This window comes from Janthinobacterium woesei (assembly GCF_051380875.1).
Taxonomy (GTDB): Bacteria; Pseudomonadota; Gammaproteobacteria; order Burkholderiales; family Burkholderiaceae_D; genus Janthinobacterium.
This window is the reverse complement of record NZ_JBNYXW010000016.1, coordinates 53,544-110,591: the sequence shown is the minus strand read 5'-3', so window position 1 is coordinate 110,591 and position 57,048 is coordinate 53,544. Positions and strand designations below refer to the sequence as shown.

General features: G+C 62.9%; 49 protein-coding genes (1 of these 49 cut by a window edge). 21 read left to right on the top strand and 28 right to left on the bottom strand.

Annotated elements, in window-relative coordinates; genetic code table 11:
• The 4 genes from ACQ4W6_RS19145 to ACQ4W6_RS19130 all read right to left on the bottom strand — a co-directional run.
• Positions 1–51 carry the start of a hypothetical protein gene (locus ACQ4W6_RS19145; RefSeq protein WP_436568760.1) on the bottom strand. Its footprint begins 300 nt before the window's first position, so the window shows 51 of its 351 coding nt (coding positions 1–51); the start codon lies at positions 49–51; its stop codon lies beyond the left edge, outside the window.
• On the bottom strand, positions 48–1,682 hold the full coding sequence (locus tag ACQ4W6_RS19140) for a GMC family oxidoreductase (RefSeq protein WP_436568759.1): 1,635 nt from the start codon (positions 1,680–1,682) through the stop codon (positions 48–50). Before ACQ4W6_RS19140 ends, ACQ4W6_RS19145 begins: the two co-directional genes overlap by 4 nt.
• Before the next feature lie 10 nt (positions 1,683–1,692).
• Positions 1,693–2,220: a hypothetical protein gene (locus ACQ4W6_RS19135; protein WP_436568758.1), complete on the bottom strand. Its 528-nt coding sequence runs from the start codon at positions 2,218–2,220 to the stop codon at positions 1,693–1,695.
• Between the two features lie 149 nt (positions 2,221–2,369).
• Entirely contained in the window at positions 2,370–3,128 is a 759-nt protein-coding gene (locus ACQ4W6_RS19130; protein ID WP_436568757.1) for an RNA methyltransferase, read from the bottom strand.
• A gap of 195 nt (positions 3,129–3,323) precedes the next feature.
• Here ACQ4W6_RS19130 and ACQ4W6_RS19125 point away from each other — a divergent pair, with 195 nt between their 5' ends.
• The gene (locus ACQ4W6_RS19125) at positions 3,324–4,103 is read left to right on the top strand and encodes an inositol monophosphatase family protein (RefSeq protein WP_436568809.1); all 780 of its coding nucleotides are present in this window, start codon (positions 3,324–3,326) and stop codon (positions 4,101–4,103) included.
• Positions 4,104–4,154: 51 nt separating this feature from the next.
• On the opposite strand, the gene ACQ4W6_RS19120 is transcribed toward ACQ4W6_RS19125, so the two are convergent.
• The 14 genes from ACQ4W6_RS19120 to ACQ4W6_RS19055 form a co-directional block, all read right to left on the bottom strand.
• Positions 4,155–6,398 carry an Ig-like domain-containing protein gene (locus ACQ4W6_RS19120; protein ID WP_436568756.1) on the bottom strand — a complete coding sequence of 748 codons (2,244 nt, stop codon included), beginning with the start codon at positions 6,396–6,398 and terminating at the stop codon, positions 4,155–4,157.
• A gap of 51 nt (positions 6,399–6,449) precedes the next feature.
• On the bottom strand, positions 6,450–7,271 hold the full coding sequence (locus ACQ4W6_RS19115; protein WP_436568755.1) for a LytR C-terminal domain-containing protein: 822 nt from the start codon (positions 7,269–7,271) through the stop codon (positions 6,450–6,452).
• A complete protein-coding gene (locus tag ACQ4W6_RS19110) occupies positions 7,268–8,200 on the bottom strand; it encodes a type II secretion system F family protein (protein WP_436568754.1) in 933 nt (310 codons plus the stop codon). Before ACQ4W6_RS19110 ends, ACQ4W6_RS19115 begins: the two co-directional genes overlap by 4 nt.
• 41 nt (positions 8,201–8,241) lie before the next feature.
• A complete protein-coding gene (locus tag ACQ4W6_RS19105; protein WP_436568753.1) occupies positions 8,242–9,219 on the bottom strand; it encodes a type II secretion system F family protein in 978 nt (325 codons plus the stop codon).
• Between the two features lie 6 nt (positions 9,220–9,225).
• Positions 9,226–10,572, bottom strand: a complete 1,347-nt coding sequence (locus ACQ4W6_RS19100) for a TadA family conjugal transfer-associated ATPase (protein ID WP_436568808.1) — start codon at positions 10,570–10,572, stop codon at positions 9,226–9,228.
• A gap of 50 nt (positions 10,573–10,622) precedes the next feature.
• Positions 10,623–11,783, bottom strand: a complete 1,161-nt coding sequence (locus tag ACQ4W6_RS19095) for a CpaE/TadZ family protein (RefSeq protein ID WP_436568752.1) — start codon at positions 11,781–11,783, stop codon at positions 10,623–10,625.
• Between the two features lie 37 nt (positions 11,784–11,820).
• Positions 11,821–12,102 carry a pilus assembly protein gene (locus ACQ4W6_RS19090; protein WP_436568751.1) on the bottom strand — a complete coding sequence of 94 codons (282 nt, stop codon included), beginning with the start codon at positions 12,100–12,102 and terminating at the stop codon, positions 11,821–11,823.
• 10 nt (positions 12,103–12,112) lie between these two features.
• On the bottom strand, positions 12,113–13,660 hold the full coding sequence (locus tag ACQ4W6_RS19085; RefSeq protein ID WP_436568750.1) for a type II and III secretion system protein family protein: 1,548 nt from the start codon (positions 13,658–13,660) through the stop codon (positions 12,113–12,115).
• A gap of 24 nt (positions 13,661–13,684) precedes the next feature.
• Positions 13,685–14,539, bottom strand: coding sequence for a Flp pilus assembly protein CpaB (gene cpaB / locus ACQ4W6_RS19080; protein ID WP_436568749.1), 855 nt, complete (start codon positions 14,537–14,539; stop codon positions 13,685–13,687).
• Between the two features lie 16 nt (positions 14,540–14,555).
• Entirely contained in the window at positions 14,556–15,911 is a 1,356-nt protein-coding gene (locus ACQ4W6_RS19075; RefSeq protein ID WP_436568748.1) for a DUF8689 domain-containing protein, read from the bottom strand.
• A 27-nt stretch (positions 15,912–15,938) separates the two neighbouring features.
• Positions 15,939–16,532, bottom strand: coding sequence for an A24 family peptidase (locus tag ACQ4W6_RS19070; RefSeq protein ID WP_436568747.1), 594 nt, complete (start codon positions 16,530–16,532; stop codon positions 15,939–15,941).
• Positions 16,533–16,665: 133 nt separating this feature from the next.
• On the bottom strand, positions 16,666–16,827 hold the full coding sequence (locus tag ACQ4W6_RS19065) for a Flp family type IVb pilin (RefSeq protein WP_436568746.1): 162 nt from the start codon (positions 16,825–16,827) through the stop codon (positions 16,666–16,668).
• 407 nt (positions 16,828–17,234) lie between these two features.
• Positions 17,235–17,903 carry a response regulator gene (locus ACQ4W6_RS19060; protein ID WP_436568745.1) on the bottom strand — a complete coding sequence of 223 codons (669 nt, stop codon included), beginning with the start codon at positions 17,901–17,903 and terminating at the stop codon, positions 17,235–17,237.
• A gap of 52 nt (positions 17,904–17,955) precedes the next feature.
• Positions 17,956–19,635: a sensor histidine kinase gene (locus ACQ4W6_RS19055; protein ID WP_436568744.1), complete on the bottom strand. Its 1,680-nt coding sequence runs from the start codon at positions 19,633–19,635 to the stop codon at positions 17,956–17,958.
• Between the two features lie 278 nt (positions 19,636–19,913).
• Between ACQ4W6_RS19055 and ACQ4W6_RS19050 the strand changes: the two genes are divergently transcribed.
• From ACQ4W6_RS19050 to ACQ4W6_RS19040, 3 genes are read left to right on the top strand one after another with little or no spacing between them, the layout of a single operon-like run.
• Complete coding sequence (locus tag ACQ4W6_RS19050; protein WP_436568743.1) at positions 19,914–20,411, top strand: TadE/TadG family type IV pilus assembly protein; 498 nt, start codon at positions 19,914–19,916, stop codon at positions 20,409–20,411.
• Positions 20,408–21,025, top strand: coding sequence for a TadE/TadG family type IV pilus assembly protein (locus ACQ4W6_RS19045; RefSeq protein ID WP_436568742.1), 618 nt, complete (start codon positions 20,408–20,410; stop codon positions 21,023–21,025). The genes ACQ4W6_RS19050 and ACQ4W6_RS19045 overlap by 4 nt, the downstream gene beginning before the upstream one ends.
• The gene (locus tag ACQ4W6_RS19040; RefSeq protein WP_436568741.1) at positions 21,025–22,374 is read left to right on the top strand and encodes a vWA domain-containing protein; all 1,350 of its coding nucleotides are present in this window, start codon (positions 21,025–21,027) and stop codon (positions 22,372–22,374) included. The genes ACQ4W6_RS19045 and ACQ4W6_RS19040 overlap by 1 nt, the downstream gene beginning before the upstream one ends.
• Positions 22,375–22,402: 28 nt before the next feature.
• On the opposite strand, the gene ACQ4W6_RS19035 is transcribed toward ACQ4W6_RS19040, so the two are convergent.
• From ACQ4W6_RS19035 to ACQ4W6_RS19025, 3 genes are read right to left on the bottom strand one after another with little or no spacing between them, the layout of a single operon-like run.
• Positions 22,403–24,550: a TonB-dependent receptor plug domain-containing protein gene (locus ACQ4W6_RS19035; RefSeq protein ID WP_436568740.1), complete on the bottom strand. Its 2,148-nt coding sequence runs from the start codon at positions 24,548–24,550 to the stop codon at positions 22,403–22,405.
• Between the two features lie 45 nt (positions 24,551–24,595).
• Positions 24,596–26,035 (bottom strand): M56 family metallopeptidase, encoded by a 1,440-nt coding sequence (locus ACQ4W6_RS19030; protein WP_436568739.1) that lies wholly within the window; start codon positions 26,033–26,035, stop codon positions 24,596–24,598.
• A 3-nt stretch (positions 26,036–26,038) separates the two neighbouring features.
• A complete protein-coding gene (locus tag ACQ4W6_RS19025; protein ID WP_436568738.1) occupies positions 26,039–26,416 on the bottom strand; it encodes a BlaI/MecI/CopY family transcriptional regulator in 378 nt (125 codons plus the stop codon).
• Positions 26,417–26,694: 278 nt separating this feature from the next.
• Between ACQ4W6_RS19025 and ACQ4W6_RS19020 the strand changes: the two genes are divergently transcribed.
• The 7 genes from ACQ4W6_RS19020 (at position 26,695) to ACQ4W6_RS18990 (ending at position 32,758) form a co-directional block, all read left to right on the top strand.
• Complete coding sequence (locus ACQ4W6_RS19020; RefSeq protein WP_436568737.1) at positions 26,695–28,068, top strand: DEAD/DEAH box helicase; 1,374 nt, start codon at positions 26,695–26,697, stop codon at positions 28,066–28,068.
• Positions 28,069–28,300: 232 nt separating this feature from the next.
• Complete coding sequence (otnI, locus tag ACQ4W6_RS19015; protein WP_436568736.1) at positions 28,301–29,080, top strand: 2-oxo-tetronate isomerase; 780 nt, start codon at positions 28,301–28,303, stop codon at positions 29,078–29,080.
• A gap of 132 nt (positions 29,081–29,212) precedes the next feature.
• Positions 29,213–30,046, top strand: a complete 834-nt coding sequence (locus ACQ4W6_RS19010) for a hypothetical protein (RefSeq protein WP_436568735.1) — start codon at positions 29,213–29,215, stop codon at positions 30,044–30,046.
• Positions 30,004–30,465, top strand: coding sequence for a hypothetical protein (locus tag ACQ4W6_RS19005; protein ID WP_436568734.1), 462 nt, complete (start codon positions 30,004–30,006; stop codon positions 30,463–30,465). The genes ACQ4W6_RS19010 and ACQ4W6_RS19005 overlap by 43 nt, the downstream gene beginning before the upstream one ends.
• Before the next feature lie 78 nt (positions 30,466–30,543).
• Positions 30,544–30,963 carry a VOC family protein gene (locus tag ACQ4W6_RS19000; protein WP_436568733.1) on the top strand — a complete coding sequence of 140 codons (420 nt, stop codon included), beginning with the start codon at positions 30,544–30,546 and terminating at the stop codon, positions 30,961–30,963.
• Positions 30,964–31,072: 109 nt separating this feature from the next.
• Entirely contained in the window at positions 31,073–31,444 is a 372-nt protein-coding gene (locus ACQ4W6_RS18995) for a TraR/DksA family transcriptional regulator (RefSeq protein ID WP_436568732.1), read from the top strand.
• 447 nt (positions 31,445–31,891) lie between these two features.
• Positions 31,892–32,758 (top strand): universal stress protein, encoded by an 867-nt coding sequence (locus ACQ4W6_RS18990; RefSeq protein WP_436568731.1) that lies wholly within the window; start codon positions 31,892–31,894, stop codon positions 32,756–32,758.
• 21 nt (positions 32,759–32,779) lie between these two features.
• On the opposite strand, the gene ACQ4W6_RS18985 is transcribed toward ACQ4W6_RS18990, so the two are convergent.
• The 3 genes from ACQ4W6_RS18985 to ACQ4W6_RS18975 form a co-directional block, all read right to left on the bottom strand.
• On the bottom strand, positions 32,780–33,139 hold the full coding sequence (locus ACQ4W6_RS18985) for a hypothetical protein (protein WP_436568730.1): 360 nt from the start codon (positions 33,137–33,139) through the stop codon (positions 32,780–32,782).
• A 199-nt stretch (positions 33,140–33,338) separates the two neighbouring features.
• The gene (locus ACQ4W6_RS18980; protein ID WP_436568729.1) at positions 33,339–33,893 is read right to left on the bottom strand and encodes a hypothetical protein; all 555 of its coding nucleotides are present in this window, start codon (positions 33,891–33,893) and stop codon (positions 33,339–33,341) included.
• A 240-nt stretch (positions 33,894–34,133) separates the two neighbouring features.
• Positions 34,134–36,233, bottom strand: a complete 2,100-nt coding sequence (locus tag ACQ4W6_RS18975) for a serine hydrolase domain-containing protein (RefSeq protein WP_436568728.1) — start codon at positions 36,231–36,233, stop codon at positions 34,134–34,136.
• A gap of 162 nt (positions 36,234–36,395) precedes the next feature.
• Here ACQ4W6_RS18975 and ACQ4W6_RS18970 point away from each other — a divergent pair, with 162 nt between their 5' ends.
• Together ACQ4W6_RS18970 and ACQ4W6_RS18965 are read left to right on the top strand one after the other, a co-directional pair.
• Positions 36,396–38,036, top strand: a complete 1,641-nt coding sequence (locus ACQ4W6_RS18970; protein WP_436568727.1) for a histidine kinase — start codon at positions 36,396–36,398, stop codon at positions 38,034–38,036.
• The gene (locus ACQ4W6_RS18965; RefSeq protein ID WP_436568726.1) at positions 38,033–38,734 is read left to right on the top strand and encodes a LytR/AlgR family response regulator transcription factor; all 702 of its coding nucleotides are present in this window, start codon (positions 38,033–38,035) and stop codon (positions 38,732–38,734) included. The genes ACQ4W6_RS18970 and ACQ4W6_RS18965 overlap by 4 nt, the downstream gene beginning before the upstream one ends.
• A 23-nt stretch (positions 38,735–38,757) precedes the next feature.
• On the opposite strand, the gene ACQ4W6_RS18960 is transcribed toward ACQ4W6_RS18965, so the two are convergent.
• A complete protein-coding gene (locus tag ACQ4W6_RS18960; protein ID WP_436568725.1) occupies positions 38,758–39,630 on the bottom strand; it encodes a M90 family metallopeptidase in 873 nt (290 codons plus the stop codon).
• Between the two features lie 348 nt (positions 39,631–39,978).
• Positions 39,979–40,479, bottom strand: coding sequence for a winged helix-turn-helix domain-containing protein (locus ACQ4W6_RS18955; protein WP_436568724.1), 501 nt, complete (start codon positions 40,477–40,479; stop codon positions 39,979–39,981).
• Between the two features lie 443 nt (positions 40,480–40,922).
• Here ACQ4W6_RS18955 and ACQ4W6_RS18950 point away from each other — a divergent pair, with 443 nt between their 5' ends.
• From ACQ4W6_RS18950 to ACQ4W6_RS18915, 8 genes are all read left to right on the top strand, one after another.
• Positions 40,923–41,162: a hypothetical protein gene (locus ACQ4W6_RS18950; protein WP_436568723.1), complete on the top strand. Its 240-nt coding sequence runs from the start codon at positions 40,923–40,925 to the stop codon at positions 41,160–41,162.
• A 416-nt stretch (positions 41,163–41,578) separates the two neighbouring features.
• A complete protein-coding gene (locus tag ACQ4W6_RS18945; RefSeq protein WP_436568722.1) occupies positions 41,579–42,580 on the top strand; it encodes an ABC transporter substrate-binding protein in 1,002 nt (333 codons plus the stop codon).
• A gap of 42 nt (positions 42,581–42,622) precedes the next feature.
• Positions 42,623–43,432, top strand: coding sequence for an ABC transporter permease (locus ACQ4W6_RS18940; protein WP_436568721.1), 810 nt, complete (start codon positions 42,623–42,625; stop codon positions 43,430–43,432).
• A gap of 11 nt (positions 43,433–43,443) precedes the next feature.
• The gene (locus tag ACQ4W6_RS18935; protein ID WP_436568720.1) at positions 43,444–44,235 is read left to right on the top strand and encodes an ABC transporter ATP-binding protein; all 792 of its coding nucleotides are present in this window, start codon (positions 43,444–43,446) and stop codon (positions 44,233–44,235) included.
• Between the two features lie 78 nt (positions 44,236–44,313).
• Positions 44,314–46,221 (top strand): sensor histidine kinase, encoded by a 1,908-nt coding sequence (locus tag ACQ4W6_RS18930; RefSeq protein WP_436568719.1) that lies wholly within the window; start codon positions 44,314–44,316, stop codon positions 46,219–46,221.
• A complete protein-coding gene (locus tag ACQ4W6_RS18925) occupies positions 46,208–47,554 on the top strand; it encodes a sigma-54-dependent transcriptional regulator (RefSeq protein WP_436568718.1) in 1,347 nt (448 codons plus the stop codon). The genes ACQ4W6_RS18930 and ACQ4W6_RS18925 overlap by 14 nt, the downstream gene beginning before the upstream one ends.
• 105 nt (positions 47,555–47,659) lie before the next feature.
• Positions 47,660–47,989 (top strand): hypothetical protein, encoded by a 330-nt coding sequence (locus ACQ4W6_RS18920; protein WP_436568717.1) that lies wholly within the window; start codon positions 47,660–47,662, stop codon positions 47,987–47,989.
• Positions 47,990–48,236: 247 nt separating this feature from the next.
• Positions 48,237–49,019 (top strand): hypothetical protein, encoded by a 783-nt coding sequence (locus ACQ4W6_RS18915; protein ID WP_436568716.1) that lies wholly within the window; start codon positions 48,237–48,239, stop codon positions 49,017–49,019.
• A gap of 12 nt (positions 49,020–49,031) precedes the next feature.
• Here the strand turns inward: ACQ4W6_RS18915 and pbpC are convergent, their stop codons facing one another.
• Together pbpC and ACQ4W6_RS18905 are read right to left on the bottom strand one after the other, a co-directional pair.
• Positions 49,032–51,131, bottom strand: coding sequence for a penicillin-binding protein 1C (pbpC, locus tag ACQ4W6_RS18910; protein WP_436568807.1), 2,100 nt, complete (start codon positions 51,129–51,131; stop codon positions 49,032–49,034).
• Between the two features lie 32 nt (positions 51,132–51,163).
• A complete protein-coding gene (locus ACQ4W6_RS18905; RefSeq protein ID WP_436568715.1) occupies positions 51,164–56,935 on the bottom strand; it encodes an alpha-2-macroglobulin family protein in 5,772 nt (1,923 codons plus the stop codon).
• Between the last annotated feature and the right edge of the window lie 113 nt (positions 56,936–57,048).

Below are 57,048 nucleotides of genomic sequence, written 5' to 3'. Positions count from 1 at the left end.
CACGGCCAGCACCTGCAGCAGCATCAGCCACTTGAGGATGCGTGCGATCATGCCGCCGCTGGAACGGGCACGGGAGCCGGCGTGCCCGTCAGCTCCCGCGCCAGGCCGCTCGCCAGGCGTGCCGCCAGCGCATAAATCGTCAACTGCGGATTGGCGCCGATCGAAGTGGGAAACAGCGAACCGTCATGCACGGACAGGTTGCGCACGCCGTGGTAGCGGCCATTCGCTGCCGCCACGCCCAGGCGCGCATCGTCCGACATGGCGCAGCCGCCCATCACGTGGGCCGACACTACCCTGGCCAGCAGGGCCTGGTACGGCAAGGCGTTGATGGCTTGCTGCGCCTGCGTCCAGCTGGTGTAGTGGCTGGCCATTTCATGCACGGGATACACGCTCTTCGCGCCGGCGGCGAACTGGATTTCCGCCATCGACAGCAGCGCGCGCCGCACGCCATCCCAGATGAAGGGCGTGAGCGGATAGTCGAGCACGGGCGCGCCGACACTGTCGATGGCAACACTGCCGCCGGACGCCTCGGAATGAAAGCCATCGCGCAGCAGCGCCAGCAAGCCGTGCACGTGCGGGAATTGGCGCATGGTGCGCGCGTGCTCGTCGCCGAAGCCGCCCATGGTGGTGGCCATCAGCAGCGGGTGCAGGGGCGGCGCTTCGAGCTTGTAGCCGATAGCCCCATCGATGGGCGCCGTGTGCAGGAAATGGTCGGAATAAATCGTCTGTGGCGCGCCCGCATAGGCGTCGACCCGTTGTTCGAACAGGCCGGCCGAAATCACCGTCGGATGCAAAAAGGTGCGCTTGCCCAGCAAGCCATGCGGGTCCGGCGCCTTCGAGCGCAGCAGCAGCGCCGGTGAATTGATGGCGCCACCGGCCAGCACAAAATGTTTGGCCCGCACGGTGATGCGCACGCCCGTGGGCGCCTGCCCGGCAGCATCGAGCGCCACGACCTGCAGGCTGTCGATGCGCTCGCCCTGGAAGACAAAACGCTCCGCGCGCGCATGCGTAAGCAGGCTCGCCCCCAGCGACAAGGCCGAAGGAATCGTCGTCACCAGCATCGACTGCTTGGCGTTGGTCGGACAGCCCATGCCGCAGTAGCCCAGGTTCCAGCAGCCGTTCACATTGCGCCGGATGGCTGCAGTGGGGATGCCCAGCGCCGTGGCGCCACGGCGCAACAGATCGTTGTTTTCGTTGGGCGGCGCGGCCCAGTCGCTCACATGCAGGCGAGTCTCCATCATGGCGAACCACGGCGCCATGGCTTCCACCGTGTAGCCGGCCAGGCCAAAATGCTGCTGCCAGTAGGCCAGCGTGCCCGGTGGCGTGCGAAAGCTGGAGGTCCAGTTGACGGTCGTCGAGCCGCCCACCGTACGTCCCTGCAGGATATTGATCGCCTTGTCGCGCGTCTTGCGCGCGGCCGATTCCTGGTACAGGGTGGGATAAGCATCCGCTTCGCGCATCTTGAAGTCTTTCGAGGACTTCAAGCCGCCCTCTTCGACGATCAGCACTTTCAAGCCGGCCAGCGCGAGGATTTCCGCCGTCACGCCGCCGCCGGCACCGCTGCCGATGACGACCACGTCAGCCTCCAGGGTGCGCTCTGCGCTCACACTGCTGGCGTCGGTGACGTTCCAGCCGGCGGCAATGCCGGCGGCGATGGGGTCGGGAATGGGAGATGTACTCATGGTGGCTTTCTCAACTCAGCTCGGGCAGCGGCCCCGGATAGCCGATGGCGGCCCAGTGGGCGGCATCGGCGTACCAGGCGCCGAGAATCAGGTCGTGCAGGGCCAGGTAGGCCGTCTGCAGGGTGGCCAGGCGGTGCGTGCGCCAGGATTGCAAAAAAGCGGCCACCTGGGCCGGGTCGGCATCCAGCCAGCCGCCTTTCACTCCGGCGACAAAGCGCCGTGCGGGCGCCAGTGCCAGCAAGCCGAACAAATCCTGCACTTCCTGCTGTTGCGCCAATGGCAAGCCAAGAATGGCCGTGCGCACGCCGGCGATGGCGCCGTCCAGCGCTGCGGCCCGCGTAGCAGCGTGCGGTGGCGGCAAGGCCTCGCCCAGCATGGCCGGCACGATGGCCGCCAATGCCGCGCGCGCCTCGCCATCGAGCACAAAGCGCCCCGGCGGCGCAGGTCCGCGCAGCAGGCGGTACGCAGCGCCGCCGGCTGCCAGCGTACCGGCGCCAATGAGGCCCAGTTTCAGAAACGATCTGCGTTGCATCGTCATGTCTCCCTTTGTTATATACCGCCTTTTGCAGGCCAGTGTACGCCAAAGGGAATCGGCATCCATACGCAAAAACTAGAGCGTGGCATCTAGCTTTTGGACAAGAGCGGGACAGGAGCGGGAGGGAGCGCAGGCACGCTGCGCGCGTGGTTTTATTTTTTTGCCATCGCCAGGATATGGCGCGCGATGCCGCGCAGGATATTGACTTCTTCCGTTTCCAGCCCCGTGCGCGAAAACAGGCGTTTCAGGCGCGGCATGAGCTTTTTCGGATTGTCGGCGTCGAGGAAGTCGATGGCCACCAGCGCCTGCTGCAGATGCTCATACATGCCGTCCACCTGCGCCAGGCTGGCCGCGTCGCCATGGAAACCGACCACGCTGGCCGCCTGAGCGTCGCCCAAGGCCGCCACGCGGCACTCATAGGCCACCACCTGCGCCGCCTGCGACAGGTTCAGCGACGAATATTCAGGGTTGGCGGGGATGTTGATCAGCACATTGCACTGCTCGACGATCTCGTTGGGCAAGCCGAAACGCTCGTTGCCGAAGATGACGGCGGCGTGCAGCTCTTGCGCGGCGGCCAGCTGGCCGGCGATGGCGCGCGGCGCGGTTACGGGCGGCGAGAATTCGCGCAGCCGGGCCGAGACGGCCGCCGCGTAATTGCAGCCTTCGAGCGCCTCGGCGATCGAGCCGACGATGCGCGCGCCGGCCAGGATATCCTGCGCGCCGCTGGCAAAAGCCACCGCTTCCGGGTCCGTCAAGGCATCGGGAAAGCGCGGGTTGACCAGCACCAGATCGGAAAAACCCATCGTTTTCATGGCGCGTGCAACGCCGCCAATGTTGCCAGGACGACTAGTTTCGACAAGAATAAATCGCAGGCGTTTGAAAAGAGACGTGTTGATTTCGGGCAGATTCATTTAAAATAGCGCTATTGCGCGGTATCGATACAGGAAATTTCGGGAAACGGAGTCACAAAACGCTGACTCCAGGCCGGGATTTTAACCACTTCGGCACCGCTCCGCTCTTTAATTCATTCTTGCACTCTATCGTACCGGCGCCGAAAGGCGGCCTTGGGCGGTCGCGTGCTTTTAACGGAAGCTCACATGCACCCAATGCTCAACACGGCGATCAAAGCCGCCCGCCGCGGCGCCGCCGTCATCAATCGCGCCTCTTTTGACCTCGACCGCGTCGTCGTCACGGAAAAACAACATAACGATTTCGTCACCGACGTCGACCAGGCGGCCGAACAAGCCATCATCGAGGTGCTGTCCAAGGCCTACCCGGACCACGCGTTCCTGGCAGAGGAATCGGGAGCTTCCGCGAACAGTCACGACGAGAATGAATATCAGTGGATCATCGACCCGATCGATGGCACCACCAACTTTATCCACGGTTTTCCGCAGTATTGCATCTCGATCGCGCTGGCGCATCGCGGCGTCGTCACGCAAGCCGTCATCTACGATCCGGTGCGCAATGACCTGTTCACTGCCACCAAGGGCGCAGGCGCCTACCTGAACGAAAAACGCATCCGCGTCACCAAGCTCGATCGCATCTCGAACGCCTTGCTGGGCACCGGCCACGGCGCCGGCCCGCGCGCGCTCGACGAATACCTGAAAATGTACCAGATCATGGGTGAACGCAGCCAGGGCATACGCAGCGCCGGCTCGGCCGCGCTGGACCTGGCTTATGTTGCCTGCGGCCGCCTGGACGGTTTCTATCAAAAAGGCCTGAAGCCGTGGGACATCGCCGCAGGCGCGCTGATGATCACCGAATCGGGCGGCATCGTCGGTGAATTCAGCGGCGAATCGGACTACCTGTACAAGGGCGACGTCATCGCCGCCAGCCCGAAGATCTTTGGCCAGATGATTACCTTGCTAACGCCGTTCGCTTAAATCTCTACACAGCGCCGCTGCCATGGCGGCGCTGCTTGTCTCGCCCCCGTTTCAATCCGTAATCGTATATCCCGAAAACGTCGTCGCTACGCCTGAAGGCGTCATCACCGTAATGCTCATCAAGCCGCTGCTGACGGAATTGGTACAGGCATAACCGCTGGATGCATCGGTCTGGCTGGCGTCGCTTGCCAGGCCTATGTTATAAATCCAGTTGGCGGCATCGGGGCTGCTCGTGTTAGGCACCGTGAAAAAGCTGCCAGTGGTGATCCTGCCATTGCCACTGGTGACTGTGATGGTTGAACCGGCTGGCAATATATTACCCGGCAAATCAAACGGCAGCGCCTGCGTCGACGTAGCTGCCTTATTCAGTGCAAACACAGTGCCATTGCTGTCACGGATTGCGACGCGTATCAGTTTCGTCGAATTAATGAATGGAACGCCGCTGACGCAATGGTCGAGTGCGATAACCGTGCCATTGAGCGGCGTGACATTCGCAGCACTGGTCGACAGCACTTGCACTAACGCACTGCGCACATGCACGGTGTTGGCAGCCGTCGTGTTGACACTGGAGGCTGCCCGCAACACGCCGTTATACTGAAGATCTCCCTTTACGTCCCAGGCGCCACTGCCGTTTGAATCGATATATTGTTCGCCAGCGGCGCGGCTGGCGTTTCCGCTGGTCCAGCCGTCGTCTATGAAATTGGCGTTCGCGGTGCTGACCGCGCGGTCATTGCGGAACGGCTCTCCCAGGTCGGCATAACTTTCATTGGCCTCGAACAGATTGTTGCCGTTGGCGTCGACAAAACTTTCCTCTCCCAGTGCATACGCCAATACTGTTACGCGGCCGTCGGCCGGACGCGGATTGCCGGCGCAAAAACGTACCGAGCACGAACCCGGTATGCCTTTCTGAGTGATGATCGTGCCGTCGGTCAAGGTCGTCTCCACCAGGCCCGTGAGGCACGAAGCATCGACCGTGCCGCCTTCGGCCGTGAAGCTGACGGCCGTGCCATCCGGCACCGGATTATGGAAATGGTCGCCCAGGCGGGCCGTGATGGCGGCGCCGGTCGGCGTGGCGCAGCCGGCAAAATTCCAGCCTTCGGTGTTAACCATCGACGTACTGAGCGTAAAACTGTTTTGCTCGGGTATGCCGGTCGACACCACCAATTGATCCGATACAGTCGACAGGCTCGTGCCTTGCAGGCTTGCTGTGACTCTGATCGGCGTATTCACCGTGCCGGACGCCACCGTGGTGCTGACGCTGCCGTCGGCGCCGCTGGTCGACTGCGCCGGATTCAGGCTCAAGCCGCCGGCCGTGGTGTTGAGCGAGAAGTCGACCACCTTCCCGCTGACCGGATTGCCATTCCTGTCGCGCACCTTGAAGGTGACGATGGACGACTCTTGCCGGCCGGCACCGCCCGTCCCTTTCAGGGCGATATTTTGCGGCAGCGCGGAAACGAAACCAATCTGGCCGGCGCTGGCGGTCTGCACCGTCAGGGTGCCGGTCTGGCTGAGCGTGGTGGCATTGAATACCGTGCTGGCCGTGATCACGTCGGCCGCGCCGCAGCCCTTGTCGATATATGAGGTAGTGGCCACGCCGTTGACAGTATTAACGGGGGTGCTGATGGTCGCCTTGCCGGCGCTGGCGCAGGGCGAACTGAAGACGACCGACTGCACCGGCGCGTAGACGGCGGCGCCATTCATGACCGTCACGCTCAGGCCGGCCGTGCCGCCCGCCGACAGCAGCGCCGGCGCGACGCCGACAGTACTCAGGGTCAGGCTCGGGAAGACCACGCTGTAATTGATACTCGACGTCAGCACGCTGCCATTCACCGTGGCGCTGGCCGTCAGCGCGAAGGCGCCGCTCTGGCTGCCGGCCGCAATGACAATGCTGGCCACGCCATTTGCATCCGTCAGGGCACTGGCGGAACCGGGGGTGAAGGAGGCGCTCTTGTCGCTGCTATTCAAGGTCAGCAAGACACCCGGCAACACCGCGCCGCTACCGTCCTTGACCACGGCTTGCACGGTGGCGCTATTGCCGGGCCCCACCGTCGTGGTCGCATTGCCGCCGCCATCCTTCAGGCTCAGCGCCAAGGTCGCTGGCGCAGCGGGAACGACAGGCGTGACGGGCGCAACCACGCAACCTGGCAAGCTCGTATTGCGGCTCGGATCGAGCGTAGTGCAATCGGCACTACCAGAACCACCGCCGCCACAACCGGCCAACAGCGTGGCGGCCGTGCCGGCCGCCAGATAATGTGCCCAACGTGCCGGCAAACCGCTACTCGTCAATCCAGACATGTACTTCTCCCTGTTATTTTTGATGCTAATAATTTTCTACTGCCACGTTGGCTATGCTTGGTCGCGTCCCAGAATCAAGCGGACGCCGGCGCCGCGCCCCAGACTGTCCACTGGCACCAGTTTCATGGCCTGCCCCGGCTGTGCCACGGCAAGACGCAAGGCACTGGCCTGGCGCTCGTTGCCTGGCGCATACAGAATCTGGCTGCGTGCATGGCGAAAACCAGGCAGGTTGCCAAGCCGGCTTACCACGATGCCTTGCACCTGCACGCGCAAGCGTACCTGGGCCGCCATGCCACGGATGCCATTGCCGTTAATAATTTCGATATTACCCGGCGCCTGTAACGCTACGGCGACGGACACGGCTGCCGGTGCTGCCGCATCCACCTGCGCCGCCTGCACCAGTTGCAAATTATTGCGCGCCAGTTGCCTGCCGCCATCGCGCGCCACTGCCTGCTCAAGCATGCTGGACGCCTGCGCCAGCTCCCCCTGCAAGTAGTACACATAACCGAGATTATTCATCGGCTGGGCGGCCTGCGGATATTCGCTGACCAGCTCGCGCAGCGCGGAGGCCGCCTGTTCGAGCCGGCCAAGGCGGGCATCGAGCACGGCCTGCGCATTGCGCGCCCCCAGTTGCCGCGGGTCGAGCGCAATCGAGACGGCATAGGCCTCGGCCGCCAGTTGCAGCTGCCCCCGCTCCTGATAAAACTTTCCAAGCTCAAAGTACGTGGCGGCATTCTGGCCGGCGGAATTGTTGATGCGCTGCACCGCCTGAATATTCCACGCGGCGGGGGCCAGCGGCGCCGCGCAACCCTGCAGCAAGCACGCCAGCATCCACAGGCCAGGTAATCTGGTGATAGCCGAGAGTAACTTCATACGCCGCGCATCGCCGGCAGCAAGACACGGTAAATCTGCAAAATGGCCGGTCCCATGAGTACCACCATCAACGATGGAAAGATAAAAAATATCAAGGGAAACAACAGCTTGAGGGCGATTTTCGCCGCCGTCTCCTCGGCCCGCTGGCGCCGCTTGGTGCGCAGTTGATCAGACTGCACCCGCAACGAAGCGGCGATGCTGGTGCCGAAGCGCTCCGCCTGTATCAGCAAGGTCACCAGGGAATCGACATCCTCCACGCCCGTGCGCAGCGCCAAGTTGCGCAAGGCCTTGTCCTTGGCGCTGCCGGCGCGTAATTCCAACGTCACCAATTGCAATTCCTCGGCCAGGATTTCACTTTTCATGCCAATTTCCTGCGCCACCCGCGCCAGCGCGGCATCCATCGCCAGGCCAGCTTCGACGCACACGGTCATGAGGTCCAGCGCATCGGGAAAGGTTTCAAAGATTTCGCGTTGCCGCTCTTTCAGGCAATGCTTGAGCCATATATTGGGCAAGTAATAACCGGCGGCCGCGGCCGATATCAGCCACAGGAAAAAATTGTGGTCTCCATGCCGCAGCAGCAGATAGGCCAGCAAGGGAAGCAGCAGCGTCAGCCCCGTCTTGGCGGCGTAAAACAGCCCCGGCGCGTAGCTCTTGCGCCAACCCGCATTGATGAAGCGGATGCGGATGGGCGACTCATCCCAACCTTCTTCCGGCACGGACAACTTGGCCAGCGGGCGGGTCAGGCTGACGATGCGTTCCACCCAGCGCTGATTGGCGCGGCGGCCCTTGGTGGTCTCGATTTTCTTGCCATCAAGCGCCTCCAGGCGCACTTGCACCGCGCTGCCCGCAAACAAGCGCATGAGTAGCAAGACAATGCCGAACACGATCAGGAACAACGCCATCAGCAAGGCTATCTGTATGCCGTTCATCGTGCCGCTCCTATTTTTTTCAACTGCATCATCTCATGCCCTCACACGCGAATGCGGACGATCTTGCGGATCACCAACACGCCTAAAACGAGCAAGCTCAAGGCCACCACCACCATTTTCCGACCACCCCGGTCGGTGTACAGCAAAGCCAGGAATTGCGGATTCATCAGGTGCATCATCAAGGCTGCGCCGAATGGCAACAAGCCCAGGATCCAGGCGGACATGCGCCCTTCGGCCGAGAGCACACGCACCTGGCCAAGCAATTTCAAACGATCGCGGATGATGGCGCTGATACTGGTCAGCAACTCTGTCAAATTGCCGCCCGTTTCACGCTGGATCAGGACGGCGATCACAAAGTAACGCAGATCGGCACTCGGTACCCGCGTCGCCAGGTTCGTCAAGGCGTCCGACATCGACACGCCAAAATTGACCTCGTCGAAAACGGCGCGGAACTCGTCGGCCAGCGGCCCGTTCATTTCATCGCCGACCATTTTCAGCGCGGTCGGGAATGCGTGGCCGGCGCGCATGGCGCGGCCCATCAAGTCCAGCGCATCGGGCAATTGCTGTTCGATGCGCGACTGCCGGCTGGCCTTGGCGCGGGTCACCATAAAATAGGGCAAGGCCGCGCTGGCCAAGGTCAGCGCCAGGCGGATATACAGCGGCAAACTGAATAAACTCAGCATGACCAGGCCGACCAGCCAGGCCAGCAAGGAGTAGCCAAGGAATTTGCCGACATTCCAGCTTTTTCCCGACTGCAGCAATAAACGGTCCAGCAACTTGACGCCGGGCAGCGCTTCCAGTAGGCCCTGCAGGCCGGGATTCGGACTGAGCGGCCGCTCCTTGGTGATCGACACGGCTTTGCTGCTGTCATCACTGGCCGTATGCATGGCGCGCAAGCGCCGCGCAACCCGTCCGGCGCCGGCGCCGCGCGCCGATTGCCAGCCAAGGTAGACGGCGCCAACCAGCAACAGCACCGTCAGGAAGATCAGCATATAGACCAAATAGGAAAGGTAATTCATGCCGCGTCAGCGCCCCGATCCGGTCGGTTCGAACAGCGCACTGGAGACGCCGATGCCGAAGCTGTTCAAGCGCTCGAGGAAACGCGGACGAATGCCGCTGGCCGAAAAATGGCCGACCACGGTACCGCCCTCGCCCACGCCCGTCTGCTTGAAGCTGAAGATTTCCTGCATCGTGATCACATCGCCTTCCATGCCCGTGATTTCCTGGATTGAGGTCACCTTGCGCTTGCCGTCGATCAGGCGCGACACCTGCACCACTACCGAGACGGCCGAACTGATCTGCTGGCGGATGGCCTTGCTGGGCAGGTTGGCGGCCGCCATGCTGATCATGTTTTCCAAACGCGTAATGGCGTCGCGCGGCGTGTTCGCATGGATCGTCGCCATGGAACCTTCATGACCCGTGTTCATGGCGCCCAGCATGTCGAGCGCTTCGGCGCCGCGCACCTCGCCCAGAATGATGCGGTCGGGGCGCATGCGCAAGGCGTTGCGCACCAGCGCCCGCTGCGACACTTCGCCCTTGCCTTCGATATTCGGCGGCCGGGTTTCCAGGCGCACCACGTGCGGCTGCTGCAATTGCAGCTCGGCCGCGTCTTCGACTGTGACGATGCGTTCGGTATTGCCGATGAAGCCGGAGATCACGTTGAGCATGGTGGTCTTGCCGCTGCCCGTGCCCCCGGAAATGAGGATATTCATCTTCGCCTTGCCCAGGCCCTGCAGCACTTCGGCCATCTCGGCCGTCATGCTGTTGTAGGCGACCAGATCGGCCAGGCGCAGCGGATCGACGGAAAAGCGCCGGATCGACATCACCGGCCCATCGATGGCCAGCGGCGGGATGATGGCGTTCACGCGCGAGCCGTCCGGCAGGCGCGCATCGACCATGGGGCTCGATTCATCGATGCGGCGGCCCACGCGCGAGACGATCTTGTCGATGATCTTCATCAGGTGGGCGTCGTCATTGAAGACGACATCGGTCAGTTCCAGCTTGCCGCGCCGCTCCACATACACCTGCTTGTGGCCGTTGACCAGGATATCCGACACGCTCGGATCGGACAGCAGCGTTTCCAGGGGGCCGAAGCCGAGCATCTCGTTGCGGATGTCGCGCGTCAGGTTCTTGCGCTCGACATCATTGATGACCACCGCTTCTTCGTCCAGCAAGCGCTCGACCAGGCTGCGCAATTCATCGCGGATCTGTTCCTGCGTCAGGCGTTGCATGCTTTCCAGGTCGACCCGTTCCAGCAGCAGCGAGTGGATGCGCTGTTTCAGCTCGCGGTAGCTGCGGTTGTCGATGGCCGGCGCGCGCTGTGGCGTCAGGGGGGCGATCTTGCCGCTGCCGAGCCGTTCGCGTATCGACAGCGTGGACGTAGGGGAGCTTGTCATGGGAATGATCCTGTTCTAAATCGTGGTTAGCCGCGCTGCAGCACGCGGCTCAGCCAGCCTTGACGCACGGGTTCAACGCTGACGCCGGTCAAGCTGGCGGCAAATTCCTGCAGCGAACGCGTGATGGGGCTGGTTTTGTCCAGCTGCAAGATGGGTACGCCCTGGTTGACCGAGGCGGCCGCCGAGGCATAGTGATTCGGCACCGTGCGGTCGATCGTGGTGCCGTATGCCGCTTCCAGGTCTTGCAGGCGGATTTCGCCACCCTTGTCGTGCCGGTTCACGATCAGGCGGATCTTGTCCTTGTCGTATTCGAGCGAACGGAACATGCCCAGCAGGCGCTTGCCGTCGCGAATGTAGGGCAAGGTGGTTTGCAATATCGGGAAAATCATGTCGGCATGATCGAGCGCGCGCACGCTGACCGCGTCGAGGTTGCGGCCCACGTCGAGCACGACGAAATCGTACTGGCGCCGCGCCAGCTTGATGATGGCGTCGATATGCTCGGGCAGGACTTCGCTGGCATGGGCCGGATCCTCTGGCGCGGCCAGCACGCTGAAATTGGGCAGCACATTAAGCATGCTCGAGGCCAGGAACGAGGGGTCGAGGCGGTGGATGTCGCGCGTCACGTCGGCCAGGGTGGCCAGCGGCTTGTTTTCCGAAACAAACAGCGAGGCATCGCCGAAGTGCAGGTTCAAGTCCAGCAAGGCAACGCGCTTGTGGCCACTGGCCGCCAGGGCATAGCCCAGGTTGGTGGCGATGAAGGTGGCGCCGCTGCCGCCCTTGCACGAAATGAAGGCCAGCACCTTGCCATTGCCATTGTCGCGCCGCTCGAGTTTTTCCTCGATGCGTTCGAGCGCCGGGTACATGCTGGCGGCCGCAGCCGGGAACGGCAGCACTTCGCGCACGCCGGCGCGCATGGCCTGCAGCAGAAATTCCGGCGAATGCTGCGGGCAAAGCAGGATCACGGCCAGGCGCGGATATTGGTTGCTGAGGCGTTCGATGGCAGCCAGGTCGGCGCCGTCGTTGCCCGGCCGGTCGAAGACCAGCACATCGGGCAGTTGCTGCGCCGAATACAGCTGCTCGAGCGGACCTGCGCCGGCGTCGACGTCGTCGTCCGGATTGCGGCCGCGCACCAGCCGGCCCAGTTCGGCCAGCGCTTTTTCATCCCTGGATATGATGACGATTTTCACGATATGCCTTGCTTGTTTTTTTGTGACGGCGCCGTTCTCACTGGCGTCCACCGATGCCGATAGTAAATCCGGCCGCTTGCGGAACGGGGGCGCTGAAGCTCTTCTGGTAGGCCTCATACGCGGCATTGCCTGCCTTGCCGTCCATGCCTGCCACCGGATCGCGGTTCAGGGCCGCCTGCGGGTTAAGTACTTGCTGGGCGCGCAGCAAATCGACGCTGCGGCCAAAGTTGCGGTCCAGGCGCGGCGTGGTGCCGCAGCCGCTGGCGGCCAGCGCCAGCAGCAGCACGCACAGCATGGGAAGTGAGGGAGGACGCTGCATGGTCTGTTTCCTATTGAATGTCAAAACCGGTTGCCGGTGGGGCCGGCGCTGGTTGTGCGGCTTGGGGCTTGGCGGAACCTTCCATCTTCCCTTGCAAGAAGAATTGCGCGCGGCTGGGCGCGACATAAGCATCCGTTGGCAGCACGTAGTCGCCAGCCAGCGGCTTGACCAGGTGCGGCGTGATGATGAACACCAGTTCGGTGCGGTCGGTCTGGAAGTCGCTGCTGCGGAACAAGGCGCCCAGTACCGGGATTTCGCCCAGCATCGGCAATGCCTTGATATTCGTGGTCACGTTGTTCTTGATCAAGCCACCGATGGCGAAACTCTGGCCATCGAACAATTGCACCGTGGTGGTGGCGCGCCGCGTGGTAAACGCTGGCAGGATCGCGCTGCCGGTGGTGCCGCCGATGGTGATGCCGATCCCATCCTTGTTCAGTTCGGACACTTCCGGCGCCACCTTCAGGTTGATGCGCCCGCCTTCAAGCACGGTCGGCGTGAACTTCACGGCGATGCCGAATTCCTTCTCCTCCAGGGTCACCTTGTTGGTGGTGCTGTCTTGCGCTACCGGAATGAAAATCTTGCCGCCGGCCAGGAAGCTGGCTTCCTGGCCGCTGATCGCCATGATGTTCGGTTCGGCCAGCACTTTCACCAGGCCATCGCGTTTTTGTGCATCGAGGGTCAGGAAATTGCCATTTTTTCCATTGAAACCATCGACCAGGCTGGGATTGCCGCTCAACAAATTGGACAGCAGGCTGTAGGTCCAGTTGCCGCTGGTGGCACGCGCGCCGATGCTGGCGCCCAGTTGGTCGACCAGGGTTTTCGATACCTCGGCAATCTTGACTTCCAGCATGACCTGCTGCGGCGCCGCGATCGTCAGCATATTGATCACGCTAGTGCCCGAACTGGCAGCGCCGGCAGGTGTGGCCATAGGCGCAGGCGTGGTCATAGGCGCAGGCGTGGCCGACGCGCTGGCGCCGGCTGGCGCGGACTCGGGCGTGCCGCGCTGGGCGAACGCCTTGGCCATGGCCAGTATCTGGCTGGCCTTGACCGAATCGGACACCATGCCCGACAGCACAATGGCGCCAGCGGCCGCGCTGGCCTTGACATCGGTTTCGCGGGGAAACACCTGCGCCAGTTGCGCCTGCAAGCCGTCGGCATCGACGTCGACCTCGATATCGACAATCACCGGCCGGTGATCCTTGTCCCACAGAATCAGATTGGTACTGCCCGGCGCGAGGCCCCAGATATACAACTCGCTGGAGCTGCCCAGCATCCTGGCGCCAGCCACCTTCGGATCATTGACGGCGATCTGGGAGACGGGGCGGGTCAGGCTGCGCAGGGTCGACTTGCCGACGGAAAGGCGGATGGCTGGCCCCAACCTGGCAATGTCGGCGCCCAGGGACAAAGGTGCCACCGTCTCGGCGGCCTTGAGGGCGATGTCAGGCTTTTTTGGTGCAGGCGCAGCGCAGGCGCCAAAGTGCCACAGCATGCTCGCCGTCAAGCCACTCACGGCCAAGGCCAGGCGTGGCTTGACAATACGGGTACGAAATGAGGTCATCAACTATCCCTGATTCTGGTTTGCTTAAAATTGCTGGACGCGCGTGTCCATGCCGGTGATCACTTTGACGCTTTCGGCAGGGGCCGCGACTGGGGGGGCGGCCGGCCGTGCCGGTGCGCGCGGCGTAGCGGAAGCAGCCGCCCGCGGCACGGCAGCCGGCACCAGCGGCTTCAGTCCCAGCAGCGACTCCTTGGTCGCGCCGCCCGTATTGACGGGCGCCGGATCGATCTGGTTGCGCAGTACCAGCGACAAGGTGCCCACGCTGCGCGCCAGGTCGAGCTTTTCCACCTGGTCTGGCGTCAGTTCCAGGGTCACGGCATTGACCACTTTCGGCTTGTTGTCGTCACGGTTCGATTCCTGCGCCACGGCCAGCACCAGGATGCGTTCCAGGACGATCTTGGAAATGGCCAGTTCGGCGCCGCCTGACGCCTTGGCGCGGTCGTCCTGGGTATTGACCAGGATATCGACGAAGTTGCCTGGCAAGGCAAAGCCGGCCACGCCGACCACGTCGTTGACGCGCACGGTCATGGCGCGCTTGCCGTCGGCCACGATGGACGATAGGCCACCCGTTGTCCCCGGCGGCGCAAGCTTGCTTTCCAATACAGGTTCGCCAAGACTGATGGAGGTGCGCGTGATGCGCCCATCAAGCCCCTTGCTGTCGCTAAAGGCGCCGGGCGGCTGCGCGCCGGTCGGCCAATCCATGCTGCGCAGCATGAGCGGCGTCACCTTGCTGCCCACGCCGATATCGATCAGGGCCACCATGACCTTCTGGCTGGACGGTGTATTTTGCCCCCCCATCCAGATCGCCGCCGCCAGCACGGCCGCGCCGGCCAGCACCAGCGCCAGCAACAACATGAGTAAAGCACGGGTATTTCTCATCGATTTTCCTCTGACTTCAGCTTGATTTCGGTTCGCGCCGCTCTTGCGCGGCCTTATCTTCAGCGCCATCGCGCTCATTGGCACCGGCAAAATAGTTGCTCCAGGCCCAGTCCAGCACCGCTTCGTTGAGCTGCACCGCAGTGCCTTCATAGCGCGCCAGGTCGCGTACCTGGCGTATCAGGTCGCGCGGATAGCAGGCTAGCAACGGCGTGTTGCCGCGCGCATGGCGCTGCAATAAAAAGTCAAAGGCAGCCGCGTCGAAGTCCACGCCGTAGGCCAGGCAGGTCTGGCGAAACACGGTTTCATAATCAGCGGCGCCGAGCGCGGGCACTTCGATCTTGTAGCCCAGGCGCCGCAGGAAGGCCGCGTCCGACAGGCGCTCGGGCAAGAAATTCGATGAAAACACCACCACCACGTCGAACGGGACCTGGAAGGTATGGCCGTTGTGCAGCGACAGATAATCGATGGCGCGGTCCATCGGCACGATCCAGCGGTTCATCAGTTCCAGTGGCGAACAGCGCTGCCGCCCCAGGTCATCGATGATGAAAATGCCGTTGTTTGCCTTCAGGTGGGGCGGCGCACGGTACAAACGCGTCACGCTGTCGAAGCGCAAGTCGAGCATTTCCAGGGTCAGCTCGCCGCCGGTGAGCACCGCCGGGCGGCGCACGCCGCGCACCCAGCGCGCATCGAGCTGCACGACTTTCTCGATGCCTGCCGGCACTTCCTGACATTGCGCGGCCGGCACATGCAGCACCGGATCATAGAAAGGCACGACTTCGCCATCGACCATGATCGCGTAAGGCAGCGCTATCGCCCCCTGCAGCAGATCTTGCAGGCGCTCGGCCAGGTAGGTCTTGCCGCTGCCGGCGGCGCCATAAATGAAAATGGCGCGCCCGGAATTCATGGCCGAACCCAGCTGGTCGAGCACTGTCGGGTTGACCACCACGCCGTCGAAGCTGGCCTGTACCCGTGAGCGGGTGACATGCATGTTGGCTACGCTCTGGCCCGACACTTGCGCGTTATAGGCGGCCAGCGGCACCGGGCATGGCCCGGCATAGGCATTGCGCGCCAAACACTCAAGCGCGCGCTGACGGCCACTGTCCGTCAATTGGTAATGGATGTCGGCATCGGTGCCGCTGGCGCCGCGACGCATCACCTCGCACATTTTTTCCAGCCGAATAAAGGCGATCACGGGGTCGATCACCCCCAGGCCCAGCTTGACGTAGGCGGCCAGCTCGGGCAAATGCAGCTGGCCGCGCTGGAACAGCACCTTGACCAGCAATTCGACCAGGAACAGGAAGGGCAGCCCCGTCTCTTCGACCGTGCGCGGGGCGCGCAGCGACGCTGGCGCCGGGAGCACGTCAGCAGACATGGGCAAACTGCCAGGACAAGATACGCATTACGCAAATATCCCCAGCTGGCCGCTGGCGGCCAGCAACAGGTAGATCAGCGTGCCGCTGGCAATGGCGATCGCATACGGCAGTTTGCCGCTAGCCGCGGGGGGGGCATCAATGCCCGGCCTCTGGCCTGCGATCCCACGCATGAGACTATTCAACAACAGGTGATAGCTATTGCTGGTGACCTGGCGCAGCGTGCCATGAAAGGCTGCCACGGCCAGCGCCAGCACGCCACCGGCGAGCAGGCTGAACAGCATGGCGCCCAACACCGCTTGCGGTCCGACAAATGCACCCACCATCGCCATCAATTTGACATCGCCGGCACCCATGGTCTTGAGCATATACATCGGCATCAACAGCGCCATACCCAGCGCCAGGCCGGCCACTGCCGGCCACAGGCCGATCGCGCCGGGTGCCGCCATGAACAGGCCCGCACCAGCAGGCAACAATGCATTGAGCAATAATCCGGCCAACGCGCCTGGAAACACCAGGCGATTCGGAATGCGGCGGCTGCGCACGTCATGCCACACGGCCACTAGCAGCAAGCTGGCCAACAAGACCGCTGGCGACCAAATCAGGAAAAAATGAGCGGACATGGAATCTTCAACACGGTGAAAACGACGGCCAGACCACAAACAAAAATGGTCCGGCGCCATGCGACATGGCCCGGACCATCACACCGGCAATCGCACAAAAACAGTGCCGACTGCCTGGCGGCGCGAGTTGAAATTATTTGAGTCTCGCAGCAATGTTAGTGAATACGGTAGACAGGCCACCGGTCAGATATCCTATCGCAGTAACCAGCCCGGCGGTAATCAGTGCGGCGATCAGGGCGTATTCGATGGCGGTAACGCCATCTTCTTCAGCGATAAAGTTTTTGATGAAATTCATGATTAATCCATTCAGAGTGAGTTTTAACAACGTCATGTGGGACTGCTGATGCAACCAGTAAATGGATCAACTTTATGGACCCTTGCATATGGCCAGGAGTGCAATCAGGCACACCACGGCTATCAGCGACAACAACAAGGCGTGTTCGAAAAATGAGCTGCCACGTTGATCTTGCAAGAAGTACGCAAGACCGCGCGCGCCATCATTTTTCAAGTACATTCCCCCGCTCCTGTCAGTGTTCGCAATATCAGTCTGGCTAGCTCAGCGACAATTACCGATTGCTGATGGAAGTATTATATGAAGGTAGCTATTGATATAAATCAGACAAAAGTCATTTTCTAGGCAGTACAAAAGAGCTTTTTTTCCCAAAGGAAACTACTACATTTGTACTGGCACCCGCTATTCACCTACTTTGCGAGCCCGTTCTTGACGGCATACACATACAGCTCCAGCCGGTTGGCCACGTCCAGTTTGCTGTAGATCGAGGTTAAATGGTTGCGCAAGGTTTGGTCGGAAATAAAGGCGCGCTGGGCGATCGCCTTGTTCAGCGCGCCATTGCCATCCACCATCATGGCGACGATCTTGCGCTCCTTCTGCGTCAGCGAGGCGATCCTTGCCGCCTCCGGATCGGGCGCCGGCGCCGGCTTCATCAGCGCCCCCAGCATGCTACCCAGCAATGCCTGGTCCAGGCAAACCTCGCCGCGATGCACCCGCGCGATGACGTCGATGACTTCTTCCGCCGTCGCCTCCTTGCCGATCACGCCGCGCGCACCGCCGCGCACCGCCCGGCTGAGCACGTCCTGGTCGCGCGTGCCGCTGAACATCACCGCCCGCGTGACGCCATTGGCCAGCAGCGCAGGCACGAAGTCGACGGAACAGAGGCCGTCCAGGTCGACGTCGAGCACGATGACATCGGGCTGCACGCTATTGACCAGCGCCAGCGCACTGTCGATCGTGCTGGCGCTGGCGACCACTTTCATCGGCGGCTCGGCGCCCTCCAGCAGCTTTTCCAGGCCCCATAACATCGTCTTGTGGTCATCGACCAGCATCACGCGAATGGCATTTTGAATCGACATGCTTTACCTCTTTCCTTGAAGCCCATCCCCGCATCCCATCTGACGCAGGCTGTTAAACCGGAATTTCAATGCGCACCGCGGTCGCGCCGCCGGCGGCCTGCTCAACCTGCACGCTACCGCCCAGCGCCGATGCGCGTTCAGTGATCGAGGCCGGGATGAACTCGCCGCTGCCGGACGCATCGGACGCGTTCTCTATGGATATCGACAAATAGTGCGCGCCGCACGCCAGCACCACGCGGCCGTCGCGGGCGGTGGTGTGCTTGCGAATATTGCTCATGCCTTCATTCACGATCTGAAGCACTTCCGCCGCCAGCCTGTCGCTCACATCAAAACCGCGCGCCGCGACGATCTCGATATCGATGCCAAAGAATTTCTTCAGCTGTTCCGCCTGGCGCCGCAGCGCCACCAGCAATTCCACTTCTTCGTGCTGCGCGCCGGCCCTGACCGTCTGCGCCATCTGGCGCAGGTCGCCGATCACCTGGCCGCTCATGTCGAGCAGCTTGTCCAGGTCGTCCAGCAAGGGACTATCCGGCGCGGCCCTGGCGCGCAAGGCGCTCAAGCCATGGCGCAGGCCGATATACGGCTGGATGGTCGAGTCGTGCAAGTCGCGCGCAATTTTTTGCCGCTCGCGGTAGGCGGCGTCGGAGGCCAGTTTGTCGAGAATGGCAATGTTCTCAATCAAGGGAAACACTTGCGCCACGATATGCGCGAGGAACTTGGCATCGGCGCGGGAAAAGCGCTGCCGCGGCGAAATCACATAAATGCGCCCCTTCCCCTTGCGCAAAGGCAAGGGGATGCTGACGAAGGACTGGGCATCGAGCAATTCGGCCAGCGCCGCGCCATGCGTGCCATCGAGGCGCTGCCACTTGCCGCCGCGCTCGATTCCCGCCAGCGCGCCACCCCAGCCAAGGCGCGTGCGCAGCGACGGCGCATACAGCACGCTCTGGCTGGCGCCGAACACCATCAGCGGCGCCACTGCGGCCTCGCTCATCTGGCTGACGCGTCCGGCACTGCCATTGAGCGCCGTGCGCAACTGCCAGTGCGCAGCGCTGCCTTCGCGCATCACCAGGATGCAGCTGCTGGCGCCGAAGAAGATCCGGGTTTTCTCCAGGATCGAGGCCACCGTATGGTCGACGCCAAAACGCGGATTGGATTGCTGGCTGACCTCGCGCAGCAAGGCCAGCCGGCGCTTCTGCAACAGCCCCAGGCCACCCCAGTAGGCGATCATGTAGCCGAGCGCCATGACAAAGGTCGTGCGCAACAACAGATGCGAGATGCTCAGCACCTTATTTGACGCCATCGACGCCAGCGCCAGCAAGACACAGGACGCCAGCGTGATGCGGGCGCCCTCGTCCAGGCCGCGCTGGAACGACGACGTCAATATGACAAAGAAGAAGAAGGGGAAGAAATAGCTTTCGCCGCCGCCGGTACAAAACACAATCAGCCCACACCACAGGACATCGAGCCAATAGATCGACTTGCCATGAACGAATGAGCGATTGAAATACAGGAGGAGAAACAATAGTGCACTGTGCAACACGTAAGCGCTCAAGATCAGCAAGGCAACCTGGCTCGGTCCGCCAAGATTGGCGGGATTGATAATCAGCGTCAATAACGCCGTCACCGCCAGCAGCAGGCGCATGCCGAAAATCATTGTCAAGTCTACATGATCCTCCATGGGCAAGCCCGCGTCGGCATGCTGCTCTCCTTGCAGTTGTTGCTTGTGCTGCATCCTGATTTCATCACTTTGTAAAGGTGCCATTGCCTGGATAGCGCCAGGACAACGGTTATTTATTTTTAATTTCCATGCCAACCGCATATTACTCTCTGGAAGCCACGCAAAGGTATGCCGAGCAACTTATTTACTACATAAATTGCAATTAACTTGATTTTTAAGCACTTTAATTCCAACCTCGCTAACCGAAAGCAATATAAAATGAACTTCGGCAAGTTGATGACAGGCCAGTCATCGCATGCGCGCCAGCGCTTGCCTTCACTCGGACACCAGATATGAACTTCAGCAAGGCTCCGGCCAGCCCCACCCGACCACCGCCAGGCAGACTACGCCAGTGTGGCTCCACCATTGTCGAATTCGCCATCATCGCGCCGGCCTTCCTGCTGCTGGTGATCGGCATCATTGAGATGAGCATGGCGTATTTCGCCAACCTGACCATGCAGCACGCCGTTCGCGAAGGCGCGCGCTATGCAGTGACGGGGAGCAGCGACCTTGATCCGAGCAGCAGCAACCAGCAGCGCTACCAGGCGGTCATTCAAAAAATGAAAGATAGTTCGATGGGCATGTACGACAAGGTCAGTCCCGTCATTTCAGTGAATGGCAGCACCGGCACCAACGCCGGCATGTTCGGCAACGCCGGTGATATCGTGGTCATCTCCGTCGATTGCAGCTGGCCGTTTGCCACGCCGATGATTGCCGCCTTCTTCAAGGACGGCAAGGCGCACTTCGTGGTGGCGGCGACCATGCGCAATGAAAGTTTTGGCGGCTTATGATGCGGACAAGAACGTTTCCTTTTTCACGCCATGCCGCGCGCGGCATTGCCGCCGTGGAATTCGCCATCGTGCTGCCGCTGCTGGCGCTGCTGCTATTCATGGTCGTTGACCTGTCGCGCGCCATCCAGGCCAAGATCATTTTGCTCAACATTAGCCGGGAAGGCGCCAACCTGGCCGCGCGCTCCACAGCCGACCTGAGCGGCTCAAGCCAGACTATCATGAATGCCCTTGCGGCCAGCACCCCGCCGCTGGACATGAGCGGACGCGGCATGATCTACATCACCAAGATCATGGGCTACACGGCCAAGAGCGGCTTGCGCAATATCGTGTTGGAACAATACCGCTGGAGCGCCGGCGTAAATGCCAGCGGCTATCAGCCTGCCAGCCAGGTCTGGCAATGCGGCAGCTGGGACAGCGGCGGCACGTGCACCAATATTGCCAAGACCGACAGCGCCCCCGTGGTGTCCCTGATGCAGGGCATGTTGTCCGATGGCGAACTGATCTACGCAGTGGAAACTTTCTATAATTTCGACATGCTGTTCGGCACCCTGAAAGTCGGCGACAGCACGACGCCGGTGCTGGGTCCCAATCTTACTTCGATGACGGTATTTTGATGCGCATTCCACACAAGAAACAAGGCGGGCAAGTCCTGGTCATGGTGGCGCTGACGGCTATCGTCCTGATCGCCTCGGTCGGCCTGGCGGTCGATTCGGCGCTGGGCTACTTCGTCAAGGCCAAGCTGAATGCGGCGGTCGACTCGGCCAGCCTGGCGGCGGCGCGCGGCGTCACGCTGGGCGACACCCAGGCGGCGCAGGCGGCCAATGCGCGCCAGTCGGCCAAGGAGTTTTTTGACATCAATTACCCCGACAAATTCCTGCTCTCGACACCCGTCCTGAACCCGGTCGGCGTAAGCTTCGACAAGGGCACGGTGACGATCGACGTCTCGGCCAGCGCCTCGCTGCCCGTCTCGCTGATGGGCATACTCGGCTTCAAGACCCTGGAGGTGGCGGCCAGAGCGCAAACCATCCGCAAGGACCTGGATATGGTGCTGGTGATGGATACCTCGGGTTCGCTAAATGGCAATAAGGATGCAGTCAAGGCTGCTGGCAAATCATTCCTGAACAAGTTCAATTCCAGCGTGGACCGCGTTGGCCTAATGCATTTCGCCTATGGTGTGGAAAACGATCTCCCCTTTCCCCTTGATCAGACCAAGCGCGGCTTCGACCGTAGCAAGGCCACGATAAAAATAGACAGTTTTATTTTCGATGGCGGCACCAATTCGGCCGACGGCATGTTCCAAGCCCGCAAACAGCTGAACGACATCAGCCAGATCAACCGCTCCAGCCTGCGCGTCATCGTGTTCTTCTCCGACGGCTCGCCGGCGGCCTTTTCGTCATACTTCCCCACCGTCGCCGGCAGCCCATGCACAACGGCCGGCTCGATTGCCACTGTAACAGTAAATAATAGTGCGCCATTGTTCGGCCTGTATAAGACCGACGTGGCTTATGCTGACCTGAAACCGTTAACAGACTCTACATGCAAGGCAAATAAAATATCCAAGCTTCCCAATTGGTATAACACCTACGACGCGACGGCGCAGGAGTTCCCCCTCGTGACCAACACGCCGCGCAAGGTGACCGATTCGCTGTCCACGCCGCTGGAACAATGGACCAATGTGCACCGCGCCTCGCGCAACCTGGTCGAAGCGATGGCGGCCAAGGCGCGCCAGGACGGCATTTACATCTTTACCCTGGGCATGGGTGCATCGTTGAAAAACAAGGAGGGTCCGGACAATGAATTAGGCGAAGACTTGCTGCGCTGCCTGGCCAATTCGACCGATGCGAAGGCCAGTTGCCAAAAGTCGGCCGAACCTAGAGGCCTGTACTGCTACGCCGCCACCGAGAGCGACCTGAGCCCCTGCTTCACGCGCCTCGCCTCGGCCATCCTGCGCATTTCCAAGTAAGCTCGGCACGCATGGGGATGAACAGCGCTTACAGTGTCCCCTCCAGCATCAGGCGCAGCGTGCGGTAGCTGCCCGTATCGAGCGTGCGCAACATGCTGCCCGCGCCATCGGCATACCGGCTGCCTGTGGCGTAATCCTGCTGTAACAGGTTGGCGCCGGACAGGCGCACACGCAGCCTGTCGCTGAACTTCCACAGCGCGTAAAGATCGAGTTCACGCTTGACGCCCACATACGCCAGCAGCGCGCTTGAGCTGCGCGAGCGCCCGCCCGCCTGGTAATTGAGATTACCGCCCAGACTCAAAGGCAAGCCGGCCAGCCGGTAATCGCCTCCCAGGTTGGCGCTCCACGGCAGTTGGCTATCCAGGTGGTTGTCCGGGCCGGCGATGGCGGCGACGCGCGACCAGTTGCGCGCCACGTTAGCCCGCAGATCGAGCGCGGGCGCGCCTTGCATGAGCGCTGCCAAGGGCAGCCTGGCTTCCAGCTCGATGCCGCGCACCTGCGCGTCGCCCTGGTTGACGGGTGTGGCCACCCAGCGCCCGCCGCTCTGGTACAGCTGGTCGCGCATCACGCCGCTGATGCGCCGCAGCGAGCCGCTCACGCCCAGCATGGCTCCCTTGGCCGGGTAGTATTCATACGCTGCATCGAGCCCCCAGGCCAGCTCCGGGCGCAGGGCAGGATTGCCCTGGTTGTCGGGATTGGTGGCGCTGTTGCCATTGTCGACCGTATAGCGGCGCGGCATCAGCTCGAAAATCTCGGGCGCCTTGTAGGTGCGCGTGATGGCCGCGCGCAACTGGTCTTCAGTGCGCAATTTCCACAGGCTTTGCAGCAGCGGACTCCACACTTGCGAGCGCACGTCGACGGGTTTACCTCCTCCTTCGGCGCCGCCCGTGCGGCTGGCCGTACGCAAGCCTTCCCAGCGCAGGCCAAGGTATAGCGACCAGCGCTTTGAAAGACTCCATTCATCCTGCGCATACAGGGCCAGGCGCGTGGCGGTGGCTGCATAGTCTTCATCAGACAGCACCGGCGTTTCAGAGGGGGAAAACTGGCGCTCGCGGCGAAAATCGGCACGCCGGCGCCGGCCGGCATCCCAGCCGGCGGCCAGCAAATGGTGTTCGCCCAGCTGGCGCCGGTAACTGCCACTGAAGGTGGCGCCGACGTCATCGACGCCCGAATCGACCAGATGGGTCGAGCGCAGCACGCGGCCCGGACCGTAGCCTTCGAAAATGAAGTCGTTGGCGCGATGATTGAGCTGCACGCCCAGCTTGACGTCAAGGCTGGCGCCCCGCTCCAGCTTGCGCAGCCAGTGCAGGTCACTGCGGAGGGTAACACTGGCCTGGTCGAAGTCACTGTGGTTATCGGGATAGTTGCTGTTGCCACCCACATACGCCGTTTCCAGGCCCCCGTGGCGGTTCGCCACACGCTTGACGCTGAGCAGGCTTTGCCAGGCCAGGCTGTCTTCGTTGGCCAGCGCCCAAGTCAGGCGCGGCGCCAGCTCCAGAGCGTTGACGCCGACCGTTTCGCGCTGCGGCGTATGGCGCAGCACGGTGGTGTTGCCATCCATATCGACGTTGCGCCCCCATTCCTCGATATCGACGCGGCGCGCCGTGCGGCTGGCGGTACCGGCTAGTGCATACGAAAGCTTTTTCTGCTTGCCCGACCATTGCAAGGTGGCGCTGCCGGCGTTCAGTCCATGGCTGTTCGAGGCGCCCAGCTTGAACTCGCGCTGCGGTTTTGCCGTCGTTTTTTTCAACACGATATTGATCGAGCCGGCAATTGCCTGCGCGGAAAATTCGGCGGTGGCGGCGCGCTGGATTTCCACGCGTTCGACCAGTTCCGGGTCGAGGCTGTCGAGCGCAAAGCCGGCTGGCACAGGCACGCCGTCGAGCATGATCAAGGTATAGCCCTGCCCCAGGCCGCGCAACTGGATTTGACCGCCCTGGCCGGCGCCGGGCGCAGCGCCAATCGTGATGCCGGGCAGGCGCTTGAGCACATCGGACAGGGCGCGGTCGCCTTGCCGTATCAATTCATCGTGACCGATGACGATGGCCGAGACCGTATCGTTGCGGCGCTGCGCGGTTTTATCGGCGCTGACGGTGACCGAGGGAACAAGATCGTCGGCGCACACGGGGGCCGACCATGGCAGCGCGAGGCTGCATAGCAGTAAGGTATGACGCATGAAAATCCTAAGTAGCGTGGAGAAAAGCCGGGGTTAGCAACGCAATTAGCGGCCGAACTGTTCCTTGCGCATGCGCAGGGCGCGCACGCTGGCATTCGCGTCCAGCCCGGCCAGCCGGCTTTGCGGGTCTTGCAACTGGTCGTTGTGCCAGGCCTGGAAGTGCAGGTGCGGCCCGGTGGCGCGGCCCGTGTCACCCACGGTGCCGATTAGCTGCGCGCTTGTTACGGCGTCGCCGTTGCTGACGTTCACGCTATCGAGGTGGGCGTACAGCGATTGCCAGCCACCGCCATGGTCAACGCGCACAGCCTTGCCCAGGCGCGCATCCTCGCTGACAGTGGCGATGCCGTCCGCCACCGCCTGCACGGGCGTGCCCCGCCTGGCCGCCAGATCCAGCCCACGCAAGCCGTTCGGGTTGGTAGGCCGCACTACGCCAAAGAAACCGGTGACGCGCATGCTGGCCAGCGGATTGCGCCAGGCCATCGGCGCCGTCGCTGGCGGGGCCGTGATCTCAGCCGGCACAGTCGCCGCCGTCCAGGCCAGGGCCGGCTGCAGCGCCAGGCTGGCGGCGCCGATGGCGCACAGCACCAGAGCCGTCAGCGCGCGCAGCGCTGGCGCCATGCACGGCTGGCCATCGCGCAGGCGGACCAGACGGTCGATCATGCCGTCCTTGCTGCCGCCGAAGGCCAAGCCCCTCAAGGACTGTGCCTGCAAGCCCAATTGCTTCACCAGCGCCGCTGCATATTGCTGGCGCTGGCGCTGCGAACGGCCAGCCAGCACGTGGCGGTCGCAGCCCAATTCCTGCGCCCAAGCCAGCTTGCCGGCCAGCCAGCGCGCAGCCGGATTGAACCACAGCAGCGCCTGCAAGATCGTGGCCAGCAGCAGGAACAATGGATCGCGACGGCGCGCATGGGTCAGTTCATGGGCGATCACCAGTTGCTGCTGTTCGGGCGTGAATTGCGCCAGGTGCGCCGGAAGCAGCAGGCGCGGGCGCCACACGCCCACCAGCATCGGCGAAATCGGCGCGTCCACTTGCAGCACCTCCAGGCCATGCAAGCGGCGTGGGTGCGCCAGTGTGAGCAGCGTGTGCATCATGGCGCGACCGCGCTGATAGCGCCATGCTGAGTAAGCCAGGCCCAGCAGATAGATCAGGCCCCACGCGGTGGGCACCAAGGCCAGCCAGGCAGCGCCGGATGGAACGCTGGCCGCCACCGCCGGCAAGGCCATGTCTGCAGGCGCGATGAATGCCTGGTTGACCAGCGCCACAGGCACGGCCACCTCGGGCACCACGCTCAACTGCTGGCTGTCGGGCAGCAGCGGCAGCAAAAATGCGGTGGTCAGCACCAGCTGCGCACCGAGCCATACGCTGCGCTGGGCCGCCAGCGCCGGCCAGCGCCGTTGCGCCAGGCTCAGCAAGCCCCACAACAGCAGACCGGTCAGAAGGCAGGCGGCGCTGGCCTGCAACAGGGTAAGTGAGAAGAGCAGCATCGCTTACTCCTTTGCGTCAGCGGGCCAGTCCTGCAGCAATTGTTCCAGCGCCGCCAACTCCTGCTGGTCCACCAGTTTGCTGCCCGTAAACATACTGACCGGCAAGGGACTGTCGATTTCCATCACGCGCCGGCCGAAATCGTGGGCAAACGCGGCCAGGGTGGCCACCTTGTCCACGTTCGCCTCATACACCAGCACGCCGTGCACGCTGCGTTGCAGCAGCATGCCCTTGTCCAGCATGCGTTCGAGCGTCTTGCGCGTGGACGAAAACGACCAGCCCAGCTCTTCTTCCACGCGGGCATGTAATTCGCGCGCGGACAGGGGCTGCTCCTTCCACAGGGCTTTCAATAACGACAGTTCGGTAACGGATGGCGTGGCCATGGAGACTCCTTATGTGACGAATGAATCAATTATGCGACATGCGTCACACGCATGCAAGCGAAATCTGCGACAGGTGTCGCACGCGTGTTCGGCCACACGAGCGGCGCCCTGCACCTTGCAAACTTGAAACAGTTGGAACGCTTTTATGCAAGGCTGTTATACTTCGCGTGTGCGGCACATATGACCAGTCCCCTTGCCGCTGTCTTTCGACCCCTAATCTGATTGCCTGCGACTGGCGCCCCACGATGGCGACAGGCCGATCTCACAATAAAGTTACCATGTCCTTTTCCTCCCTCGGATTGTCCGACGCTATCGTTCGTGCCGTTACCGAACACGGCTACACCGTACCGACCCCGATCCAGACACAGGCGATTCCCGCCGTGCTCGCTGGCGGCGACTTGCTGGCCGGTGCACAAACCGGTACCGGCAAGACGGCCGGCTTCACCCTGCCCCTGCTGCACCGCCTGTCGACCGACGCAAACGGCGCGGCTATTACCAGCAACACCTCCACGCGCCCTATCCGCGCCCTGATCCTGGCACCGACGCGCGAACTCGCCGCGCAGGTCGAGGAAAGCGTGCGCACCTACGGCAAGTACACCAAGCTGAACTCCACCGTGATCTTCGGCGGCGTCGGCATCAACCCGCAAATCAAGCAATTGAAGCATGGCGTCGACGTCCTCGTCGCCACGCCGGGCCGTTTGCTGGACCACATGGGCCAGGGCACGGTTGACTTGTCGAAAGTGGAAATCCTGATCCTGGACGAAGCCGACCGCATGCTCGACATGGGCTTCATCCGCGACATCAAGAAAGTGCTGGCCGTGCTGCCGCCGAAACGCCAGAACCTGCTGTTCTCGGCAACGTTCTCGGAAGAAATCAAGGCCCTGGCCGATGGCTTGCTGAACAAACCAGCCATGATTGAAGTAGCGCGCCGCAATTCGACCGTGGAAGTGATCCAGCAAAAGATCCATCCGGTCGACCGCGACAAGAAGCATCCGATGCTGTCCTACCTGATCAAGTCGAACAACTGGACGCAAGTACTGGTATTTACGCGCACCAAGCACGGCGCCAATAAACTGGTCGAGCAACTGGGCGCGGACGGCATTGGCGCCCTGGCCATCCACGGCAACAAGAGCCAGTCGGCGCGCACGCGCGCGCTGTCCGAGTTCAAGGATGGCACCTTGCAAGTGCTGGTCGCCACCGACATCGCCGCGCGCGGTATCGATATCGACCAGTTGCCGCACGTCGTCAACTACGACTTGCCGAACATTCCAGAAGACTATGTGCACCGTATCGGCCGTACCGGCCGTGCCGGCGCCAAGGGCGAAGCCGTCTCGCTGGTCTGCGTGGATGAGCACGAAATGTTGAAAGACATCGAAAAGCTGATCAAGCAAACCCTGCCGCGCGAAGTCATCGAAGGTTTTGAACCGGACCTGAACGCCCGCGCCCAGCCTGTGCAATTGCGCAGCGGCACCGGCGGTCACCGCAACAACAGCCGTGCGCCAGCCGGCGCCGTCGTGCGCGTGAAAACCGGCGGCAGCGGCGCCAAGCCACGCAGCGCCGGCCCATCGGGCGGTGGCGGTGGCGGTGGCAACCGTTCGGGCAATGCGCCACGCTCGGCGGCGAATCACCGCTCCGGTGGCCGCGGCCGCTAAAACGCTGCCTTAAAGCTACTGCGCGGGGCGCTATTGCGTTTGCGTTGCTCGCCGTACTCCAGTACGGCTGCGCGACTCAACGCAATATCACTCCCGCTCGCTACGCTTTCAGGCTGCGTTTGTGTTTGTCAAAAACCGCTCCAGAACTTGCTTCTGGAGCGGTTTTTTCATGCCCGCCACCAATTGCCAAATTGGGCTAGGATAATAGCTATTCTCTTTTTGCGCCCAGACCATGCCGAACTTCGCTGCCAATCTCAGCCTGCTGTTTACCGAACTGCCCTTCCTCGAGCGTTTTTCCGCCGCGCGCAAGGCGGGCTTCGATGCCGTCGAATTCCTGTTTCCGTATGCCATCGAAGCGCGCCAGATCAAGGCGCAGCTTGAGCAGCATCAATTGCAGCTGGCCCTGTTCAACCTGCCACCGGGCGATTGGGAGCGGGGCGAACGCGGTATCGCCTGCGATACGCGGCGCGGCGAGGAGTTTCGCGCCGGCGTGCAGCGGGCGCTCGAGTATGCGCTGGCGCTGGGCGCGACGCAGCTGCACTGCATGGCCGGCATCGTACCGGCCGGCATGCGCCTGGAGCGGGCTCGGCAAAGCCTGATCGGCAACCTGCAATTTGCAGCCGACGCCTTGCGCCCGCATGGCATCAGCTTGCTGATCGAACCGATCAACCATTACGACATGCCCGGTTACTTCCTGAACCATAGCCAGCAGGCGGCCGATATCATCGCCGACTGCCAGCGCGGCAATATCTTCCTGCAATATGACATTTATCACATGCAGCGCATGGAAGGCGAACTGAGCAATACCATCCGCGCCCTGCTGCCCCTGATCCGCCACATCCAGATCGCCGATACGCCGGGCCGCCACGAGCCGGGCACGGGCGAGATCAACTACCGCCACCTGTTCAAGCTGCTCGACCAGGTCGGCTACACGGGCTGGGTCGGCTGCGAATACCGTCCCAGCGGCGACACTGTTGCCGGACTGGGCTGGCGCGAGCAATTAGCGCGATAACGGCGGGAACAAGGGCAGCCGTGGCCGCTGTTGCAAGCAGCTGATCGCACGGCGCTTGCGCCCGCACAAGGCGCGCAAGGCCAGCCAGCACCACAATACCTTTCCATACAGTATTTCCTGTCGAGAGGTGCCGTGCCTTCCCTGCCCACCCGCTATTGCGCCATCGCCTGCCTGCAACTGCTGTTGCTGTCCGGCTGCACCACCGCGCGCACGGACCTGGCGCAAGTGCGCGCGCTGGCCGCTGGCGAAAAAGCCTTGCCAGCCTTCGGCGAACTGGCGCTGCGCCACCGCGACAGCTATGCGCGCCTGCGGCCCTACCTGTCGCCGCCGCAGGACGCCAGCGAAAAGGTGCTCGACCAGCAACGCCGTGCCATGCATGCGGACGTGGCGCTGATCCAGCGCGGCATGTCGCTGTACTTGCAGGCCCTGGGCCGGTTGGCGGGCAAGGACCGCTTTGCCCTGGACAGCGAAATCAACGCGGCCGGCAGCGCCATTCGCGCCTGGCCCGACAGCGGCATCGTCGACCGCGACGTGATGGCATACACCGTCGTGCTGCGCCTGCTTGCGCGCCTGCAGGGAGAGGCTGACCAGCAGGCGCAACTGGCACAGGTGCTGCGCGAAGGCGACGACGCCGTGCAAACGCTGCTGTCGACACTGGCAAGCCTGCTGCGCCTGTACGACAAGGCAGGCGATAACGAGCGCGATATCGTGCTGGGCCTGCTGGAAATGGACCTCGCCTTTACCGACACGCCACAGCTGCGCTTGCTGACGGTGCTGGCCAAAACTGTGCAGCAAAGCAAAATCGAGGAATACCAGCTATATGGCTTGCGCCACACGCTGGCACGGCAACAACTGGCAGCATTGGCGCGCGAACATGCGCGCTTGGCCACGGCTGCCACCCCCACTACCACCACGGAGGCACGATGGATGGATCATCAGGCAGCGAACGCCGTGAAGCAGCCCTGAGCAGCGCCATGCGCGTGGAGCAACTGGCCGACAGCCTGTCGCAGGCGGCCGTCACCTTGCATGGCGCCGTCATGCGCGCCATCCGCAAGCGCGCCAGCGAGGGAGAAAACGCCATCAGCCACAGCCAGGCGCAAGCCGTGTTCGCGCTGGAAGTGGCACTGCGCCAGCAAGCCAACGCGCTGTATGCCGATGCCGCAGGGCATACCGTCGTGGGCCTGGACACGGCGCAGCGCCAGCTCAGCGGCCTGCTCGACACGGCACGCCTGAGCATTGCCCGCAACGACGACGTGCGGCACTGGATCAGCCTGGCTACGAGTTTGTTGCACATGGGCAGCGCCGTCCTGGCCGGCAACCCCGAACGCATCCTTAGCACCTTGGGCAAGGTGCGTGAGCGGCTGCAAGAGATGGCGCCAGGCTGATTGAATTTGGCCGCCCAGCGCCTATACTGGGACGTCCCGCATGCAATCGTGCTTTCGGGGCAACCAGAGGAGACCAACATGCGTACCGAAGCGTATTTGCAATTCAATGGCAATTGCGCGCAAGCGCTGGAATACTACCGCCAGCACCTGCATGGCGAAAACCTTTTCCTGATGCCGTTTCGCGGCACGCCGGGCCAGGAACAAGTCAAGGAAGACTGGTACGACAAGATCATGCATGGTTCCGTACAACTGGGCCCCACCATGCTGATGGGGTCGGACGGCGGCGGCACCGAAGATGGCGCCAAGGGCATGAGCGGCTGCTCGGTCTGCCTGAGCGTCGATGCGCCGGAAGAAGCCGAAAGAGCCTTCGCCGCGCTGGCGCGCGATGGCAGCATCCAGATGCCGCTGCAGGAAACCTTCTGGGCGCAGCGCTTCGGCATGCTGAAAGACCAGTTCGGCGTGGCCTGGATGATCAACTGCGAAAAGAAACCAGCATAAATCAACGGCAACCGCCTGCGCCGCATCAAACGTGGCGCGGGTGGTAGCGCAAGCAGAGCTGGCCATCTTGGACTACCATGATGGTAGAGACTCCCACCGGGTGACAGCCATGAATGGATTGCCGCAAGACCAGCTACAGCGCCTGCAAGGCGTGCTGGAGCAACGCAAGCTTGCGCTACTGGAACAAATCGAGGGCGAAACGGCCGAAGCCGACGCGCGTGCCTCGCTGCTCAATGAAATCGAAGCCTCGCCGGCCGACAACGCCAGCGTGCACACCCTGAACGCCCTCGTCAGCGAGGCGGCCGAACACAACGTGGCGCAGCTGGCCCTCATCAGGCAGGCGCTGGCCAGGATGGCCGACGGCAGCTATGGCTTGTGCGACAACTGCGGCGAAGCCATCGGCCTGTCGCGCCTGAACGCACGCCCCGAAGCGCGCCTGTGCATCGATTGCCAGACGCGGCTGGAAAAGGCCCAGCGTTAGTCATTGCAGCAACGCAACGGGGCAAGGCATCGCTGCCCTGCCCCTCGCCTTTTGCCGTTTGCCTTTCACCTTTACTGCTGTGCTGCTATCCGGCTCCCGCCAGCCTCTGTGTGCTGACTGGGCAGCCGGGTCTCCTCCACTGCCATTGCCCTGCTTCAATCTTCAATCTTCAATCTTCAATCTTCAAGCTGCAAGCCTGCTCAACTCACCACTGTGCGCCATGGATGGCGATATGCGCGCCCGTGACCAGCGCTATCTTTGTTCCTGCATTGCTGTGCCTCCCCGCTTGTTATGCTTGATCTGCGTGGGATCAAGTGTAGGCACAGTTTTTAGCGCCAGTTTTGCGCCAGATCAAGTGCCCGGCCTGCCAGGCACAGTGGCATGCGTGCGCGAACTGTGCCCCGACTGTGCCAGAATGGGGCTTACCGCACAGCGAGAGGCCAGGCCATGACGTATAAAACCGTGTTGCTGCATATTGACGACAGTGCCAGCCGCAGCGCCCGCATCGACGCGGCCGCCAGCATCGCGCAAGCCTGCGGCGGCCACCTGACGGGCGTGGCCCTGACGGGCGTGTCGCGCCTGCTGTACCAGAACCAGCCCGACCTCGATGCCGACCCAAACCTGGCGCTGCACCTCAATTTCTTGAGAGAAAGAGCCACGCGCGCCCTCGATGGTTTCGAGCAGCATGTACGCACGGCCGGCGTCGCCTCGTTCGAGCAGCGCGTACTCGACGATGAGGCGGCGGGCGGCATCAGCCTGCTGGCCCGCTACGCGGACCTGGTGGTGATCAGTCAATACAATGCCAAGGATAAATCGCCGTCCGTGATGCGCGATTTTCCCGCCTACGTGCTGCTGCATTCGGGCCGGCCCGTGCTGATCGTGCCGTACGCGCCGCCGCTGCCGATGCAAGCGCCGCCGGCGGCCGCGCGCAATGTGCTCATTTCATGGAATGCCAGCAAGGAAGCGAGCCGCGCCGTCAGCGCCGCCCTGCCCCTGCTGCAGCGTGCCGGGCAAGTCCACGTGGCCATCTTCGATGCCAAGGTGCATGCGGCCGAGCATGGCGACCAGCCGGGCGCCGAACTGCTGCAGTACCTGGCGCGCCACGGCGTGGAAGCACGCGTGCATTTGCTCGATGGAGGCGGCGTGCGGCGCGGCGACATCGGCGAAGCGCTGCTGTCGCAGGCGGGGGAGCTGGCGGCCGATTTGCTGGTGATGGGGGCGTATGGCCATTCGCGCCTGCGCGAAACGATACTGGGTGGCGTCACGCGCACAGTCTTGCAGAGCATGACGATCCCCGTGCTGATGGTGCACTAGCACCTTTGGCAGAGCCGCCCGCTAGCCGTCCTGCCAGGGCTGGCTGCGGATCTTGGCCACCTGGCGCTGCGCCAGCCACTGCCACAGCTGCAGCGCATCGCCCTGCGGCAAGGCCGACATGCGGCGCGGGCTGGCCAAGGCGATTTCGCAATCGCGGTCCGACCATTCCTCGAAAGTGACTTCGCCTCCGCTGGCGACCTCGACCTGATACATCAAGCCATCGTCGTAACCAAAGCGCAACAGGACGGCGGACGGGCTGCCATCGGGCGCCGTCTCTGGCGCACGGTACACCTCGGCCAGCGCATCGGCCAGCTGTGCCGGCGACGGCGCACAGATGTCGCGCCCATCGGCCTGCGTAAGAATGAACCATGCCTGTGTCATGACGCGCCCTCCTATCCACACTCATTAGCATGCGAGGCAAGTATTACGGGCAGTCACCTGGGTCCTGTCTTGCATGGGGCGCACGGGAACTATCCCTGACGGCATTGATTAACAATACCAATAAGGATAATACCTAACTTTCGTGCGGCGCGGCACTTATGCCGTACTACGCGGCGCATCGACCAAACCATCGAACAAATCAAGCCACCAGCACGGGGATGCTGAGCGGGTCGAAATCGTGCCAGTCGCCATTGGCGATCGTGCCTTCGGCTTCCTCGATGTGCTCGGCGCCGAGCCGCTGCAATGCCCCGAGCGCCCGCTCGCGCTCGTCGAGGCCGCCCAGCGCCACGGCGATCAGCATGCCGGGATGGCGTGGCGGGCGGCGGTTTTCACCGTTTTTCTCCACTTCGCCCGCATCTTTCATCTTGTTAAAACTGTACAGCGAACCCACATGGGCGCCCACCAGCGCACCGACTACCGGGCCCAGCGGCCCCGTCGCGAGGGTGGCGGCCGCGCCGATGCCGGCGCCCACCGCAGCGCCCACGGCCACGCCTTCCACCACGCCCTCGGGCGTTTCCATGGCGCCCGGCGAGATGTCGCGGTCACCGCCCAGTGCGTGCAGATCGTGCTGCCCCGGCTGGTTGACAAAAAAGGCGCTGATGCGGCTGTCGGGAAAACCCGCCTGGTTCAGGGCGGCGCGCGCGGCGTCAATCTGTTCCTGCAACTGAAAATGACCTGCAATGATGCGTGACATGATTCGGCCCTCCTGGTCGGCTGCTGGCGCACCGCGCGCCACCTTTTCAGCATGCGCCGCCCGCTGGCGAAGTACCGTTCGATTGCGCACACAGGCCGCATTTCCTCAGGCTGAAGTGAAGACGAGTCTGCATGCAATTGCTGTGGTGGCGCAATCAATGCCGTTATTAAATCGCGGCGCCATTTTTTCCAAAAAGAATCTTTTACCCTTGTTTATATGCAAATCATCTAAGCCGGTATGTCACGGCTTTGCCGCATCGGCCACGCTGCCCAGGCGGATAATCGCCGCCCTGGCGGCGGCCGCGCCCGAATAGCGGGGATCACGCAGCAGTGCTTGCTGGTAGGCCTCGACCGCCTGCTTGTGCAAGCCTTGCTCCGCGTAAAACTCTGCGAGGCTGTCCTGCAGATTCGCATCACGCGGATGCAGCCGCACGGCCGCCTGCAGCACGGCCGTGCCTTGCGCAACGGCACCGCTGCCCTTCAGGCGGTAGGCTTCCAGGTTCAACGCCGCCGGGCCGGCCGCGCCCAGCGGATCGCGGGCCAAGGCCACGCGCAGCGCGGCGTCAGCTAGCTCCGTGTTGCCGGCATGCAGCAAGGTCAAGCCCTGCAGTGTGTGCGCACGGTCGCTGAGCGGATACAGCGCCACGGCCAGCCCGCTGGCTGCCAGTGCCCGATCCGCCTCGCCGCGCGCGGCCGATGTTTGCGCCAGATCAACTAGTTCGGGCACGAAATCAGGATAGGCCCGCTGGCCGCGGAAGGCCGCCCGCAGCTTGCCATCCAGTTCAAAGATGGAAGTGGGTGCCGCCGGCCACGCGATGGCCGCCGTGCTGTCCCAGCTGCTGGCCAGGGCGATGATCGCCTGCTCGAAGCCAGGCTCGAAGCGGGGCAACGATTTTGCAGGCGCGCCTTGCGCCAGCACAATATAATCGCGCGCGAAAGCCAGCGCGCCGCCGCTGGAGTATTTATTCAGGTCGGTGCCCGCCTGACGCAGCCGTTCGGCCATGCTGGCGCCGGCCGTCAGGAACACGCGTCCACCTGCGGGATGGCGGGCCGCATCGATAAAGGCACGCGCCGCCGCAGCGTCCGGCGCCAGCGCCTGGCCGTTGATTTGCGTAAAGGCCTCGCGCGTGGCGGCCGCATCCGCGTAAGGCTGGCGCGTGCGCTCGGCGTACGCCCGGCCTTCTTCGAACAAGCCTTGCGCCACCTGATAATAGCGCTGTGCATTTGCCTCGGCAATATACGTTTTCAGCTGCCATGGCTCGCCCGTGACCACCTCGAACAGGCGCTGCACGAACGCTTCCGGGTTGACGCGCTCGAGATTGGCGGCGACGGCAATCGTCAGCTTGCGCGAAGGAAAGCTGAACAGATAGGTGACCGTTTCCGGCTGCTGGCCGCTGTGCGCGATAGCATAGCGCCCGCCCGTCGGGGTCGTTTCCCAGCCCATGCCATAGTCCGTCAAGCGGCCCGCGCGCGTGGCCATCGGCTGCACCATGGCAGCCAGGCTGGCCGCCGACAGTATCTTGCCGTCATGGATGCCTTTGCCGAAGGCCAGCATGTCGGGCACGCTGGCACGCGTGCCGCCGGCCGAGAAGCGGCTGCTGATGTCGACGAATTCCGAATTCTTCAGCTCCGTGCCAACCAGCCGGTAGCCGCGCACGCGGTGCGCGATGACGGCGTCGGGGTTGTCCATGACGGTGGCCGCCATGCCCAGCGGGCTCCACACATGGCGCTGCATGTAGCTGCCATAGCTTTCACCCGAGGCGCCCTCGATGACGGCGCCCAGCAAGTTGTAGCCATAGCTGGTGTAGCGAAAGCGCATGCCCGGTTCGGCGATCAGATCGAACTGTTCGAAGACGGCGATGGACTGGCGCGTCGTCTTGTGCTCCTTGAAATGCTGTTCCGCCTTGTTGTCGCGGTAGGCGTCGATGCCGCCCAGGTGGCCCAGCAACTGGCGCACCGTCACGGGAAACGCTTTCACGGGGAAATATGGCACATAGGTTTGCACGGGCGCATCAAGATCCACCTTGCCCTGCTCGACCAGCTGCAAGATGGCCGCCGCCGTCATGGGCTTGGTGACGGACGCCAGGCGATAGCTGGACTGGGCCGTGGCCGGCACCCGGTTTTCCAGGTCGGCATAGCCATAGCCCTGCACCCATTGCGAATCGCCCTGCGTAAAACCCACGGTCAAGCCCGGTATACGCTCCATGGCCATGCGCTGGGCCACCCAGCCGTCGAAAGCGGCCAAGCGCGCGGCCAGCGCGGGCGCAGGAGCGGAAGCGGCCTGCGCCACGCCGCACAACAGCGCCAGCGCGCCGAAATAGTAATATTTTCTACTTTGCATAATCAATCATTCCCTGGTGAGGCCGCGTCTATGGCGCGGCGCTGGCCCATGGTAAGCGCGTTTCATGCCCGGTTGGCGGACTGTGCACGAAATGCACCTGGCCAGCATGAACAGCACCGCATGTGGCAAATTAGTTGCAAATAAGCAGCTACAATGCCCGCCATGCCCTCTTTCCTTCGCGCCCTGCTGCTGTGCTGCCTGGCCTTTCCCGCTTTCGCCGATGCCATGGCCAGATCATCGCTCGATGATGGCTGGCGCGCCTGCGGCATGCGTACGGCGGCGCCCGCCGCCTCGCTGCACCAGCTGCTCCGGCCGGGCCAGCTGCTGTGCCTGGAACGCGATTTCAGCGTGAGCAGTACGCCGCAGGCATCGACGCTGCTGGTGCTGTCGGCGCTGGCCGCCAGCGAGCTTTGGCTGGATGATATCTTGATCGGCAGCAATGGCCAGCCCGCCCGCCAAGCTGGAGAGGAGCGCGCGGGCGACATCGATTTCGCCATGCCCCTGGCGCCGCAGCAGCTGGCCATGGGCAAGCACCATTTGCGCCTGCTGCTGTCGACGCAACACGTGCCGGCGCGCCTGGCGGCGCCGTTTTATGCGCTGTACCTGATAGATCGGCAAGACTACCGCGCGGCGCTGGCTTGGTACAGGCTGCCGGCGCTGCTGCTGGCCGGCGCGCTGGGCGCCGTCGCCCTGCTCTTCCTTGCCTTGACGGTGCTGTACCAGCGGCACCGGCACTGGGCCATGTTTGCCGCGCTATGCCTGGTGGCAGCGCTGCTGCTGGTGGCGGAAATCTGGCGCAGCTTTGCCGGCTATGCCTATCCTTTGCATCTGCCGCGCCTGTATGCCGTCAACGCCCTGACCTGGCTGTTTTCCGCCCTGCTACCACTGTATTTCCATGCGGCCTACCGCCTGCCGCGCTGGCAGCTGGCAGCCGTCCTGCTGCTGGCGCTCACCGCGCTGGCCGGCGCGCTCCCCGCGCATTTCGACAGCCGCTGCTGGTGGATGTTTTGCGTCGGCCTCGCGGCCAGCCTGGCGCTCAACCTGGCCGCCCTGTGGCGGCGCCTGCCGGGCAGCCGCAGCGGCGCGGCCATCGCGCTGGCCTCGGGCATCCTGTTTGCCTCGACAGGCGAGCGCTTTGCCGAAGGCGGCTTCGCCCTTGTCGTGTGCTTCCTGCTGCTGCCATTGTGCGCCCAGCTGCTGGCGCAGCTGCTTGGAGAACGCAACAAGGCTGCGCGCGCCCAGCAGCTGGAAAACCAGCTCTTGAGAAAAAGCATGCAACCGCATTTCCTGATGAATTCCCTGAGCCTGATCAGCGAACTCAATGCGCAATCGCCGCAGGCGGCCGAAGCGTTCATCGAGGCGCTGGGCGCCGAGTTGCGCATGCTCAACGAGTATGCACAGCAGCCCAGCATCGCCCTGACACAGGAACTGGCCCTGTGCCACAATTATCTGAGCATCATGAGCACGCGCCTGCAGCAGCCATGCAGCCTGCTGCTCGATGGCGAGGCGCCCGGCATCACCGTGCCGCCCGCCATATTGCTGACAGCGCTGGAAAACGCATACAGCCACAACCGCTATCGCCGCGGCGCGCAATTTAAGCTGCGCATCGCCAGGCTTGCGCAAACGCAAGTACTTACGCTATCCCTGCCCGCCGGCGAGCCGCGCCAGCATCTGGGCAGCGGCATGGGCGAACAGTACATCCGCACCAGCCTGCAAGCCGTGTTTGGCGATGGCGCCCACTACGCCATCGAGCAGCGGCAACAGGGCTGGCATCTGACATTTACCTTGCCGGTGGCGCCATGAAGGTCTTGATACTGGAAGATGAGCCGCTGATCGCACAGGGACTGGCACGCGAAGTGCGCGCCCATTTCGGCGCCCGCCTGGCAGCGCTGGCGCTGCACGACACGGTGGAAGAGGCGCTGGCAGAGTTACGGCGAGGCGGCTACGCTTTGCTGCTGCTGGACTTGCAGCTGCACGGCGCCGATGGCTATGAATTGCTGCGCCTGGCCGGCGATTGCACGTTCCAGACCATCGTCGTCTCGGCCCACGCGGAGCGCTCGATCACGGCATTTGAGTTCGGCGTGCTCGACTTCGTTGCCAAGCCCTTCAGCCGCGAACGCCTGCAAAAAGCCCTGCAGCGCTATGTCGACAGGCCCGCCGATGCCGCCGCGCACTCGGCCTCGCTGGCCGTGAAGAAACGGGGCGCGCTGGAATGGATCGCCATGGCCGAGATCGACCACGTGCAGGCCGATGGCCACTACAGCAACATCGTGCTGCGCAGCGGCGAGCAGTGCTTCCATGACTTGCCGATCGACAAGCTCATGGCCCTGCTGCCGCCCCACTTCTTGCGCGTGCACCGCTCCTACATCGTCAACAGCCTGCTCTTCAGGCGTTTGCTGATTGCGCCGGGTGGCAAATATGCGCTCGATACGCAGACCAGCACGGGCATTCCCGTCTCGCGCAGCAGCTATGCGCAACTGAAACAGCGGCTGCTTGGCTGAGTTTGCCAAGCAGAAACCGGCGCTTACCAGTGCTGGGCAAAGTTGGGGAATGGCGTGGCCATATGCTCGGCTTCAGGCGGTGGCGCCATCCAGTCGCGCGGGTCGACCTTGTAGTACTGCAAGAATTGCGCGTACAGCTCGGCGTGGTGCTCGGCCATCTGGTACGGCTTTTCAAAGAAGGTTTCCGTGGCCACGGCAAAGAATTCGGCCGGATTGGTGGCGCCGTAATGGTCCATCACGCTTTGCTGCTGATAAATAGCGTCGTGGCGCAGATTATCGAAATCGCGCGACAGCACCGTGGCCCAGCTGCGATAGCTCGATACGTTCGGCAAATACGGCGCGCCATTCGCGGCGCCCGATTCGCTGTCGAGCTGGTGGGCAAATTCATGCAGCACGACATTGTGGCCATCGCTCCAGTCGGCCGCGCCGCGCTGCACGTGGTCCCAGGCCAGCACCACGCGGCCATCGCCCCACGATTCGCCCAGCAGCCCATTGGCCGACGGCGTCACCACGCCGCCCGGCCCCACTTCATCGCGCGTGACGATAAATTGCGTAGGATAGACGAGGATGGTGTCGAGCTCGGGATACACCTGCGTCTGGCGATTGAGCAGCAGCAAACAGGCCTGGCCGGCGATGGTGTAGCGCATCTCGTGCGTGATCTCCAGGCCGGCGCAGCCGACAAATTTCTTCTGGTACAGAAACTGCACCACCAGCCGCTGCAATTGCTGCTGCAGCGGCGCCGGCATGCGCCGATAGACGGGAATATTATGCTCCAGCACCGCCAGGCCTTCCGGCGGCAAGGGTTGCGCCAGGGCCCGCTTCAGGCGCCAGCGGGGAAACCACAGCGAAAAAACGATGGCGGCCGTGACGAGGGCGATCCACAGCAGCGGGTTCATGCGGATGCCCGTTTCAGCAACACGGCGCGGGACGAGGAAAACGGCAAACAGGTGGCGTAGGCAGACAAGGACAAGCTCCTTCAAGTAAACCCGCGCGTTGCGGGCAGCAGTCCAGCCCACATGGGGATGCTTGCAGTCTTTTCAATCAGCCAACGTCAAAGCGCCGCGCCCAACGCCAAAAGCCGGGTCGCAACCCGGCTCTCGATACGCTACAACAACGCCTGAAAAAACCGTAGCGAGCGGCAGTGATTTGTGGCTAAGAAGCGCAACCGTGCTAGAGCACGGGGGCGCCGAGCCGGTGAGCATCGCAGGCCGCAAAGCGCGCCGCGCAGTAGGTTTGGTCAGGTATTACTCAGCAACTTTCTGTTGCGGCGCTCCAAACAAAGCAGCCACCAGCGGATCGCGCGTCACGGGACCGCGGTTGACGCGGATGGCGTAATGCGTGTCATCGGCCAGGATGTGGAAGTGGCGGCCGCTGCCTGCCATGCTTTGCTCGCGCAGGCCGGGACGATCCTTGCGCGGTGGCGCGCCTTCGCGTTTCGGCTGGACGATGGCGGCCAAAAAGGCGCGCACGCGCTCAGGGTCTGGCGTCAGCTGGTACACTGCCTTGCCCAGGTAGGTGGCGGTGCCTTCGATGTAGCGGGCCAGTTCGATCACGCCCGCTTCGCGCAGGTCGCGGATGTATTTGCGGGCGCCCGATGGCGAAAACTTGAGGAACCAGGCGATTTCATCGGCCAGCATCTCGTGCAGCGACAATTCGCCGATCAGTTTTTGCATGTTTTCGATGCGGCGCAGGGTGGCGGACGTCGAACGCACGCGCTCGATCGGTGCCATGGAAATGGGATTCATGCGCTCCGGGGGGATAGGGGCCGCACGCTCTACCATTTGCGAGCCTTTTTCGGGGCTACGAAGTTCCTGGTGCGCTGCCTTTAATTCGCTCTTCACGTGAGACTGAGTCATTGCATGCATTTGAATACTCCTTTTTAACGATTGCCGGTAGCCCGGATTGTTAAATTCTTGGCAATTTTTATGCCAGAAAGCCACAAATCCAGGGCGTCTGACTACACAATGCCTGCCCCAGCGGCTCAGGTCTGTGCGTTAACGAACATTAGAAGCAAGAAAGTGAAAAATATTTCCATGCGGAATTATTTTCCTTCACAGCCGCTGTTTCACCGCGCAAGGTGAAATAGCGAACAGAAGCGTCAGCATTCCTGCAATAAATTCAAGGCTCTCGCGCGGCGCGGCGCATGCCGTCCGCATCGCCACACATAGACTCTTGCAAAGGAAGCACCATGAATATCCCCACTCTGCTGGCCGCCGCCGCTATCGTTACCCTGTCCGCCTGCAAAAAACCTGCCGACGCGCCCTTGCCAGAAACAGCGCCCATGCCCAGCTCCGCGCCCCAGGTAATGCCGGCGCCAGTCATGCCGGCCACGCCGGAATTGGCCCCAGGCAATGCCACGCATTCTGCGCCCCTGAGCGACCCTGCCACCGCCCCCGCAATGCCGCCGCCCGCCGCAGCGTCAAACTAAGGGCACGCAGGACAGACCAGACAGGCGCCCGCGCGGCGCCGCCCCGACTCCACGGGGGGTTACGCGTTGCCAGCCTGGTTCTGCAACGCGTTTTTTTACGCTTGGAGTGAGCCACGCCATTCAGGTTCTCCGGCGCGCGTCCCCAGCCCTTCTCGATTCCTCTTCTCGTTTCAGCCCTTCCATTTCCTGCTAGCAATGCGGCAATCCGCACGCTATTTCCCGCCAGCGTGCGGAAAAGCGGAATCGCGGCATTTCCGCTCATCTACACATTCGAATTAAGCCTTTATAAACAATCACTTGCAATAAATGACAAAATGCGCTTCACTGGCACGGAAGATGCTTTTATATTTTCATAACCGCCATAGAGCGGCAGCCTTAGCAACTATAAAAACCATCTACCTTTTGGAGACAACAGCATGGCAAGCACCTTCCGCATCTCGTCCTTCCTGAACACCAAAGCACTGGCCGTGGCCGTCGCGCTGGCCGCGCAATTCCCGCTGGCCGTCCACGCGGCCGACCTCGTGCGCCTGGGCAACCTGAAATTCGCCCACTACGGCGCCGTGGCGTACATGAAGGAAATCGCCCCCAAATATGACTTGAAGATTGAAGAGCGCATCTTCGCCAAGGGCCTCGACATCGTGCCCGCCATGATCGCCGGCGAAATCGATGTCTCCGCCAGCGCGCTGGAAGCGGCCATCACGGGCCGCGCCACGGGCCTGCCCGTGTACCTGGTGGGCGGCTTTGCCAAGGGCGGCGTGCAGATCGTCGGGCGCCCTGACCTGAACATCAAGGACGTCGCCGACCTGAAAGGCAAGAAAGTCGGCGTCACGCGCGGCGGCCCGCAGGAAATCCTGCTGTTTGCCGAACTGACCAAGGCCAAGCTGACCTGGTCCGACAAGCCGGGCAAGGACGTGCAGATCCTCTACATGGGCTACCCCGACCTGAACCAGGCCCTGCTGACCCGCGATATCGACGCCATGAGCCAGTCCGAACCGTACTCGACGCAGGCAATCCACAAAAAATACGGCTCGGCCATCATCAAGCCCTATGACACGCCGCTGGGCGAGCCCGTGCGCGCGCTGGTGATGACGGAAAAAATGTACAAGGAAAAGCCTGCCGTGGCGCAGCGCTTCATGGATTGCTTCGTCGCCGCCACGCGCGCCTTTTTAGCCGACCCGAAACTGGCGGAAAAATACGTGCGCGAATCGATGTTCAAGAACCAGATCACCTCCGAGGATTACCGCGACGCCATCGACAACGCCATCTTCACGGAAGATATTTCCCAGAGCCACGTGCAGCTGACCACCGATTACATGGTCAAGTTTGGCGTGGGCCGCATGGCAAAACCGCCTGCAGCGAAGGATTGGGTCAAGCTGGACATGCTGGAAAAAGCCAAGAAATCCTATGTACCACGCTAACCACGACCACGCTAATCGGAAAGTATCACGATGAATATTCAAATGATGAAACGCATCGCGCACGGCTCCATCGTGCCCGTTGCCGTGCTGCTGTTCTGGCAGGCGCTGTCCACGTTCGGCTGGATCAATCCGCAAATCCTTCCCTCGCCCGTGGCAGTGGTAGTGAAGTGGTATGAATACCTGATCCCGATGGAGGCGTACACGCCCGCAGCGGGCAATTACCTGGTGTGGATGTTCTCCGGCGAACTGCCGCATGACGCCTGGGCCAGCCTGTCGCGCGTGCTGGGCGGCTTCGCCATCGGCGCCGGCCTGGCCTTGCCGCTGGGCTTGCTGATGGGCACCAACAAGACCATCTACAAACTGTTCGACCCGCTGGTGCAGGTGCTGCGCCCGATTCCGCCGATCGCCTACATTCCGCTGGCCATCCTGTGGTTCGGCCTGGGCAATCCACCCGCCTTCTTCCTGATCAGCATCGGTTCCTTCTTCCCCGTGCTGATGAATACCATCGCCGGCGTGCGCCAGGTCGACGGCATCTACATCCGCGCCGCGCGCAACCTGGGCGCCAGCCAGATGACCATGTTCCGCCGCGTCATCCTGCCGGCAGCTACGCCCTACATCCTGGCCGGCGCCCGTATCGGCATGGGCACGGCGTTCATCGTCGTGATCGTCGCCGAAATGATCGCCGTCAACAGCGGCCTGGGTTTCCGCATCCTCGAAGCACGCGAGTACTTCTGGTCCGACAAGATTATCGCCGGCATGTTTACCATCGGCCTGTTCGGCCTGGCCATCGATATCGCCATGAATGCCCTGAATAATCATTTGCTGCAGTGGCACCGCGGCCTGGAACACTGAGAGGAACGGCCATGACCACCATTAGCATCAAAGCAGTCAATAAAATCTTCACCACCGGCGGCAGCGACGTCATTGCGCTGAAAGACATCAACCTGGAAATCGCCAGCGGCGAGTTCATCTGCCTGCTGGGGCCGTCCGGCTGCGGCAAGTCGACCCTCTTGAACGCCATCGCCGGCTTTTCCCAGCCCACTTCCGGCCAGATCCTCGCCGGCGGCAAGCTGATCACCGAGCCCGGCCCCGACCGCGGCATGGTGTTCCAGGAATACGCGCTGTTCCCGTGGATGACGATTGAAAGCAATATCGCCTTCGGCCTGGAAATCGCCGGCAAGACGCCGGCCGAGATCAAGGACCGCGTCGACATGCTGCTCAACATGCTGGGCCTGTCGGAATTCCGTGCCCGCTATCCGAAAGACTTGTCTGGCGGCATGCGCCAGCGCGTGGCCATTGCCCGCGTGCTGGCGCTCGATTCGCCCATCATGCTGATGGATGAGCCATTCGGCGCGCTGGACGCCTTGACTCGGCGCAACCTGCAAGACGAATTGCTGAAAATCTGGAAAGTCTTCGGCACCACCATCGTCTTCGTCACGCACTCGATCGAGGAATCGATCTACCTGGCCGACCGCACCATCGTCATGACCTACCGTCCCGGCACCATCAAGCGCGACGTGGCCATAGCCCTGCCGCGCCCGCGCGACCCGAGCGACCCGGAGTTCAACAACCTCAAGCGCATGCTGGGCGAAATGGTGATGGAAGAGCAGCAGCGCCATCACAATGCCGAGACCATGGCAAGTACTGCTGACTGATAGTATGGCTGATTAGTTAGCGCCAAATGGGGTCAGTCCCGTCGGGTCTGACCCCATCAACAAGACACACGGAGCACCATGGCATTCGGCAAATGGACCCTGAGACAAGCGCTCGGCCCCCTGCTGGCCGTGGCGACGCTGGCCGTGCTGGCGTGGGCGTCGTATGCCGGGGTCAAGCAGCGCCAGCTCGATGAATTGCACCGCACGCTCGATTCGCGCGCGGAACTGTATGCGGCCTCCATCGGTGGCGCCCTCAATAAATACGAATTCCTGCCCCTGGCCGTGGCCCAGAGCGATGCCGTGGCGCAACTGCTGGAACAGCCCAGTGCCGAAAGAGTCGCGCAGATCAATGCCTACCTGATCGACATGAACCGCCGCGCGGGCGCCTTTGCCGTGTACGTGCTCGACGACAAGGGCACGACGTTGGCGTCGAGCAACTGGCAAGAGCGCAGCTCGTACGTGGGCGTCAACTATGGCTTCCGGCCCTACTTCAAGGATGCGATCGCAGGCGGCATCGGCCGATTCTATGGCATTGGCGCCTCGACGTTCGAGGCCGGCTACTTCATTTCGCAGCCCGTGCAGCGCAACGGGCGCATCATCGGCATCGTCGCCGCCAAGGTCAACCTGGACTGGATCGAGCAATCGTGGCGCACGCCGGGCGCAGGCGAGCAGATCTGGGTCAAGGATGCGAATGGCGTACTCATCCTAGCCACCACGCCCACCTTCAAGTTCAAGACCCTGGCGCCCCTGTCGCCGGCGGCCAAGAAAGACATCCGAGAACAGCGCCAGTTCCTGCAGGAAAATTTGCCCATCCTGCCGCACCAGGTGCAGCGCCAGTTTGCCGATGGCGCCAGCGTGATGACCCTGGAACGCCCGCAGATGGGCGACACGCCGGCCCTGTCGGGCAGCGCCGACTACCTGGCCGTCCACCGCGCGCTGGGCCCGCTGCAATGGCAGATCACCGTGCTGGCCGAGCTCGACCAGGTGGAGGAAGCTGCGCGCAACGCCGCCATCGCCGCCGCGCTGGGCTGGGCCTTGCTGCTGCTGGCCCTGATGTATGCGCGCCAGCGCCGGCGCCGTATCGATGAGCGCCTGAACGCCCAGCAGACCCTGGCGCGCGCCTATGAACAGCTGGAAATCAAGGTCGAGCAGCGCACGGCCGACCTGGTGCACGCGAATGGCCGCCTGCAAGCCGAGGTGGCCGAACGCGAGCGGGCCGAGCAAACCTTGCGCTATGCCCAGGCCGAACTGGTGCAAAGCGGCAAGCTGGCGGCCATCGGCCAGATGGCGGCCGGTGTCACGCACGAGCTGAACCAGCCGCTGGCCGCCCTGCAAACCTTTTCCGACAATGCCAAGGTATTGCTGGCGCGCGGGCGCATCGACGATGCGCTGGACAATCTGTCGACCATTTCCGACCTGGTCAAGCGCCTCGGCTACGTGACGTCGCAACTGAAAGGCTTTGCGCGGCGCAGCGACGATGCGCGCAAACCCGTCAGCGTACGCCAGGCGTTCGCGCAAACCATGCTGCAAATGCGCACGCGCAAGAATTCACAGCGCCTGAGCCTGCATGAAAGCTGGCCCGACGATGAAATCATCGTGCTGTGCAACGCCATCGGCCTGGAGCAAGTGTTTACCAACCTGATCACGAATGCCATGGACGCCGTGCCGGAAAGCGATCCCGTGCAGATCTGGTTCCAGGTGCGCCGCGAAGGAACACTGGCCGTGATCCATATCACCGATAATGGCCCTGGCATCCCGCTGGCTTCGCTGGACAAGATCTTCGACCCTTTCTATACCACCAAGGAACACGGGCTGGGCCTGGGCCTGTCGATCAGCGCCGGCATCCTGCGCGCGGCCGGCAGCGCGCTGGCCGTGCGCAACCGCAGCGCCGCGGAAGGGGGCGGCGCGCAATTTACCATCACCCTGAGCTGCGACCCGGGGGAGAATAAGATAGAGACGAAGGAAAGACCCGATGCACGAGAATAATTTTGAAGGCATGCAAGTGCTGCTGGTGGAAGACGATGCCGTCGTGCGCAAGGGCGCCCGGCAATCGCTGGAACTGGCCGGACTGCAAGTGACGGCCGTGGCCACGGCCGAGGAAGCGCTGCCCTACCTGGTGCCTGAATTTGCCGGCATTTTATTGAGCGATATCAAGCTGCCCGGCATGGATGGCTTGAAACTGTTGGATATCGCCGTGGCGCAGGATGCCAGCCTGCCCGTCATCCTCGTCACGGGCCACGGCGACGTGTCGATGGCCGTGGGCGCCATGCGCCGTGGCGCCTACGATTTCATCGAAAAACCGTTTTCCGCCGACTTGCTGGTGGAAGTGTGCCGGCGCGCGCTCGATAAACGCCACCTGGTGCTGGAAAACATGGATTTGCGGCGCCAGCTGGAACAGCGCGTCGGCATCGAGGCGCGCATCGTGGGGCGCAGCGCGGCCATGGCCAAGGTGCGCCAGCTGGTGCTGAACCTGGCGCCCAAGTCCGCCGACATCATCATCTTGGGCGAAACGGGGACGGGCAAGGAACTGATCGCGCGCTGCCTGCACGACTTCAGCGAGCGGCGCGACCACCCGTTCGTGGCGATCAATTGCGGCGCCCTGCCCGAATCGATCTTTGAATCGGAACTGTTCGGCCACGAGGAAGGGGCATTCACCGGCGCGCAGCGCCAGCGCATCGGCAAGATCGAATATGCCAACGGCGGCACCCTGTTTTTAGACGAAATCGAAAGCATGCCGCTGGCCCTGCAAGTGAAACTGCTGCGCGTGCTGCAGGAGCGGCAAGTCGAGCGCCTGGGCTCGAACAAGTTGATTTCCGTCAATTTCCGGGTCATTGCCGCCGCCAAGGAAGACTTGAACGTGCTGGCCGAGCAGGGCAAGTTCCGTCCCGACCTGTACTACCGCCTGAACGTGGCCAGCCTGACCCTGCCGGCGCTGCGCAACCGGCGCGAAGATATCCCGCTGCTGTTTGAATTTTTCGTGCTGCAGGCGGCGCTGCGCTACAGCCAGCCAGCCGCCCTCGTCAGCGGCGAACTGGTCGCCTCCCTGATGGCGCAGCGCTGGGCTGGCAATGTGCGCGAACTGCACAATGTGGCCGACCGCTTCGTGCTGGGCCTGCTCGACGAGACCCTGAGCCCGGCCGGTTGCCGCGAAGCATCCCTGGCAGAGCAAGTCGATACGTTTGAAATTTCCATCATCGAGGAAGCCTTGCGGCGCCACAATGGCAATGTGATCGATGCGGCTGCCGCGCTGAATATCCCGAAGAAAACCCTGTACGACAAGCTCAAACGCTTCGATATCTCGACGGAACAGTTCCGTTAATCTGGAGCAAATAGCCGACACGGCCATGGGGCAGTGTCCTACGCGTGCGGGCGGGTACGCGTGTGACAATGCAAGCTCGACACCACACACGCACAGGACCCACCCATGAAAACCGCCGCTCTCCTGCTGGCCGCCACCCTGATGACCGTCGGCGGCGCCTGGGTACAAGCCCAGTCGACCACAAATGTGAACCAGACGGGCAACCACACCAATAATCCCAATGACCCGGGCCAGCAATCGGACCAGTCAGACAAGCTCGACAACAAGGGCAAGGTGCTCCACGACGCCAAGCCCGCCAAGACGCGCACCGACAAGCGCAACCGCCATGGCAAACCGCCAGCCAACGGGGAAAACAAGCCGCACGGCGGCACCCCAACGTCGCCACCGGCGGCCACGCCAGCGGTGCCCAGCATTCCAATCGCGCCCGTGAAATAGTGTTAATAGTATTGTTTATCGTAGCGTTGCACCACGTTGCTTCCAGGTGGCATTGACGAAAATCATCAGCGCACCGTAATGTTTGGCAACTTTTGCGCTAGAATCGGCAACTATTCTTCTTGTCAGGAAAATATGTCGCCGATCGAACGCAAATGGTGGTTTGCCCTACCCGTTATGTTTCTCGCCATGATATGACCTTAACACCTATGGCGTGGCACGGCGGCTGTACCTGGCTTCCTATGATTTGATGGGAACCGTGCCGCAGGCACGGCTGGAAAGCGATCCGGCCGTCATCACCCGACGCCAGCCATCGATCGCCGAATGGCTGCCCGTGGCCGCGCAGTTCGCGCAACGCACCAATATCCGTGGCACGGGCACTTTCAGCATGGTCGACAGGCTCAATTACAAGACCTACCACCCACCGAAAAACTGGCAGCCCACGCCGTGGTTTCCCTTGCCTTTCAACAAGGAGCAACTGGCGCAGCCCGACCGCCTGCCCACCTTCGGCTTCATCCACCGGCCCACGTTCGTCAAGATGCTCGACAAGGATGGCAAGCCCTTGACGCGGCGCGACCAGCGCGAGCAAGCCTTGCTGGCGGGCTGGCAGGAAGCGCTGCGCAGCCTGCCGGAAAGCGAGCGGCCCGCCGCGCCGGCACGCCTGGTCGCCGCTACGGGTGGCAATCAGGCGCAGTTGATTGCATTGCACAAGACCTTGTTGAAGCATGCGCAAGATGGCGGTACAGAGCTCGACAGTGGCAACACGGCGCAGTGGATCGATACGGATCAACGCCTGGGCAATACGGGCGCGGCCACCCTGTTCGGACAGATGGCCATCGGCGTGATGGGCAGCTACCGCGATGGCGGCGTCAGCGCGGCGGTGAACTTGCGCAACCCGGACGAAGCGTCGATCGTGCTGATCAGCCCGCCGCTTGAGGAAAAACGCCGCACGCAAAAACACCCGCACGGCGGCGACGTATTGCGGCACTACGCCACGCCGGCCATCGACCCGGCGAATTATCCGCCGAATTGACTATTTTTTTTATTAGTCGCCATGCGCGGCAAGCTGCGCTAGCGCATTGCCCCGCACCTGGAACGCCACCCGCGCCAGCGTCTTGCCATCTTTGTTGACGAGCGCCAGCGCGTGCTTGCCCGGCACGGGGCGCCAGCTGATGCTTTCGGCTGCGGCGCCCAGATCCTTGCCATCGAGCACCCAGCGCAAGGCCTGGCTGCCCTGCGCCTGGAAGAAGACGCGCTGCAGGGCCGGCGGAATATCCGGGTCGATGGCGAGGATGCTGTCTTCGGCCGGGTAGACGATGGCGGGTGGGCGCACTGTATCGCCCACCACGGCGATGATTGCGCTTTCCGTGCCGGAGATGAACCATTCGCGGCGCGGCGCTTCCAAAGCGGGCCGGTAAGCCACCATCTGCTGCAGCACGCCTGGCGGGGCCTTCGGTGCATGGCTGGGTATGTTCTTGTGCAGGTAATCCATCACGTCGCGCCATACGGGCGCGGCGCCCGTCACGCCCGAGACGTCCCACATGGGCTTGCCGTCGAAATTGCCCACCCACACGCCCACCGTGTAGCGCGCCGAGTAGCCCATGCACCAGTTGTCGCGCATATCCTTGCTGGTGCCCGTCTTGACGGCGCTCCAGAAATTCGTCCCCAGCTCGTTGCGCAAGCCAAAGGTCAGGCTGCGCGCGGCGCGGTCGGCCAAAATATCCCCGACGATGAAGGCGGCGCCCGGGTCCATCACGCGGCGCTTGCCTGTGCCCGCCTGACCCCGCTGCAGGCTGGCCACGCTGTACTGGCCGCCATTGGCCAGCACGCGGTAAGCGTTGGCCAGTTCCAGCAACGTCACTTCCGACGAGCCCAGCGCCAGCGAGGGGCCGTAATACTCGGCCGGCTCCGTCAGGCTCGACAGCCCCACGTCCTTCAGGCGGTTATAAAAGCCGTCCTGCCCCGTCAGCAACACCGTGCGCACGGCGGGAATGTTGAGCGAGCTGGCCAGGCTGGTGCGGGCGCTGACATAACCCTTGAAGTTGCGGTCGTAGTTTTGCGGTGCATACATGCCGGACGCCGTGGCGATGTCGAGCGGCGTGTCATCCATGACGGAGGCGGCCGTCATCAGGCGCCGCTCGATTGCCAGTTCATACAGGAACGGTTTCAAGGTCGATCCCGCCTGGCGCCGCGCTGTCACGCCATCGACGTGGCGGCTGCCGCCTGCATTGCCCACATAGGCGAGAATCTCGCCGCTGCGGTTGTCGAGCACGATGATGGCGCCATCGTTGACATTGCGCTCGCGCAAGGAGGCCAGTTGCTGGCGCAAATTTTCCTGTGCGAAACGCTGCAAGGGGCCATCCAGGGTGCTGGCGACCAGCGCGCCCGGCTGCTTGAGCAACTGCTGAGCCACCTGCGGCGCCGGCGCCAGGTCGGCGTACAGGGCGGTCCTCTGCAAGGCCGTCTGCACGCGCTGGCCGATCAGCTGGCAGCTGCTGTCCATGCGCGATTCTTTCGCCAGCGCGCAGGCGCGCCGCGTCACAGTCGCCAGCGGCGCATTCGGCGCCCGCACCAGGCTGGCCAAGATGATACTGTCCGTCTGGTTCAGGCCCGACGGCGCCTTGCCAAACAGGCTGTAGGACGCAGACGCCACGCCCTGCAGCTCGCCGCGGAACGACACCAGGTTCAAATACGCTTCGAAAATCTGCGCCTTGCTCCAGCTTTCCTCGATGGCCTGCGCCGCGCGCATCTGCTTCCATTTCTGGCGCAGGCTGCGCCCGCCCGCTGCGGCTTGCAAGTCCGCGTCCAGCTGGCCCGCCAGCTGCATGGTGATGGTGGAGGCGCCCCGTGGTTTCCTGGAAAAAAGATTATCCCAGGCAGCCGTGGCCAGCGCGGACACATCCACGCCGCCATGCTGCATGAAGCGCTGGTCTTCCGCCAACAGCACGGCTTGCTGCAAGGCAGGAGAAATATCGGCCAGCGGCACCCATGGCAGGCGGCGCACTTTCATGTCCACGCGCAACGATTGCAGCGGTGCGCCGCTGCGGTCAAGCAGCTGCGCTTCCGAGCTGCGGTAGGCCGCCTGCACCTGGCCCGGCGTCAAGATCGCTTGCGCGCAAGCGGGGCCGCCCAGCACGCATCCCATGATGAAGATCAACCGCTTCACTATCCCACCGCTCACTGCCCCACCTTGACATTCGCGTTCGGCGACTCGCCAAACATCTCGGGCGAATACATGGCTTCGATGCGCGTGGCCGGCAAGCTGAAATCGCCCGCATTATTTAGGCGCACCGTGTACTCCACGCTCCACGTGCCCTTCGGCACGAAGGCGTAATACGCGCGGAAGGCGTCAAAGGCCCGTTCCTCGAACGTGGGCCAGACCCAGCCCGTGGATTTTTCACCCGCCGTCAGCAATGGCGAATCGCGGCCCAGGCCATTGCCCAGCACCGTGGCGCTGGCGGGAATCGGATCGTCGACCACCACCCAGCTCATGTCCGCCTGCGCCGACAAATCCAGGCGCACGCGGTAGACATCGCCGCGCGACCAGGCGCCCGCCGTCTTCTGTTCCACGGGTGTGATGGTTTTCTTGATGGTGTAGCCGCTGGAGACGGGCGCCTTGAGCGCGATGGCCGCCAGGCTTTGCACGGTGGCCCACGGCTTGCCCGTGCCGCTGTGCGCAATGCCCAGGGTATCCGTCCCCTTCGGCCACGCCTGCAGCACGGGACCCACTTTCGCCGCACCGCTCCACAGCAGGGTTTGCGTATCGCTGCCCAGCTTCACGGCGCTGGCACCCGTCACGGGCGTCGACTCGAACCTGGCCGAGAACTTGGCAATGGCCAGCGTGCCCCAGGCGTTGGCCACCGTGGTATCCCAGTGGCCCTTCTTCTGGCGGCCCATGCTGCCGCGCACCAGGCGGCCGATGTCGTCGCGCCAATCCGGGTTGTCCATCACGGCCAGCAGCAAGCGGTTGGCGTTGACGTCGCCAGAGACCATCAGCCACCACCAGTTATCCTTGCGCTCGGTGGAAAAGCCGATGCTCGTGCCCTGGAAGTTCAGGCGGCTACGCAAGATCTGCTGCGCCTCGGCCAGCTGCGCATCGCGGCGCGCCAGGCTTGGCGTGCGTTGCAGCAACAAGCTCCAGTCGATGACGGCCGAGGTCGGCCACAGATTCGGGTTGATGCTGATGCTGTCCAACGCATCGGGCGGCACCTTGTTCGACCGCGACAGCGCTTCGAGCGCCGCCAGCTTGCGCACGGCCAAATCGGTGGTGGCCAGCGCCGAGTGGCGCACGATGCGCCCCTGCACGAAGGCTGTCAGGGCTGCTTCCATGCGGTTCTTCGTCTGTTCGGGAATGGCATAGCCCGCTTCCGCCGTGGCCGATAGCACATACGCGGTCAGGGTGTCGCTGCCCTGCTCCATGATAGGGAAGTATTTCAGCAAGCCATCAGCGTCCAGGTAGGCGGGCAGGCTGGCGGCCAGCTTGATCCACGCGGCCTGGTCCTGCAGGGCGATGGCTTTCGACGTGTTTTGCTCGAAGCAGGTGTACGGGTAGGCGGCCATGTACTCGCGCACGCCGGGCAGCTCGCCGCCCAGCTTGGCCGCAAAGCTGGTCTGGATGCCGCCCCGGCCCGGCAAGGCGCCGGCCGGCATTTGCACCGACATGTTGCTCGGCTTGTCGATTTGCAGCAACGTTGCCTGATACGTGCGCACAGGCGTGGCCTGGCCCACTTTTTGCGTGATTTTCAGCTTGTCAGCGGTGCTGCCAAACCCGTTACCCGCCTTGGCGCTGATGTCCCACACGATGCTCGATGCCCCCATCGGCACCTGGTAGTCCCAGCCCGTCTCGCGCGCCTCGCCCGCTGCCAGGCTCAAACTCTGGCGCGGCAACGCCTTGCCGGCCGCCGTGGCGTTCAGCTCCACGTTGAGCGCGCCAGCCGATGTGTTGCGCAGCGTAAAGCCGGCGCGCAACTGATCGCCTTCGCGCACCAGGCTCGGCAAGCCGGACATCAGGATCAGGTCTTGCGAGCTGCGGATATCCGTGCTGCCCGTGCCAAACAATTGCTTGCCTGCGCTGGCAATGGCCACGATGCGAAACGCCGTCAAGGAATCGTTCAGTGGCACTTGCACCGTGGCTTCGCCCTTGGCGTCGAGCTTGACGGTCGCCTTCCAGAACAGCAAGGTGTCGAACAGCTCGCGGCTGGCGCCCTTGCCGCCGCCTCCGCCGGCCGGGAAGGCCTTGCGGCCAAAGTGGCGCTTGCCGATCACCTGCATCTGCGCCGTCGCCGTTTCCACCTGCAAGCTGCGCTGATCCATCATGGCATCCAGCAATTTCCAGCTATCGTTGGGCATCAGTTCCAGCAAACCCGTATCGACGGCTGCCAGCGCCACTTCGGCGCCCTCCGGCAAGGCCTTGCCATCGGCGCGGCGCACGCGCACGGACACTTCCGCCTTGTCGCGTGTTTTATACACTTCCTTGTCGGACACCACCAGTACCTTCAGTTCATGCGCCTGCCAGCCCACGTTCAGGGGCGCGATGCCCATCTTGTAGGCCGGCTTGCCCAGGTCGACCAGGGCCGTCGGCTGCACGCCATCGACGCGCCCCCGCACGACAAACACGGACACATACACATTCGGCGCGTAATTGGGTTTGACCGGGATATTGACCACCGGTTCCCGGCCATTGAGCTGCCGCACATAGGTATCGAGGATGCCTTCGCGCTCGACCGTGATCAGCGCCGTGCCCGAGCGGAACGGCATACGCACCTGCAGGCTCGCTTCCTGGCCCGGCTCGTAGCGTTTCTTCTCGGGCAGGACGTCGATGCGGTCATTGTCGCTGGCATTGAACCACCAGTCCCCGCTGCCCGCCACCCAGGTTTCGCGGTTGGCGACGGCCGCGTTGCCGGCGCCATCCTGCGTGCTGGCACGCAATATCAGGTTGCCGCTGGCAGGTGCCTTCACGTCGCAGATCAACAGGCCTTTACTGTCCGTCTTGCCCGAGCACGCTGGCCCCAGCTTGACGACTTCGCTCGTATTTTCATACGCATAGAAGCCGCCGATCAGGCGCCGGCGGTGCGAATAGCTGTTGCGCTGGAAAAAATCAACGGCCACCGGGGCATTCGCCACGGGCTTGCCGCCGGTCGATAGCACGGCCACCGTGAACTTGAATTGATCTTTACTCAAAGCCCAGGCGTCGGGCTTGATGCCGATCACGACATTCGACGGCCATAACGCCACCCGCGTGGCCACCGAGGCCGTCTCGCCATTCGCATCCTGGAACGCCATTTCGGCCACCAGGTCGCGCGGCGTGGACAGCTGCGGCAGCTGGTCGATGACGATGCGCGCGCCGCCCGCCTTGTCCAGGGTCAAACTTTGCGTGCGCGCCGCCGTCGCGCCAGCGCTTGCAACGGCGCCATTGCCCTCGTCCTGCCACTCGCCTTCATCCTCGTCATAAGCGCTGCCCTGCTTGAGCATGCCTTCCTTGACGTCGCCATTGCTGAAGCTGTAGTCGGGATAATCGGCAAAATTCACGCTCTTGTCTTGCAGCACCGTGCGCAGCTTGACGGGCGCGTTGGTGGCAGCGCCGCCGGCCAGGTAAGTGATCTGCGCATCGAGGGCCAGCTGCCTGGCCTGCACGACAGGCGCTTTCGGCCCCTGCAGCACGGCTTTCATGGTAGGCACGCGGAAGGCTTCGACGCGAAAACTGCCGGACGGACGGCCCGCCATCGTGACGCTGTATTCGCCCTGCTTGGCGTCGGCGGGAATCACCCAGTCGTTTTCCGCCGTGCCGCTGGCCGACCAGCGCAGCGGCAACTGATAATTCTGGTCGCTGCCCAGGTGCGTGATGACGACGGAAGTAGCGCTGCCGGGGCCGTTATTCTTGTCGACCAGGCTCATACCCTCGGCCGTGTGCTTGCGGATGAAATGCTTCATGTGCACGGTTTCACCGGCGCGCAGCAAGGTGCGGTCAAATACCGTCGCCAGCAGGGTGTTGTCGGCGCGCATGTCGGCAGAAGGCAAGTTGAAGCGCCAGGCTTCGATGCCGCCCACCCAGTCCGACAGGGTGAACGTCATGTCGCCACCGCTGCGCGCGCTGATGAAGTAATTGCTATTGTTCTTGCAAGAAGAATTGGCCAGTTCGCCGGCAATCTGCGCCACGCCGTCAACGCCGGTGGCGCCTTGCCACAGCAGCTTGCCGGCGCAGTCGCGCACGGCCACTTGCGCCTTGGCAACGGGCGCGCCCTTGTCGAGCGAGGTCACCCACACCAGCGACGATTGCGCGCCATGCTTGAAGTGCGCCGCCATATTCGTCACCAGCGCAGCCGAGCGGATATACGCGGTGACGGGTTTGCCCAGCAGCACTTTGCCCAGGATGGGGCTGGCCAGCTCCACCACATAAAAACCGGGCTTCTGCAGTGGGATGCCGATGACTTCAAAGGCTTTCTTGCCATCGGGGCGCGGCAGCTTGATGGGGCGCGTACCGGCAGCGTCCGCCAGCACGGACTTGCTCATGTTGCCCGCATATTGCGCGTACGGCTGCCAGTACTCACCGGCCTCGCCATTGCCGGCCAGGCGCTGCATCCACTCGATGATGAACTTGTCGTCATTGTCGGCCACGCGCAAGGTGGCGCCCGTGGCCGCTGGCGCCGATGCCTTGGCGATTTCCTTGCCCGACAGCACGGGCTCGATATTGCGCACGGTGACGGGCAGCAAGCCATCGCCCTTCGCTTCGATGATGCCGAACGGCGCCGGGAACTTCAGCAGCGGCGGCTGCTCGCCCGTGCGCACGGTCATGGGAAAACGCGCGCGGTTGAGCAAGATGCGCCCGGCGTCATCCGTCAGGTTCGGCGGCAGGTTCAGGATAAAACTGGCTTGTACGGGAAAGGGGCTATGGAAGCTAGCGTCCTGCAGGAACTCCGCCTTCTCTTCCTCTTTCGATATCGTCGGCGCATACGTCTTGCCGCCGCCCGTCAAGGTCATGGCGCGCACCAGCGACGCCTTCACGGGCGCGGAAAACTGCACGCGCATGGGCAGGAACGGGATGCATTGCTCCTTGGGATTGCTGCGCTCGCAGCTGAACCTGGCCGTGAAGTCGGGCCGCGTCCTGAACTGCAGGCTTTGCGCCTTGTCCGTGGCAATGCCGCTGGCGCTGGCGATGCCCTCGCCCCACACCAATGACACCTTGGCGTTGGCAGGGAAACTACGCTTGCATTGCAGCACGGTAACGGGCAGCGGCGGCGCGCCTTTGCTGGCGACAGGCATGCCCACTTTCCACAGCGTGCCCCGTTTCTTGAAATACACGCTCAGGTAGCGGTCGAGAAAGCTCTTGCGCAAGGTCAATACCTGTTCCAGTTCCTTGCCCACGAGTTGGCGCACGGGAATTTTTTCATTGATGCCATCGGCGCGGCAATAGGCGTTGGCCGCGACGCTGGCCGCGCTCGGCACGGCGTCCAGGCCCAGCACGAAGATCTGGTTTTCATCGATGTAGGGCTGGCCGTCATAGGGCACCGATTCGACGATGGCTGGCCCGCCCGTGGAGAAACGGTAGGACGCCGGGCTGGACCCCGTGCCCTGCAATGGCTGGCCCGCCAAGTCCTTCAGGCCCGGCTTGAGGGTGAAGCTGCAGGCCACGCCGGCCGGCAAGTCGCGCGCGAAATCGTAGTTCCAGTTGCGCTCATCGGCCCAGCGTCCCGCACCGGCCACCACGGCCGGCTCGGCCTTGCCGCAGTCGATGGCGAACGGGGCGCTCAGGGCCATGTCACCGAACGGCACCATCGGCGTGGCGAACTGCGCCCGCGCCTGGCGCACGGCCTTGACCGTGCCGCTGGGGGAAAACAGGGCTACGCCGCTATTCGCCCAAGCCGGCACAGCCGTGCCTAGCGAAAGCAGCAGGCACAGGGCGCCGATACTGCCAGGCAAGCGGGAAGGAGAATAATGGGTAGCCTCAGGCACGGGTGACTCCTTGATGAAAAGTGGCGGGGCTGGCTGCGGCGCGCAAAAGTTGCTCAGGAGACGCCTAGCAAAGCAACAGAACGCGGCAGGAATACAACATCAACGTAATATTA

Excerpts from the sequence above, each read along its gene's own strand:
- ACQ4W6_RS19140 (WP_436568759.1), bottom strand. The coding sequence starts at position 1,682 with ATGAGTACATCTCCCATTCCCGACCCCATCGCCGCCGGCATTGCCGCC.
- ACQ4W6_RS19135 (WP_436568758.1), bottom strand. The coding sequence starts at position 2,220 with ATGACGATGCAACGCAGATCGTTTCTGAAACTGGGCCTCATTGGCGCC.
- ACQ4W6_RS19130 (WP_436568757.1), bottom strand. The coding sequence starts at position 3,128 with ATGAATCTGCCCGAAATCAACACGTCTCTTTTCAAACGCCTGCGATTT.
- ACQ4W6_RS19125 (WP_436568809.1), top strand. The coding sequence starts at position 3,324 with ATGCTCAACACGGCGATCAAAGCCGCCCGCCGCGGCGCCGCCGTCATC.
- ACQ4W6_RS19120 (WP_436568756.1), bottom strand. The coding sequence starts at position 6,398 with ATGTCTGGATTGACGAGTAGCGGTTTGCCGGCACGTTGGGCACATTAT.
- ACQ4W6_RS19115 (WP_436568755.1), bottom strand. The coding sequence starts at position 7,271 with ATGAAGTTACTCTCGGCTATCACCAGATTACCTGGCCTGTGGATGCTG.
- ACQ4W6_RS19110 (WP_436568754.1), bottom strand. The coding sequence starts at position 8,200 with ATGAACGGCATACAGATAGCCTTGCTGATGGCGTTGTTCCTGATCGTG.
- ACQ4W6_RS19105 (WP_436568753.1), bottom strand. The coding sequence starts at position 9,219 with ATGAATTACCTTTCCTATTTGGTCTATATGCTGATCTTCCTGACGGTG.
- ACQ4W6_RS19090 (WP_436568751.1), bottom strand. The coding sequence starts at position 12,102 with ATGCAGCGTCCTCCCTCACTTCCCATGCTGTGCGTGCTGCTGCTGGCG.
- ACQ4W6_RS19085 (WP_436568750.1), bottom strand. The coding sequence starts at position 13,660 with ATGACCTCATTTCGTACCCGTATTGTCAAGCCACGCCTGGCCTTGGCC.
- cpaB (WP_436568749.1), bottom strand. The coding sequence starts at position 14,539 with ATGAGAAATACCCGTGCTTTACTCATGTTGTTGCTGGCGCTGGTGCTG.
- ACQ4W6_RS19075 (WP_436568748.1), bottom strand. The coding sequence starts at position 15,911 with ATGTCTGCTGACGTGCTCCCGGCGCCAGCGTCGCTGCGCGCCCCGCGC.
- ACQ4W6_RS19070 (WP_436568747.1), bottom strand. The coding sequence starts at position 16,532 with ATGTCCGCTCATTTTTTCCTGATTTGGTCGCCAGCGGTCTTGTTGGCC.
- ACQ4W6_RS19065 (WP_436568746.1), bottom strand. The coding sequence starts at position 16,827 with ATGAATTTCATCAAAAACTTTATCGCTGAAGAAGATGGCGTTACCGCC.
- ACQ4W6_RS19060 (WP_436568745.1), bottom strand. The coding sequence starts at position 17,903 with ATGTCGATTCAAAATGCCATTCGCGTGATGCTGGTCGATGACCACAAG.
- ACQ4W6_RS19055 (WP_436568744.1), bottom strand. The coding sequence starts at position 19,635 with ATGCAGCACAAGCAACAACTGCAAGGAGAGCAGCATGCCGACGCGGGC.
- ACQ4W6_RS19050 (WP_436568743.1), top strand. The coding sequence starts at position 19,914 with ATGAACTTCAGCAAGGCTCCGGCCAGCCCCACCCGACCACCGCCAGGC.
- ACQ4W6_RS19045 (WP_436568742.1), top strand. The coding sequence starts at position 20,408 with ATGATGCGGACAAGAACGTTTCCTTTTTCACGCCATGCCGCGCGCGGC.
- ACQ4W6_RS19040 (WP_436568741.1), top strand. The coding sequence starts at position 21,025 with ATGCGCATTCCACACAAGAAACAAGGCGGGCAAGTCCTGGTCATGGTG.
- ACQ4W6_RS19035 (WP_436568740.1), bottom strand. The coding sequence starts at position 24,550 with ATGCGTCATACCTTACTGCTATGCAGCCTCGCGCTGCCATGGTCGGCC.
- ACQ4W6_RS19030 (WP_436568739.1), bottom strand. The coding sequence starts at position 26,035 with ATGCTGCTCTTCTCACTTACCCTGTTGCAGGCCAGCGCCGCCTGCCTT.
- ACQ4W6_RS19025 (WP_436568738.1), bottom strand. The coding sequence starts at position 26,416 with ATGGCCACGCCATCCGTTACCGAACTGTCGTTATTGAAAGCCCTGTGG.
- ACQ4W6_RS19020 (WP_436568737.1), top strand. The coding sequence starts at position 26,695 with ATGTCCTTTTCCTCCCTCGGATTGTCCGACGCTATCGTTCGTGCCGTT.
- otnI (WP_436568736.1), top strand. The coding sequence starts at position 28,301 with ATGCCGAACTTCGCTGCCAATCTCAGCCTGCTGTTTACCGAACTGCCC.
- ACQ4W6_RS19005 (WP_436568734.1), top strand. The coding sequence starts at position 30,004 with ATGGATGGATCATCAGGCAGCGAACGCCGTGAAGCAGCCCTGAGCAGC.
- ACQ4W6_RS19000 (WP_436568733.1), top strand. The coding sequence starts at position 30,544 with ATGCGTACCGAAGCGTATTTGCAATTCAATGGCAATTGCGCGCAAGCG.
- ACQ4W6_RS18995 (WP_436568732.1), top strand. The coding sequence starts at position 31,073 with ATGAATGGATTGCCGCAAGACCAGCTACAGCGCCTGCAAGGCGTGCTG.
- ACQ4W6_RS18990 (WP_436568731.1), top strand. The coding sequence starts at position 31,892 with ATGACGTATAAAACCGTGTTGCTGCATATTGACGACAGTGCCAGCCGC.
- ACQ4W6_RS18985 (WP_436568730.1), bottom strand. The coding sequence starts at position 33,139 with ATGACACAGGCATGGTTCATTCTTACGCAGGCCGATGGGCGCGACATC.
- ACQ4W6_RS18980 (WP_436568729.1), bottom strand. The coding sequence starts at position 33,893 with ATGTCACGCATCATTGCAGGTCATTTTCAGTTGCAGGAACAGATTGAC.
- ACQ4W6_RS18975 (WP_436568728.1), bottom strand. The coding sequence starts at position 36,233 with ATGCAAAGTAGAAAATATTACTATTTCGGCGCGCTGGCGCTGTTGTGC.
- ACQ4W6_RS18970 (WP_436568727.1), top strand. The coding sequence starts at position 36,396 with ATGCCCTCTTTCCTTCGCGCCCTGCTGCTGTGCTGCCTGGCCTTTCCC.
- ACQ4W6_RS18965 (WP_436568726.1), top strand. The coding sequence starts at position 38,033 with ATGAAGGTCTTGATACTGGAAGATGAGCCGCTGATCGCACAGGGACTG.
- ACQ4W6_RS18960 (WP_436568725.1), bottom strand. The coding sequence starts at position 39,630 with ATGAACCCGCTGCTGTGGATCGCCCTCGTCACGGCCGCCATCGTTTTT.
- ACQ4W6_RS18955 (WP_436568724.1), bottom strand. The coding sequence starts at position 40,479 with ATGAATCCCATTTCCATGGCACCGATCGAGCGCGTGCGTTCGACGTCC.
- ACQ4W6_RS18950 (WP_436568723.1), top strand. The coding sequence starts at position 40,923 with ATGAATATCCCCACTCTGCTGGCCGCCGCCGCTATCGTTACCCTGTCC.
- ACQ4W6_RS18945 (WP_436568722.1), top strand. The coding sequence starts at position 41,579 with ATGGCAAGCACCTTCCGCATCTCGTCCTTCCTGAACACCAAAGCACTG.
- ACQ4W6_RS18940 (WP_436568721.1), top strand. The coding sequence starts at position 42,623 with ATGATGAAACGCATCGCGCACGGCTCCATCGTGCCCGTTGCCGTGCTG.
- ACQ4W6_RS18935 (WP_436568720.1), top strand. The coding sequence starts at position 43,444 with ATGACCACCATTAGCATCAAAGCAGTCAATAAAATCTTCACCACCGGC.
- ACQ4W6_RS18930 (WP_436568719.1), top strand. The coding sequence starts at position 44,314 with ATGGCATTCGGCAAATGGACCCTGAGACAAGCGCTCGGCCCCCTGCTG.
- ACQ4W6_RS18925 (WP_436568718.1), top strand. The coding sequence starts at position 46,208 with ATGCACGAGAATAATTTTGAAGGCATGCAAGTGCTGCTGGTGGAAGAC.
- ACQ4W6_RS18920 (WP_436568717.1), top strand. The coding sequence starts at position 47,660 with ATGAAAACCGCCGCTCTCCTGCTGGCCGCCACCCTGATGACCGTCGGC.
- ACQ4W6_RS18915 (WP_436568716.1), top strand. The coding sequence starts at position 48,237 with ATGGGAACCGTGCCGCAGGCACGGCTGGAAAGCGATCCGGCCGTCATC.
- pbpC (WP_436568807.1), bottom strand. The coding sequence starts at position 51,131 with ATGGGATGCGTGCTGGGCGGCCCCGCTTGCGCGCAAGCGATCTTGACG.